Annotated in this window: 42 protein-coding genes and 1 riboswitch; of the genes, 16 read left to right on the forward strand and 26 right to left on the reverse strand. The window is 61.3% G+C overall.

Annotated elements, in window-relative coordinates:
- Positions 1-337 precede the first annotated feature (337 nt).
- The 6 genes from ACTNBK_RS10315 to ACTNBK_RS10340 form a co-directional block, all read right to left on the reverse strand.
- A complete protein-coding gene (locus ACTNBK_RS10315) occupies positions 338-988 on the reverse strand; it encodes a hypothetical protein (protein ID WP_441145840.1) in 651 nt (216 codons plus the stop codon).
- Between the two features lie 300 nt (positions 989-1,288).
- The gene (gene ribH / locus ACTNBK_RS10320; protein ID WP_441145842.1) at positions 1,289-1,756 is read right to left on the reverse strand and encodes a 6,7-dimethyl-8-ribityllumazine synthase; all 468 of its coding nucleotides are present in this window, start codon (positions 1,754-1,756) and stop codon (positions 1,289-1,291) included.
- A 15-nt stretch (positions 1,757-1,771) separates the two neighbouring features.
- Complete coding sequence (locus ACTNBK_RS10325) at positions 1,772-2,971, reverse strand: bifunctional 3,4-dihydroxy-2-butanone-4-phosphate synthase/GTP cyclohydrolase II (RefSeq protein WP_441145844.1); 1,200 nt, start codon at positions 2,969-2,971, stop codon at positions 1,772-1,774.
- A gap of 15 nt (positions 2,972-2,986) precedes the next feature.
- On the reverse strand, positions 2,987-3,634 hold the full coding sequence (locus ACTNBK_RS10330) for a riboflavin synthase (protein WP_441145915.1): 648 nt from the start codon (positions 3,632-3,634) through the stop codon (positions 2,987-2,989).
- Entirely contained in the window at positions 3,615-4,721 is a 1,107-nt protein-coding gene (gene ribD, locus ACTNBK_RS10335) for a bifunctional diaminohydroxyphosphoribosylaminopyrimidine deaminase/5-amino-6-(5-phosphoribosylamino)uracil reductase RibD (RefSeq protein WP_441145846.1), read from the reverse strand. Before ribD ends, ACTNBK_RS10330 begins: the two co-directional genes overlap by 20 nt.
- A 174-nt stretch (positions 4,722-4,895) precedes the next feature.
- A riboswitch (FMN riboswitch) is annotated at positions 4,896-5,010 on the reverse strand.
- Between the two features lie 883 nt (positions 5,011-5,893).
- Positions 5,894-6,400: a CarD family transcriptional regulator gene (locus ACTNBK_RS10340; protein ID WP_441145848.1), complete on the reverse strand. Its 507-nt coding sequence runs from the start codon at positions 6,398-6,400 to the stop codon at positions 5,894-5,896.
- A 213-nt stretch (positions 6,401-6,613) separates the two neighbouring features.
- Here ACTNBK_RS10340 and ACTNBK_RS10345 point away from each other — a divergent pair, with 213 nt between their 5' ends.
- The 5 genes from ACTNBK_RS10345 to ACTNBK_RS10365 all read left to right on the forward strand — a co-directional run bounded on the left by ACTNBK_RS10345 (position 6,614) and on the right by ACTNBK_RS10365 (position 12,651).
- The gene (locus tag ACTNBK_RS10345) at positions 6,614-9,463 is read left to right on the forward strand and encodes a tetratricopeptide repeat protein (protein ID WP_441145850.1); all 2,850 of its coding nucleotides are present in this window, start codon (positions 6,614-6,616) and stop codon (positions 9,461-9,463) included.
- A gap of 805 nt (positions 9,464-10,268) precedes the next feature.
- On the forward strand, positions 10,269-10,457 hold the full coding sequence (locus ACTNBK_RS10350) for a hypothetical protein (protein WP_441145852.1): 189 nt from the start codon (positions 10,269-10,271) through the stop codon (positions 10,455-10,457).
- Positions 10,458-10,676: 219 nt separating this feature from the next.
- A complete protein-coding gene (locus ACTNBK_RS10355; protein ID WP_441145853.1) occupies positions 10,677-11,243 on the forward strand; it encodes a manganese efflux pump MntP in 567 nt (188 codons plus the stop codon).
- 31 nt (positions 11,244-11,274) lie between these two features.
- A complete protein-coding gene (locus tag ACTNBK_RS10360; protein WP_441145855.1) occupies positions 11,275-12,156 on the forward strand; it encodes an RluA family pseudouridine synthase in 882 nt (293 codons plus the stop codon).
- A gap of 108 nt (positions 12,157-12,264) precedes the next feature.
- A complete protein-coding gene (locus tag ACTNBK_RS10365; protein ID WP_441145856.1) occupies positions 12,265-12,651 on the forward strand; it encodes a hypothetical protein in 387 nt (128 codons plus the stop codon).
- Positions 12,652-12,987: 336 nt separating this feature from the next.
- Here ACTNBK_RS10365 and ACTNBK_RS10370 read toward each other — a convergent pair whose 3' ends face one another.
- The 3 genes from ACTNBK_RS10370 to ACTNBK_RS10380 are packed head-to-tail and all read right to left on the reverse strand — an operon-like array spanning position 12,988 to position 14,842.
- Positions 12,988-13,536 carry a hypothetical protein gene (locus ACTNBK_RS10370; RefSeq protein ID WP_441145858.1) on the reverse strand — a complete coding sequence of 183 codons (549 nt, stop codon included), beginning with the start codon at positions 13,534-13,536 and terminating at the stop codon, positions 12,988-12,990.
- Complete coding sequence (locus ACTNBK_RS10375) at positions 13,536-13,850, reverse strand: hypothetical protein (protein ID WP_441145860.1); 315 nt, start codon at positions 13,848-13,850, stop codon at positions 13,536-13,538. Before ACTNBK_RS10375 ends, ACTNBK_RS10370 begins: the two co-directional genes overlap by 1 nt.
- Complete coding sequence (locus tag ACTNBK_RS10380; RefSeq protein ID WP_441145862.1) at positions 13,844-14,842, reverse strand: hypothetical protein; 999 nt, start codon at positions 14,840-14,842, stop codon at positions 13,844-13,846. Before ACTNBK_RS10380 ends, ACTNBK_RS10375 begins: the two co-directional genes overlap by 7 nt.
- 276 nt (positions 14,843-15,118) lie before the next feature.
- On the opposite strand from ACTNBK_RS10380, the gene ACTNBK_RS10385 reads away from it, so the two are divergent.
- From ACTNBK_RS10385 to ACTNBK_RS10400, 4 genes are all read left to right on the forward strand, one after another.
- Positions 15,119-16,834, forward strand: coding sequence for an S-layer homology domain-containing protein (locus ACTNBK_RS10385; RefSeq protein WP_441145864.1), 1,716 nt, complete (start codon positions 15,119-15,121; stop codon positions 16,832-16,834).
- A gap of 103 nt (positions 16,835-16,937) precedes the next feature.
- On the forward strand, positions 16,938-17,537 hold the full coding sequence (locus tag ACTNBK_RS10390; protein ID WP_441145866.1) for a hypothetical protein: 600 nt from the start codon (positions 16,938-16,940) through the stop codon (positions 17,535-17,537).
- Positions 17,538-17,618: 81 nt separating this feature from the next.
- Positions 17,619-18,392 carry an amidohydrolase family protein gene (locus ACTNBK_RS10395; RefSeq protein WP_441145868.1) on the forward strand — a complete coding sequence of 258 codons (774 nt, stop codon included), beginning with the start codon at positions 17,619-17,621 and terminating at the stop codon, positions 18,390-18,392.
- A 137-nt stretch (positions 18,393-18,529) separates the two neighbouring features.
- On the forward strand, positions 18,530-19,897 hold the full coding sequence (locus ACTNBK_RS10400) for an MATE family efflux transporter (protein ID WP_441145870.1): 1,368 nt from the start codon (positions 18,530-18,532) through the stop codon (positions 19,895-19,897).
- 164 nt (positions 19,898-20,061) lie between these two features.
- On the opposite strand, the gene ACTNBK_RS10405 is transcribed toward ACTNBK_RS10400, so the two are convergent.
- The 3 genes from ACTNBK_RS10405 to ACTNBK_RS10415 all read right to left on the reverse strand — a co-directional run bounded on the left by ACTNBK_RS10405 (position 20,062) and on the right by ACTNBK_RS10415 (position 21,924).
- A complete protein-coding gene (locus ACTNBK_RS10405) occupies positions 20,062-20,850 on the reverse strand; it encodes a hypothetical protein (RefSeq protein ID WP_441145872.1) in 789 nt (262 codons plus the stop codon).
- 69 nt (positions 20,851-20,919) lie between these two features.
- Positions 20,920-21,339 carry a hypothetical protein gene (locus ACTNBK_RS10410; RefSeq protein ID WP_441145874.1) on the reverse strand — a complete coding sequence of 140 codons (420 nt, stop codon included), beginning with the start codon at positions 21,337-21,339 and terminating at the stop codon, positions 20,920-20,922.
- 255 nt (positions 21,340-21,594) lie between these two features.
- Complete coding sequence (locus ACTNBK_RS10415) at positions 21,595-21,924, reverse strand: PadR family transcriptional regulator (protein ID WP_441145875.1); 330 nt, start codon at positions 21,922-21,924, stop codon at positions 21,595-21,597.
- Positions 21,925-22,148: 224 nt separating this feature from the next.
- On the opposite strand from ACTNBK_RS10415, the gene ACTNBK_RS10420 reads away from it, so the two are divergent.
- The 4 genes from ACTNBK_RS10420 (at position 22,149) to ACTNBK_RS10435 (ending at position 26,416) form a co-directional block, all read left to right on the forward strand.
- Positions 22,149-22,487 (forward strand): LysO family transporter, encoded by a 339-nt coding sequence (locus ACTNBK_RS10420; RefSeq protein ID WP_441145917.1) that lies wholly within the window; start codon positions 22,149-22,151, stop codon positions 22,485-22,487.
- On the forward strand, positions 22,484-23,077 hold the full coding sequence (locus ACTNBK_RS10425) for a lysine exporter LysO family protein (protein ID WP_441145877.1): 594 nt from the start codon (positions 22,484-22,486) through the stop codon (positions 23,075-23,077). The genes ACTNBK_RS10420 and ACTNBK_RS10425 overlap by 4 nt, the downstream gene beginning before the upstream one ends.
- Before the next feature lie 13 nt (positions 23,078-23,090).
- Positions 23,091-23,681 (forward strand): sugar O-acetyltransferase, encoded by a 591-nt coding sequence (locus ACTNBK_RS10430; RefSeq protein ID WP_441145879.1) that lies wholly within the window; start codon positions 23,091-23,093, stop codon positions 23,679-23,681.
- A gap of 566 nt (positions 23,682-24,247) precedes the next feature.
- Entirely contained in the window at positions 24,248-26,416 is a 2,169-nt protein-coding gene (locus ACTNBK_RS10435; RefSeq protein ID WP_441145881.1) for a M28 family peptidase, read from the forward strand.
- A 63-nt stretch (positions 26,417-26,479) separates the two neighbouring features.
- Here ACTNBK_RS10435 and ACTNBK_RS10440 read toward each other — a convergent pair whose 3' ends face one another.
- Positions 26,480-27,130, reverse strand: coding sequence for a hypothetical protein (locus tag ACTNBK_RS10440; protein ID WP_441145883.1), 651 nt, complete (start codon positions 27,128-27,130; stop codon positions 26,480-26,482).
- A gap of 103 nt (positions 27,131-27,233) precedes the next feature.
- Positions 27,234-29,873 carry an ATP-binding cassette domain-containing protein gene (locus ACTNBK_RS10445; protein WP_441145885.1) on the reverse strand — a complete coding sequence of 880 codons (2,640 nt, stop codon included), beginning with the start codon at positions 29,871-29,873 and terminating at the stop codon, positions 27,234-27,236.
- A 131-nt stretch (positions 29,874-30,004) separates the two neighbouring features.
- On the opposite strand from ACTNBK_RS10445, the gene ACTNBK_RS10450 reads away from it, so the two are divergent.
- Positions 30,005-30,880, forward strand: coding sequence for a C39 family peptidase (locus tag ACTNBK_RS10450; protein WP_441145887.1), 876 nt, complete (start codon positions 30,005-30,007; stop codon positions 30,878-30,880).
- 75 nt (positions 30,881-30,955) lie between these two features.
- Here ACTNBK_RS10450 and ACTNBK_RS10455 read toward each other — a convergent pair whose 3' ends face one another.
- From ACTNBK_RS10455 to fliD, 3 genes are read right to left on the reverse strand one after another with little or no spacing between them, the layout of a single operon-like run.
- Positions 30,956-31,366 carry a hypothetical protein gene (locus tag ACTNBK_RS10455; protein WP_441145889.1) on the reverse strand — a complete coding sequence of 137 codons (411 nt, stop codon included), beginning with the start codon at positions 31,364-31,366 and terminating at the stop codon, positions 30,956-30,958.
- Between the two features lie 14 nt (positions 31,367-31,380).
- On the reverse strand, positions 31,381-31,755 hold the full coding sequence (locus ACTNBK_RS10460; RefSeq protein ID WP_441145891.1) for a flagellar export chaperone FliS: 375 nt from the start codon (positions 31,753-31,755) through the stop codon (positions 31,381-31,383).
- A 34-nt stretch (positions 31,756-31,789) separates the two neighbouring features.
- A complete protein-coding gene (fliD, locus tag ACTNBK_RS10465) occupies positions 31,790-34,240 on the reverse strand; it encodes a flagellar filament capping protein FliD (protein WP_441145893.1) in 2,451 nt (816 codons plus the stop codon).
- A 210-nt stretch (positions 34,241-34,450) separates the two neighbouring features.
- Here fliD and ACTNBK_RS10470 point away from each other — a divergent pair, with 210 nt between their 5' ends.
- Both ACTNBK_RS10470 and ACTNBK_RS10475 read left to right on the forward strand, forming a co-directional pair.
- Positions 34,451-35,242, forward strand: coding sequence for a ParA family protein (locus ACTNBK_RS10470; protein WP_441145895.1), 792 nt, complete (start codon positions 34,451-34,453; stop codon positions 35,240-35,242).
- A gap of 2 nt (positions 35,243-35,244) precedes the next feature.
- Entirely contained in the window at positions 35,245-36,009 is a 765-nt protein-coding gene (locus ACTNBK_RS10475; RefSeq protein WP_441145897.1) for a late competence development ComFB family protein, read from the forward strand.
- 59 nt (positions 36,010-36,068) lie between these two features.
- On the opposite strand, the gene ACTNBK_RS10480 is transcribed toward ACTNBK_RS10475, so the two are convergent.
- The 9 genes from ACTNBK_RS10480 to ACTNBK_RS10520 form a co-directional block, all read right to left on the reverse strand.
- The gene (locus ACTNBK_RS10480; RefSeq protein ID WP_441145898.1) at positions 36,069-36,743 is read right to left on the reverse strand and encodes a PilZ domain-containing protein; all 675 of its coding nucleotides are present in this window, start codon (positions 36,741-36,743) and stop codon (positions 36,069-36,071) included.
- A gap of 1 nt (position 36,744) precedes the next feature.
- A complete protein-coding gene (locus ACTNBK_RS10485; protein ID WP_441145900.1) occupies positions 36,745-39,576 on the reverse strand; it encodes an EAL domain-containing protein in 2,832 nt (943 codons plus the stop codon).
- A gap of 290 nt (positions 39,577-39,866) precedes the next feature.
- On the reverse strand, positions 39,867-41,159 hold the full coding sequence (locus ACTNBK_RS10490) for an EAL and HDOD domain-containing protein (RefSeq protein ID WP_441145902.1): 1,293 nt from the start codon (positions 41,157-41,159) through the stop codon (positions 39,867-39,869).
- The gene (locus ACTNBK_RS10495; RefSeq protein ID WP_441145904.1) at positions 41,156-42,094 is read right to left on the reverse strand and encodes a chemotaxis protein; all 939 of its coding nucleotides are present in this window, start codon (positions 42,092-42,094) and stop codon (positions 41,156-41,158) included. The genes ACTNBK_RS10490 and ACTNBK_RS10495 overlap by 4 nt, the downstream gene beginning before the upstream one ends.
- Positions 42,095-42,125: 31 nt before the next feature.
- Positions 42,126-42,608 (reverse strand): chemotaxis protein CheD, encoded by a 483-nt coding sequence (locus ACTNBK_RS10500; protein WP_441145906.1) that lies wholly within the window; start codon positions 42,606-42,608, stop codon positions 42,126-42,128.
- Positions 42,598-43,221 (reverse strand): chemotaxis protein CheC, encoded by a 624-nt coding sequence (locus tag ACTNBK_RS10505; RefSeq protein ID WP_441145908.1) that lies wholly within the window; start codon positions 43,219-43,221, stop codon positions 42,598-42,600. The genes ACTNBK_RS10500 and ACTNBK_RS10505 overlap by 11 nt, the downstream gene beginning before the upstream one ends.
- Before the next feature lie 31 nt (positions 43,222-43,252).
- Positions 43,253-43,981, reverse strand: a complete 729-nt coding sequence (locus ACTNBK_RS10510) for a flagellar hook-basal body protein (RefSeq protein WP_441145909.1) — start codon at positions 43,979-43,981, stop codon at positions 43,253-43,255.
- Between the two features lie 15 nt (positions 43,982-43,996).
- Positions 43,997-44,749 (reverse strand): flagellar hook-basal body protein, encoded by a 753-nt coding sequence (locus ACTNBK_RS10515; RefSeq protein ID WP_441145911.1) that lies wholly within the window; start codon positions 44,747-44,749, stop codon positions 43,997-43,999.
- Between the two features lie 20 nt (positions 44,750-44,769).
- Positions 44,770-45,585, reverse strand: coding sequence for a sigma-70 family RNA polymerase sigma factor (locus ACTNBK_RS10520; RefSeq protein WP_441145913.1), 816 nt, complete (start codon positions 45,583-45,585; stop codon positions 44,770-44,772).
- Positions 45,586-45,727: the final 142 nt, after the last annotated feature.

The raw sequence follows: 45,727 nt of genomic DNA on the forward strand, positions 1-45,727 counted from the left end.
AGGTTACATAGAGGAATTTGCTTGCACTTGCAACGTCCACCAAAAATCGAAAGCCTTGCTAATTTCGAGCCAATCGGACGGTGTAAAATCCCTATGAAAATGCTTATGAAGCGTGATACCAGATAGGATTTGAAACAGTGAAAAACCTTGTATTTCCAAGGATTTTCTTGCACTGTGTTGCACTTGGTTTCATCGTATCGGGTCTACTCCTAAGCGGAATGTAGTGCGTTCGAGTCGCGCCGGGGGTGCCAGGAAACAAGAACAGGCGTCCGTGCTCAGCCAAGGCAGCTGGGACGGACGCCTGTTTTATTTCATTAGACTAGAAAAAGGAAGGACGTCATTCACCGATTCTGGAAACCACCTTTTGTTCCGTGATCTCCATATGTTGGCGGCGGTAGGTGTCATTGTCTTTCTGCCGGAGTTCAGCCTCCACCTGCGCCAGCTGCTTTTCCAGAATTTCCTTGTCCTGCTGCCCGCCTGCCGCCGCGATTTTCTGTTCCAGCTGCGCTTGGGTCTGCTTCAGCTTTTCGATCTCCCGGTCTACCTTGTCTGTGTTTCCGGTGGTTTTCATGATGGTGGGTTTTTCGCCTTCCCTCTGGGGGGCGGTTTCAGACGGCTCCTGCGTGGTCTCCAAACTGTTATCCACCTGGATGACTGGGCGGCCGGCTTCATCGTGGGCGATTTGATACGTCCCCGACGACTGCTGCGGCGGCTGCGCTTCATAGGTATCAAATCGTTTTTTCCATTCAGCGGAAGAGGTCTTGCTGCCTTCCTGCCCTTCCCGCTGCTCCAGCTGTGCGATCTGATTTTCCAGATTTGCGATGCGTTTGTCCTTTTCCTCCTGGGGCAGTTTTTCATTCTGCTTGATCTGCTCCAGCTGCTGTTTCAGCTGTTCTATTTTTTGCTCCAAAGAAGCGGTGTTGTTGGTCCCCTGGGCCTGCGCAGAGGATATGGAATTGTCTGTTCCGGCGATATTTCCGATGCTCATGGCTGCTGCCTCCTTTGCAGAAGATGTCGAATCAGAACAACTACCACCGATGGGTGAGGTGAAACTTCACCGTTTGAGACCATCGTAGTACAACCGGACAAACATGTCAACCTGATTTCAGAGGGCGGCAGGGGAGGCTGTCCGCGGTGGGGCACCCCCTCCTCACCCGGTAGAGCATCCGGCTGTGGACGGAGGAAGGGGGCCGGACCAGCGCCACCCGACAAAGCAAAAACCGTGCCCCCGCCCGGATACGCCGGGATGGGGGCACGGTTTTTCAGTCTGACAGCGGGACGGCTCCGGTCAGGCCTCGATATCCCGGATGAGGTTGACCATCTCGATGGCGCTCAGGGCGCAGTCGTAGCCCTTGTTGCCGGCCTTGGTGCCGGCGCGCTCGATGGCCTGCTCGATGTTCTCGGTGGTGAGGACGCCGAAGAGGACGGGGATGCCGCTCTCCAGACCCACGGCGGCAATGCCCTTGGAGACCTCGTTGCACACATAGTCGTAGTGGCTGGTGGAGCCCCGGATGACGGCGCCCAGGCAGATGACGGCGTCGTACTTGCCGCTCTTGGCCATCTTGGAGGCGATGAGGGGGATCTCGAAGGCGCCGGGCACCCAGGCCACGTGGATGTCCTCCTCCTGCACGTCGTGGCGGACCAGGCCGTCCATGGCGCCGCTGAGGAGCTTGGAGGTGATGAACTCATTGAACCGGGCGGCCACGATGCCCACCCGAATGCCTTTGGAAACCAGTTTTCCTTCCAGTGTCTTCATGTCAATGTCCTCCTTTTAATAGTGCAGGATGTGGCCCATGCGCTCCTGCTTGGTCTTGAGATAGAAGCGGTCGTAGTCGGTGGCCTCAATCTGGATGGGCACCCGCTCGGTGATCTCCATGCCGAACTCGGCGAGCTGGTAGACCTTGTCCGGGTTGTTGGTCAGAAGGCGCATGCTCTTCACGCCCAGGGTGCGGAGGATCTGGGCGCCGATGTAGTACTCCCGCTGGTCCCCGGCAAAGCCCAGGGCCAGGTTGGCGTCCAGGGTGTCCATGCCCTTTTCCTGGAGCTCGTAGGCCCGGAGCTTGTTGATGAGGCCGATGCCCCGGCCCTCCTGGCGCATGTAGAGGAGGATGCCCCTCCCCTCCCGCTCGATCTGGCTCATGGCGGCGGCAAGCTGCTCGCCGCAGTCGCAGCGCAGGGAGCCGAAGGTGTCGCCGGTGAGGCACTCGGAGTGGACCCGGCAGAGCACGTTCTGACCGTCCCCGATGTCCCCCTTCACCAGGGCCACGTGGTGCTCGCCGTTGAGACGGCTCACAAAGCCGTGGGCCACGAAATTGCCGTACTTGGTGGGCATTTTGGTCACCGCCACCTCGTCCACCAGCTGGTCGTGGCACTTGCGGTAGTTCTGGAGGTCCTTGATGGTGATGAAGGTGAGGCCGAACCGCTCCGAGAGCTCCATGAGCTCGGGGGTGCGCATCATGGTGCCGTCGTCCTTCATGACCTCGCAGCACAGGCCGCAGGCCTTCAGCCCCGCCAGGCGGCACAGGTCCACGGTGGCCTCGGTGTGACCGTTTCGCTCCAGGACACCGTTCTTCTTGGCCAGCAGGGGGAACATGTGCCCCGGCCGCCGGAAGTCCTCCGGCTTTGCCCCCTCCTCCACGCACTTGAGGGCGGTCACCGACCGCTCCGCCGCCGAGATGCCGGTGGTGGTGGACACGTGGTCGATGGAGACGGTGAAGGCCGTCTCGTGGTTGTCGGTGTTGTACTGGACCATCTGGGGGAAGCGGAGCTTCTGGACGTACTCCTCCGACATGGGCATGCAGATGAGGCCCTTGCCGTGGGTGGCCATGAAGTTGACGTTCTCGGTGGTGGCGAACTCCGCCGCGCAGATGAGGTCGCCCTCGTTCTCCCGGTCGGGGTCGTCGGTGACCAGAATGAGCTTGCCCTGCCGCAGGTCCTCCAGGGCCTGCTCGATGGTGTGAAACTGTGCCATGACTGTTTCCTCCTCTTAAAAGCCGTACTGGGCCAGAAATTCCTTGGTGATGCCCCCCTCCGCCCTGGTTTCCGGGGCGGGGGTCAGGAGCTTTTCCACATACTTGCCGATGATGTCGTTTTCCAGGTTGACCAGGTCCCCCGGCCTTCGGTTCCGGAGGACGGTCTGGGCCACCGTGTGGGGGATGGCCGAGATGGCGAAGCTGGCCTCGTCCACCCGGGCCACCGTCAGGCTGATGCCGTCCACGGTGATGGAGCCCTTCTCCACGATGTAGCGCAGCAGGTGGGGCGGGGCCGAGACGGTGTACCACACAGCGTTGTCGTCCCGGCGGACCGACTTTACCCGGCCCACCCCGTCCACATGGCCGGAGACGATGTGGCCGCCGAAGCGCCCTCCCGCCGCCATGGCCCGCTCCAAATTGACCTCGGTGCCCGGCCGGAGCCCGGCCAGGGAGGAGCGGTTCAACGTCTCGTGCATCACGTCGGCGGTGAAGCTGCCCGCCGTCCGGCCGGTGACGGTGAGGCAGATGCCGTTGACGGCAATGCTATCCCCCACCTTGGCGTCCTCCAGCACGGTGTGGGCCTGGATGGTGAGGACGGCGGAGTGCCGCCCCCGGTCCACCGCCGTCACGGTGCCCACCTCCTCAACGATCCCCGTGAACACGGTCATCCACCTCGCTCTCCAGCAAAAAGTCCTCGCCTAAGGTCTGTATTCTCGTGTTTTTGAGATAAAAGGCCGCCTGGGGGCTGGGGACCCCCGTCCCCTCCACCGGGGACTTGGCCCCGGTGCCCCCCAGCAGCTTGGGGGCGAGGTAGGCGTATACCCTCTGGACCAGCCCCTGCTCCAGGAAGGACCAGTTCAGGGTGCCGCCCCCCTCCAGCAGCAGGCTGTCCATCTCCTCCGCACCCAGGGCGTCCAGCAGGGCCCCCAGGTCCACCTTCCCCGCCCGCTCCGGCAGAGAGAGCACCCGGCACCCGGCGGCCTGATAGGGAGCGTGCCTGGCCGGGTCGGTCTCGCAGGTGGCCAGGATGGTGGGGACCTCTCTGGCCGTGGTCACCACCCGGGCGGTGAGGGGGGTGCGCAGATGGCTGTCGCAGACGACCCGCACCGGGTCCCGGCCGCCGGGCAGGCGGCAGTTGAGCATGGGGTCGTCGGCGAGCACAGTGCCCACCCCCACCAGAATCCCCCGGCACCGGTGGCGCAGCCGGTGGACGTGCTCACGGGCCGCCTCCCCGGTGATCCACTTGGCGTCCCCGGTGTAGGCGGCGATCTTGCCGTCCATGGTCATGGCGTATTTCATCACCACATAGGGCCGCCGGGTGCGGATGTAGTGGAAAAAAAACCGGTTGAGGGCGCGGCACTCGGCCTCCAGCACCCCCACGGTCACCTCCACGCCCCGCTCTTGCAGCCGGGCGATGCCCTTGCCCCCCACCAGGGGGTTGGGGTCGGTGGTCCCCACCACCACCCGGCGGATGCCGGCGTCCAGCACGGCGTCCACGCAGGGGGGCTGCCGCCCCTGGTGACAGCAGGGCTCCAATGTTACGTACAGGGTGGACCCGGCGGGGTCCTCCGTGCAGGCGGCCAGGGCCTCCCGTTCGGCGTGGAGTTCCCCGCAGCGGTGGTGGTAGCCCTGGCCGATGATCCGGCCGTCCTTCACGATCACCGCCCCCACCATGGGGTTGGGGCAGGTCCACCCCGCCCCCTGCTCGGCCAGCTCCAGCGCCAGGGCCATATAGTCGCGGTCTTCCATGTTGTATCCCTCCGCGGGGCAAAACAAAAGCTGCCCCGGACAGATGGTCCAGGGCAGCGGAAAGGCGGTAAACCGACGCCCCATGGGGGCGCGGGCAACAAAAAAATCTGGATGTCCGAAAACATACCAGAGCAGCCGTATGACGTGGGGGACCTGGGGACAGGTCCTGCGTCTTCCGATCTTCTTCCATCCCGACTGTACGGTCGGCTTCGGAGTTTCACCGAATCATGCCTTGCGGCTCGTGGGCTATACCACCGGTAGGGAATCTCACCCTGCCCTGAAGATCTATCCAATTTTTACGAGGCACAGTATACGCCCCATAGGGGCGGTTGTCAAGCATAAAAATTCAGGGCGTGTGCATGGGGAACCATGCCGAAAGAGCCTTCCCCCTTTCAGGGGGAAGCGGGTCCGGAGGAGCAGATCAGGAGGCGGCAAACTGGGATAGGGGCGGATAGCATCCGCCTGCAAGCCTTCCCCTGGGGGTCTGACTGTCCGGTGAACAGTCAGAAGAAATCACTTCTTCCTTAGCCCGTGGTGGCATTTGCGGAGCAAATGACGGATGAGGGGCCGCAGCGTGAAGAAAATGTGCCGGTGGCACAATGGGGACCCAAATGGGAGGTATCCCATTTGGGGGAGGAGGAGCAGCGAAATGATCGAGCTTTGACGCTGGCGGCGAAGCGAGGGATATGGAGCCTGCGACGACGACAGCGTAGGCCCGGCCAGCTATGCTGGACGGGTTTCGCCGGAAAGGACGGGGAAGACGGCTCAAAACCCGTTTCTTTTTCCCGCAGGAAAAAGAACGGTTTTTGGAATCCAAAGAAAAAGGGGCCTCTAGGCGGGTTGAGTGGTTCCAAATAGGAATCCGGCGGCCCGGCTTTACGCCCCCGTTGAGGACCAGCACCGTCCACAGGAGACTCCGCTGGCGGAACAGGGAAAGGCCATGGTTCTATCCCCACTTTTTTCGCCGCCTGCGTGGGTGGGTGTCGGGGCGTGGCGCCGCTGCCTGGGATTGCCGTTGCTGCGGCGCGGGTGCGCAGGCGCCCAAAGTCCGCCCCTACCCATGCCCACAGCGTTTCTCGTAGGGGCGGCCTTTGGCCGCCCGCAGGCCCTCCCCTTTGAAGGGGAAAGGCGGCTGAATCGCATTCAAATCGTGCCCCGACGCCTGAGCATGCTCAGGCGTCGCTCTCCCCTTCCGCGGCGGCGCGGATGTAGTCGGGGACGGAGTCCAAGGGGATGCCGAGCACGGCGGCGATCTCCCCGTGGAGGAGCTCCTGGGCGCTCTTGAGGTAGCGCTGGTCCACCGCGCCGGGGCGTTTGCCCCGGCTGACGGCCCGCTGGCCCTTCTCATAGGCCCCCTTGATGAGGCCCACCAGGGCCTGGCAGTCGTGGCTTTTGAGCACCGACACATAGTGGTCCTTGAGGGCGGTGAGACTGCGCTCGGCCAGGGGCTCGGCGGGGATCCGGGAAAACTGCGCCAGCAGGTCATGCACCTCCTCTGGTGTCATGAGGGGGCGGGAAAAGACGGGGCCGTCCACGGGGGCGTAGATGATCCCGGAGCCGTAGAGGGGCTCCAGGGTGTAGTAGAGCCGGTCCCCCCGGTCCCCCTCCAGCGGTCCCACCGCCTTCACCTGGCAGACGCCGCTGCCGCCGTAAATGATCCGATCTCCCGCCCGGTACATGCCGGTACCTCCTTTCACGTACAAAAACAGGTGAAATCAACCGTAAAAGATCTCTTTTCTTATTTTAACACAATTTTTCGCAGAGTGTAAGTAAAATTTCCAGTCCGTGGAGACAACCGGGAACGGGAAGGTTCTTGAATCCGCCGCCCGGGTGATGTAGAATGGAACTCAAGGCGCCCTGTCATGGGCGGAAAGGACGGGTGACGGCAGAGCATGCTGGAGGAAAAGGAGAAGGGGACGCCGGAGGGGCAGGAAAACGTGGTATTCGTGAATACGGCCCTCATCTGGCGGGCCATGGAGCAGGTCCAGCGGTCTCAGGCCGATTTCCGGGCCCTGCTGGAGCAGGCCCACGAGGACCCGGCTGTGGCCTATGATGTGGGGCTGCGGTACGCCCAGGGGGACGGTGTGGACGTTGACCTGAAGGAGGCCGCCCACTGGTTCGCCGTGGGGGCGGAGACGGGGGACCTGCGGGCGGTGGAGGCCCTGGGCCGCTGCTATCAGGCGGGGGACGGCGTAGACTTTGATCCGGTCCGGGGGGCGGAGCTCTTCCGCCAGGCCGCCGAGGAGGGGTATCTCCCCGCGGTGTGCGACCTGGGCCTGTGCTACGAGGCGGGGGATGGCGTGGACGTCGACCCGGTCCGTGCCGCCGAGCTCTACCACCAGGCCGCCGAGGAGGGCTATGCCCCGGCCCAGTGCAACCTGGGGGTGTGCTATCTCAACGGCATCGGGGTGGAGGCCGACCCGGTCCGGGGTGCGGAGTGGCTGGGCCGGGCCGCCGAGCAGGGCTTTCCCCGTGCCCAGAGCATCCTGGGCGTGTGCCGGGAGAACGGCACCGGCGTGGAAACTGACCCGGCGGAGGCCGCCCGGCTCTACCGTCAGGCGGCGGAGCAGGGTTACGCCCCGGCCCAGTGCAACCTGGGGGTGTGCTACCTCAACGGCATCGGCGTGGAGGAGGACGAGGGCGCGGCGGTAGAATGGCTGGAGCGCTCGGCGGCCCAGGAATTTCCCCGTGCCCAGAGCATCCTGGCCGACTGCCTCCAGACGGGCCGTGGGACGGCGGAGGACCTGAAGCGGGCGGTGTCCCTCTATGAGCAGGCGGCGGAGCAGGGGTATTTGCCCGCCATCTGTGACCTGGGGCTGTGCTACGAGAACGGCACCGGGGTGGACCGGGACCCGGTCCGGGCGGTGGAGCTCTACCGCCGGGCGGCGGAGGGGGGCTATGCCCCCGCCCAGTGCGACCTGGCGGTGTGCTGTCTCAGCGCCATCGGGATGGACCGGGACGAGAAAGAGGCCGTGGTGTGGCTGGAGCGGGCGGCGGAGCAGGAGTTCCCCCGCGCTCAGAGCATTTTGGCCGACTGTCTCCAGGCCGGCCGTGGAACGGAGCGGGACCTGGAGCGGGCGGCGGTCCTCTACGGGCAGGCGGCGGAGCAGGGGTACCTGCCCGCCATCTGCGACCTGGGCCTCTGCTACGAGGTGGGCGAGGGTGTGCCCGAGGACAAGGCCAAGGGGGCGGCGCTCTACCTCCAGGCCGCCGAGGGGGGCTATCCCCGGGCCCAGTGCAACCTGGGCTTCTGCTGCCTCCACGGCATCGGCGTGGAGCAGGACGGTGCCCGGGCGGTACAGTGGCTGGAGCGGGCGGCGGAGCAGAACTTTCCCCGGGCCTTTGATCTGCTGGGGGACTGCGCCGCCGACGGCATCGGCATGGAGAAGGACCCGGCCAAAGCGGCGGAATACTACCGCCGCGGGGCGGAGCTGGACTATCCGCCGGCCATGGTAAGCCTGGGCCTGTGCTATGAGAACGGACGGGGGGTGGAGGCCGACCCGGCCCGTGCCCTGGAGCTCTACTGCCAGGCGGGCGAGCGGGGCGAGCCGGCAGGGGCCTGCAACGCGGGCTACTGCTATCTCACGGGCATTGGCACCGATGCCGACCCGTCCAAGGCCATCCCCTGGCTGGAGAAGTCGGCGGAGCGGGACTTCCCCCGCGCCCTGGACATCCTGGGGGACTGCTGCTGGAACGGCCAGGGCGTGGAGCCGGACGAGCAAAAGGCGGCGTCGTATTACCGCCGTGGGGCGGAGCAGGGCTATGCCCCCTCCCTGGCCAGCCTGGGCCTGTGCTACGAGCTGGGCCGTGGGGTGCCCGAGGACAAGGAGAAGGCGGTGGAGCTCTACCGGCGCTCCGCCGAACAGGGCTACGCCTATGCCCAGTGCAACCTGGGCTTCTGTTATCTTCACGGCATCGGGGTGGAGCCCGACGCCGCCCAGGCGGTCCACTGGCTGGAGCAGGCGGCGGAGCAGGGCCATCCCCGTGCCCTGTACCTGCTGGGAAACTGCTGCCTGGACGGCGAGGGGACGGAGCAGAACGACCAGCGGGCGGCGGAGTGCTACCGCGGCGGCGCGAATCGGGACTATCCCCCCGCCATGGCCAGCCTGGGCTACTGCTATGAGACGGGCCGGGGCATATCCAAGGACGAGTACAGGGCGGTGACGTTCTACCGGCGGGCGGCGGAGCGGGGACACGCCTACGCCCAGTGCCAGCTGGGCCGCTGCCTCCTCTACGGCGTCGGTCTGCCCCAGGACCCGGATGAGGGGGAGGCCTGGCTGAGGAAGGCCGCCGACCAGGGTCACAACGAGGCCCGGTATCACCTGGGCCGGTGCCTGCTGCTGGGGGAGCGGCTCAGAAAGGACCCGAAGGAGGGGGAGGCCCTTCTGCGGGCGGCGGCGGAGGACGGCCATACCCAGGCCCAGTTCCTTTTAGGCAGCGAGTATCTGGAGGGAGACCGGCTGCGCCGGGATGAGCGGCTGGCGGCGGAGTTTCTAAGCCGTGCCGCCGAGCGGGACCATGCCGGCGGGCTCTATCTGCTGGGCCGGTGCTATGCCGAGGGCCGGGGGGTGGCCAAGGACCTCCTGCGGGCGGAGGAGCTCTACTGCCGTGCCGCCGAGCTGGGCGACCGGGACGCCGCCCAGGCTTTGAAGGAGCTCCGGGCCGCCACCGCCCGGAAGCCCGAGGAGCCTCCCAAAAAGGGCGGTTTCCTGGGCCTGCTGAAGAAATTTAAGGGAAAATAGATCCATTGCGAGGGGGACGCCGTCAGGCGTCCCCCTCCTCTGTTCTAACCATCGGGCGGCCACAGGCCGCCTCTACGCCAGCCTTGCGGCGTGGTTTGGCGGGCAATCAGGGGCCCCGGGAAAGCGCGCAGCGCTTTTCTGGGGAAAGGAGGGGCAAGGGAATAAAATGAGGAATGCCCGCAAGGGCGTTCCGAATGGAATGGACTTTGCCCCGACGTCGTCGCGCCCCGCAATAGAAGGAAAACCAGGCAGCGCCACCACTCCGCGACACCCACCCACGCAGGCGGCGAAAAAAGTGGGGATAGGACCACGACTTGTCCCTGTTCCGCCCAGGTAGTCTACCGTAGACGGGGCTGGACCTCAATGGGGGCGTAAAGCCGGGCCGCCGGATTCCTATTTGGGACCACTCAACCCGCTTGGAAGCCCCTTTTTCTTTGGATTCCAAAAACCGTTTCTTTTTCCAGCAGGGAAAAAGAAACGGTCTTTGAACGTCTCCCCCGTCCTTTTACGCAACAAAAAGCAATGGGCCTTGACGTGGTTTGGCGCGCAATCAGGGGCCCCGGGAAAGCGCGCAGCGTTTTTCTGGGGAAAGGAGGGGCAAGGGAATAAAATGAGGAATGCCCGCAAGGGCATTCCGAATGGAATGGACTTTGCCCCGACGCCGTCGCGCCCCACACAAAAGTAATTCCAGGCGCACCGCTCTGCCCGCAAAAAATTTTTTCTCCACCTGTCACAAAAGGACCCTCCCAATCGATATACCCTAAGAAGGACCTCCGCCGGAGCGGAGGAGATGGGAGGGCGCTCCATGACAGAAAAGAGAACGAGATCCCCCCTGCCGGTGGTGGGACTGGTGGCCGTGGCTGCTGCGGCGCTGCTGTTTTTGGGGGTGTGGACCCAGGCGAGCCGGGCGGAGAACTGGGCCCAAGAGCCCTCCCAGGCCCGGGGCGGCGTCTGCCAGGCCCCGTTTGTGCTGGCCTGCCCGGATTTTGCTTGACAGGGGTAAAAGTTCATGTTACCATACTTTTCAAGCATAAGGGAGTAGTCGGCGCGGTCACCGCGTAACGGAGCCAACATGCTGGAGCGGCGCGCTCCTGGCTTTGTTTTCAATGACGAGACTTATCTGCTTTCGGCAGATGGGTCTCTTTTTTTGTGCCCCGACGCATACCCTGTCCCATGGCCCTCTGCCGGACCAGTATCAGGGAGGAATGTTATCATGAATCTGTGGGAACTCTTCATCATCGCGGTGGGCCTGAGTATGGACGCCTTCGCCGTGTCCATCTGCAAGGGCTTGTCGGTGGGCCGGGTGTCCCCCCGCCACGCCCTCACCTGCGGGGTGTGGTTCGGCGGCTTCCAGGCCCTCATGCCCGCCTTCGGCTGGCTCCTGGGCACCCGGTTCCAGACCCTCATCACCACCGTGGACCACTGGATCGCCTTCGTGCTGCTGTGTATCATCGGCGGCAACATGGTCCGGGAGTCCTTCGGGGACGAGGAGGAGGAGGTCTCCGCCTCCTTTTCCCCCGCCGCCATGCTCCCCCTGGCGGTGGCCACCAGCATCGACGCCCTGGCCATCGGCGTCACCTTCGCCTTCCTCAGCGTGGACATCGGTCCCGCCGTGGGCTTCATCGGGGTCACCACCCTGGTCCTCTCCGCCATCGGCGTGTGGGTGGGCGGCTTCTTCGGCGACCGGTGGAAGGCCCCCGCCGAGCGCTTCGGCGGCATCGTGCTCATCCTCATGGGCTGCAAGATCCTGCTGGAGCACCTGGGCATTTTCGTGTTATAATAGCGGTACATCAGAGATAAGGAGGTCCCCTATGGACGAGAGACGGCTTTTGACGGTGGAGGAGGAGACCACCCTCCTCCCCTTCCTGCTCCTCCGGGTGAAGGACAAGTCCCGGAACACGGTGAAGGGTCTGCTGTCCCGGCGGCAGGTGATGGTGGACGGCAAGGTGGTCACCCGGTTCGACACCCCCCTGACCCCCGGCCAGACGGTGGAGCTGCTGCCCAAGAGCGCCGCCGGCGCCGCCGAACTCCCCTTCCCCATCCTCTACGAGGACGCCGGGCTCATCGCCGTGGACAAGCCCGCCGGGCTGCTCTCCATAGGTAACGAGCGGGAGCGCCGACGCACCGCCTACCGGGCGGTCTCCGAGTATGTAAAGGCCCGGGAGCCGGGCAAACGCATCTTTATCGTCCACCGGCTGGACCGGGACACCTCCGGGGTGCTGGTCTTTGCCAAGGACGAGAAGCTCAAGCACGCCCTCCAGGACAACTGGGAAAAGTTAGTAAAAAAGCGGGGCTATGTGGCGGCGGTGGAGGGCCACCTCCCCCAGGCGGAGGGGACGGTGCGCTCCTGGCTCCACGAGACGGCCACCCACCTGGTCTACTCCGGCCCCAAGGGGCGGGCGGCCAAGGAGGCGGTGACCCGCTACCGGGCGGTGGCGGAAAACCGGGGCTACACCCTGGCGGCGGTGGAGATCGACACCGGCCGGAAAAACCAGATCCGGGTCCACATGCAGGACCTGGGCTGCCCCATCGCCGGCGACCGGCAGTACGGTGCCCAGACCGACCCCATGGGGCGGCTGGCCCTCCATGCCGACGTGCTGGTTCTCACCGACCCCCGCAGCAAGAAGGACCTCACCCTGAAGGCCCCTCTGCCCCTCCCCTTCCGCAAGCTCTTCCCCGGCGTGGAACTGTGAGGGCGCGGCCCCAAAAAGTTTAGATTTTGTTTGTAAAATCGTCATAGAAAATGTTAGGCCTGCGGTGTAGACTAGTTCCATCTCAAATGAAAACAGAGGTGAACTGCCATGGTGATCGGAGAAATGGGGAGCGGCGCCGCCGGGACCCAGCAGAGCGGGCAGGACGAGGCCACCATCCAGCTGCGGCTCCGGCATCTGGAGGTCCAGCTCCAGCAGGTGGAGTCCGACCGGACCCTGTCCGAGGAGGAGCGGGAAACCCAGGAAAAGACGCTGGAGGGGCGCATCGACCAGCTGGAGCGGCAGGCGGAGGCCGCCTCTTCGGCCCAGAGCGTCTCGGGTACCCAAACGGCGGCCATAGAGACCACGGCCGTCCCGTCCGCCCGGACCACGACGCCCCGGTTCGACACCTTTTCCGCCCGGGAGGCCGAGCCCTCCGCCGGACTCTACAAGCTCACCCGGGACGAGAGCGGTGAGGTATCGGTGGAGCTGGAGTGACCTTTCCGCCATATGTCCTATCAAACAGACCGGCCATGGGGCGTTCCCATGGCCGGTTTCAGCTTGTCGAAAAAGTGTCCATACGCTGGATTTTGTACAAGAGCCTCGCAGAGTTCCGTCATCCGCAGATGACGGAATGAAATAAAATCTGTTTTTTCCGGCGACATGTGCGTCGGAAAAAACTCTGCTCAGCCTGCAAGCGTGCGAGCGTAGCGAGTGCGACGCAGCAGGCTGCATCTCTTCGAAAAAATGCTTGCATTTTTGAGAGAGCCTGTCGACTTTGTCGACAGGCTCAGGGCGGGTCCACTGAGTGGACCCGCCCTCTTTGCGTATTTTTTAAGCGCTGCGCCTGGCCCTTCTCCGGAGCTTGAGGATGAGAACCACGGTCACCGCCACCACGGCGGCCACCAACACCACTGCCAGGACGATCTGTATCCGGTCAGCGGCCTCCAGCTCTGCCGCCCGCTCCTCTACCTGGTCGATGACGGCCTGGTCGGGCTCCACCCCCGTCCCCGTGGGGTCGGACAGGCAGATCCACACAAAGCGGTTCCCATAGATGTAGCCTGTGTAACCCCAGAAATTCCCCACGCTGTCCACATAGCAGGGACTCAGATGGTCCGCCGGGTAGTTCTCCACGGTGAACGTCCGCAGGGGCTCCGCCACCCCTGGGTAGAGCCACAGGGCCGTCTCCACCGGTCCCTCCAGGGCGCCCATGTAGGTGGGATCGAATTTCACAAAGTCCCCACCGTAGAGCTCGGCAAAGGCAACGGTCTCCGCCGCAGGCTCCGGGGGCTTCTGCCCGGGGCCCACCACGTCGGCCCGGGCGGCAACGGGCATCACCGCCAGCATCAGCAGCAGGACACAGGTCAAAAGTCTCTGTTTCATCACAGGATACCTCCAATCACAAGTCCCAGTCCGAAGGAACAGCCGTTGACCCACAGTGAGAACAGGAAGGGGGCCCGGATGTGCCGGGCACACAGGAGATAAACCAGACCCTCCACCCCCACGGCAGCACACTCCAGCAGGAGCAGGAGCCAGGGGGACGGGAAAATGAGGTTCAGGAGAACCACCGCCGGGTTTGTGAGTACGTTGGCCAGGGTGCACAGCAGAAGGTCCTGTCCACGCACCCCCCACAGCAGGGCCAAGGGCAGCTCCACAGCCAGGGTGAGGGCCAAGCAGAACAGGAAATAACTCAGCACCGGCCCTTCCCCCTTCTCAGCCCCAGGAGGAGCAGGGGCAGGGAGACAAGAGCGGCCAGGGAGGCGGATACCGGTCCCCCCGGCAAAGGGTCATACCCCAGCAGGGAGGGGACCACCCCCAGGAAGAGGGCGAAGGTGAGCAGGCCGAAGGCCAGGCCCCTGGCCCCGGGGAGGCGGCGGGCGGCTCCCCAGAGGGTGAGGGGCATGGTCATGTTGAAGAGGCACACGGCGGCCAGGCCGGGTCCCGCCCGCCCCGCCAGAAGGAAGCAGGCCGCCGCCGGGACCAGGGAGAGCCAGGCCGTCCGCCGGGGTCCCAACCGGTCGGCCAGCAGACCCCCGGCGACCTTGCCCCCCGCCGTGGCGCAGGCCAGCACCAGGGGCAGCGCCCCCTTCCAGGGGAAGTCAAAGAGGGTACCGGCAAAGGACCTCAGCACCACCACAGCGAAGAGGCACAGCAGGGGGAACGGCCCCGCCACACCGCCCTCCGGCGTCAGGTCCAGAGGGGCGTTGGGGACACCCCGCCCCCAGCGGAGAAGGGTGGCCCCCAGACCCAGAAGGGGCAGGACTACCGCCAGGGCGGGAAGGGCGTCTCCGGCGGCAAGCAGGGTGCCCAGGGCGACGCCCAGAGTCCCCGGCGCGACAAAGAGGCCCAGGGGACCGCATTTCCCGCTGCCATTAAGGGTATAGAGCCCGCCCCCCACGTGGAAGCAGGCGTTTCCCAGCCCGGCGCAGACGGCGGCGGGGCGCAGGCCGGGCAGCCCCCAGGCCAGGGCGGTGAGGCCGCAGCCCAGGGCGGTGAGCCGCTCCCCGCCCCCCAGGGCGTCGGCCATCAGGCCCACCGGCATCTGGACGGCAAAGGCGAAGCAGTTATAGAGCAGCAGAGCCGTGACGGCGTCGCCGCCCCCCTCCAGCCGCCCCAGGACCAGCAGGGCACAGGCAAAGTCCATCCAGAGGTGGGTGGCGGCGTAGAGGGGCAGGGCACGGAGCTTCATGGGACGGCCTCCTTCCCGACGGGCGCAAAGCCGGTTCTTTTATCCCTTCAGACGCAGTTTTACCCAAAAAGTTCCCTTCCGGGCGGTAAAATGGCTCTGTCCAGCAACCCTTTCCTCTCTTTCCAGAACTTCAAACTTGAAAAAAGCCTAGTGATTTAGTATCCTTATCGCCACAGCCAGCGTGCCGGTCCACCGGGCCGGCGCTGCGGCCGGGCGGAGTCTCCTACGGCGGAGCCCCGCTTTTTCCACTTGATAAACACACAAAGGAGCATCACCATGCGAAAGATCCCCGCGGCCCTTCTGGCCCTGACCCTCACCGCCTCCCTCACCGCCCCCCAGGCCGGTGCCGCCAAGGCCGACAGCCTCCCCGAGCTCAACGGCCACTGGAGCCAGTCCGCCTTCCAGCGCTGGCACGGCTACGGCATCGTGGAGGGGGACGACCGTGGCATGCGCCCCGACGACGCCATGATGGTGAGCGAATTCGCCGCCCTCCTCAGCCGCACCATGGGCTACACCAAGCAGGCGGAGAACCACTACGCCGACCTGAAGGGCGACGAGTGGTACGCCCCCTACATCCTCCAGCTCACCGCCGCCGGCATCCTGGAGGGGGACGGCGTCAACTGCAACGCCGATGAGCTCATGAGCCGTGAGCGGGCCACCGTCCTCTTTGCCCGTGCCCTGGGTATCCGCCCCTCCGAGGCCCCCAATCTGAACAGCTTCGTGGACGGCGACTCCGCCGCCGAGTGGTCCGCCGGCTACATCGACTCCATGGCCAAGGCCGGTATCATCCAGGGGGTGGGCAACGACACCCTGGCCCTGGGGGCCAACATCACCCGGGCCTCCGTGGTTACGGTGCTGGACAACGCCGTGGCCGAGTACGTTACCGAGAAGGACGCCGAAATCACCGGCGACGTGGACGGTATTCTCCTGGTGGCCGCCGACGGCGTTGCCGTAAAGGAGGCCCAGATCACCGGCAGCCTACTCCTCGCCCCCAAGGCCGGGGAGACCACCCTCACCGTGGAGGACTCCACCCTGAAGGGCGACCTGCTGGTGGAGACCGGCGGCGCCGATGTCTCCCTCACCGGCACCGAGGTCCAGGGCGAGGTGGCCCTCACTGGGGACGGGAACGCCCTCACTCTGGGCAAGGGCTCCAAGGCCGCCCAGGTGGCCGTAGACGGCGGCGAGAACACCGTGGCCGTGGCGGAGGAGGCCTCCATCGGCACCCTCACCGCCCGGGCCGCCGTGGAGGTGGACAACCAGGGTGCCATCGACAAGGCCCTGATCCAAGCCGGCGGCGTGGTGCTGGACGGCAACAAGCCCGGCGCCATTGAGGTGGACGAGGACGTGGACGCTCCCACCGACAGTGAGGGCAACCCCGTGGTGGAGGACGAGCAGCCTGGGACCGGCGACGACCAGGACGGCGAGAACGGCCAGGGCGGCGGCGGCCAGGACGAGGACGACGAGCAGGAGCCCGATGTCCAGGCCCCCGTCACCCTCACCGACGTGGTGATCTCCACCCACCAGCTGCCCGAGGGGGTGACCTCCACCGAGACCGGCCTCTCCTTTGACGAGAGCACCGCCCTGGTCCAGAACGGCGGCTCCGGCACCCTGACCCAGTCCCAGGTGGCCTCCATGGGCGGCGGCGGGGAGTACACCGTCTACTTCTCCATTCCCCAGGCCCTGGGCGACAGCACCCTCCAGTTCGACAAGATCGTGCGCACCATCAACGGCGGCTCCCCCACCACCTGGGCCGTCTCCAGCCAGACCGGTGCCGAGGAGGGCTCCGGCTGGTGGACCAAGAGCGAGGATCGCTACTTCTTCAAGTGGGGCGCCGTCTTTGCCAAGGAGGCCGACGGCCTCTACCAGATGACCGACGGCGGCATCTACGACTACACTCTCTCCTTCCTCAAGACTGAGGAGGGGAAGGACATCGCCGTGGCCACCTGCACCTTCCGCATCGATCTGAGCGGCTACACCATTTCTGAGGAATAACCGTACACCTTCCAGGGGGCGGGCCACAACTCCGGCGCCTCTCTCTTTTGTTGCGCTCCCATACCCTTCATGTTATACTGGACCCATAGAAGGGGGGATCCTCGTGTCCCAGTACAGACAAAAGCGTGTCATGTTCTTTCTGCTTTTGGCGGCCCTTGTTTTGCTGCTTGCGGCCTTCTTTCTCTGGAACAGGCCATCCCGTCTGGACTGCATCCTGTACCAGGAGGGCTATACCATCACCGGCTGTTCCGAACTGAGCCTGTCCGTCACCATCCCCAAGAAGCTGCTGCCGGACGGCTTTCCACAGGAGGCAGAGGCCTTTGAGGCCTCCGACAACCTGGACCTTCTTTTATGGAGCGACGGCAGCTCCAGCCTCTATCTGAACACCCTCTGCTACGCCAACGGAAGGACGCCCGACCTGCTCTGGGCCTCCTTCCATTTCCAGTATGAGCCCTCCAGCTGCGGCTCTCTCCTTCTGCCCTATCTGCCCGACGGTCAGGGCGGCTCCACACGGAGCCTGGGGCTCAGCAGCACTGAGGCAGAGGTAGACCATTCCCCCTGGCCCGACGCCGTCCATATCGCAGGACAGGGACCGGACGAGATCTTCTCCGTCTATTTGGACGCCGCCGCGTTCCAGGCCGCCAGTGAGTCCTTCACCTTCCAGGTGGACGACCTCTGGGAGGTCTCCTATCAGCCTACGTAGATATGACCTGTTTCGACCGTCTTTTTCTTCAAAGGAGGTCCTGGATATTATCTACCCTGCTCATCAAAAAACGCCCGGTTCGTGGTCTCCTGCGACGACGATGACACACTCTACGCGTGGGTGAATCTCTTCATCCGGGATAGCGTCATCGTCTCCATCAGACCCCACTACCACCAGGCCGACACGGTGCTGGACACCTCCTCCATGGCAGACTACCCCGGCCTCATCAACACCCACCACCACCTCTACCAGATCTTCTCCCGGAACCTGCCCGAGGTTCAGAAAATGGAGCTCTTCCCCTGGCTGGTCACCCTCTACGAGGTTTGGAAGGGCTTGGACGAGGAGGTGGTGACCTGGTCCGCCCTCACCGACCTGGTTGAGCTCCTCAAGACCGGCTGTACCACCTGCTTTGACCACCATTACGTCTTTCCTAGGGATGCCGGTAACCTCTCCCAGAGGGACGGCGGCCTGTCCCCCGACTCCGTGGTACAGACCATCGACGAGATTTTAGCCGACTCGGAGCGGCTCTTCCGGGTGTGGCACGCCCCCTCCCCCTGCTCTCCCTTCTCCGCCTCCGGCGACCTGCGGCGGGAGACCTCAAGGCCAGCCCGGAGCCTGAGTGTGCGGCTCCACACCCAACTGTCCCAGACAAAGGATAAGGTGCAGTTCACCACCGAAAAATTCGGCATGCGCCCCTTGCAGTACATGGAGTCCCTGGGCTGGGTGGGGCCCGACGTGTGGTTCGCCCACGGCGTCCACTTCGACGACGAGCTCCTCCTTCTGGCCGAAACCGGCACCGGCGGAGACCGTTCGCTATACCCCAATCAGGTGGTCGGGGGCTATTTGAACCGCTGAGTCCGTCTCCGGCAGACCCCGCCAGTCCCGGGCTGGGTCTGCCGGATTTTTTTGTGTAAAATCTACGTTGTATTTCTGTAAGCCTGTGGTAAAATGTAGTTTTGTTCCGATAACGTTCTGTATTGGGGAGGCAGCATATGGCGGCGCAAGCACAGACGACGCTTCGGACCCCGGAAAGGGCCCCTCTTTTTTCCGCTGACGCTCTGCGGCGGCTCATTATTCCACTGGTTGTAGAGCAGTTTTTGGCCATGACTATCGGTATGGCCGATACCATTATGGTAACCTCGGTAGGTGAGCACGCTGTCTCCGGTGTCTCGCTGGTGGACAACATCAGTACCCTGCTCATCAACGTCTTTTCCGCCCTGGCCACCGGCGGCGCGGTGGTGGCGGCCCAGTATCTGGGCTCCCGCGACGAGCAAAACGCCTGCTCCGCCGCCAAACAGCTCTTCTACGCCATCGGCGCCCTGTCAGCGGCCACCATGGCCATCTGTCTTCTCTTCCGGGAGCCCATCCTCCGACTGGTCTTTGGCCACCTGGACGACAACGTGATGGAGGCCGCCATGACCTATTTCCTCCTCACTGCCATCTCCTATCCCCTGTTGGCCATCTACAACGCCGGCGCTGCCCTCTTTCGGGCCATGGGCAATAGCAAGGTGTCTATGCTGGCCTCCCTGCTGATGAATGTTGTCAACATTGGCCTCAACGCCATCCTCATTTACGGTGCCGATATCGGCGTGGCGGGTGCCGGCTTCGGCACCCTCTTCTCCCGGCTGGCTGGGGCAGTACTCATGACCTGGCTCATTTGCCAGAGCGGCCACCGCATCCACATCGACCACCTGCTCCAATTTGAATTTCGGGGACAGCTGGTGAAGAAAATTCTCCGCATCGGCGTCCCCAACGGCCTGGAAAACGGTATGTTCCAGATCGGCAAGCTACTGGTGCTGGGACTGGTCACCCCCCTGGGTACCTCCGCCACCGCCGCCAACGCCATCGCCAACTCTGTGGCCGGCGTGGTCAACGTGCCCGGCAATGCCATCTCCCTCTCTCTCATCACTGTGGTAGGTCAGTGCATGGGCGCCGGTGACTCCAAACAGGCTGTGCGTTACACCCGGAAGCTCATGATCATCGTCTACCTGGCCATGGGCAGTCTCAGCGTCCTTCTCTTCTTCTGCGCCGCCCCCGTGGTGGGTCTCTTCGGCCTCACCCCCGGTGCCGCCGTCATGGCCATCCAGGTCCTCCGGTGGTGTGCCGTCTTCGACCTCATCTTCTGGCCCATGTCCTTCACTCTACCCAACGCCCTCCGCGCCTCCGGCGACGCCAAGTTCACCATGATCGTCTCCATGTGCTCCATGTGGATCTTCCGCATCGGCTTTTCCTACCTGCTGGTGCCCCAGATCGGCCTGCTGGGCGTGTGGGTGGCCATGTTCATCGACTGGATCGTCCGGGCCGTGGTCTTCCTCATCCGTTTCCTCAGTGGCCGCTGGAAAACCAAGACCGTCATCTGACCCCAGGGGGACATTTCGACCCAGTGCGCAGAGAGCCGGCCACGGACGCAAATGCGAAATGCTTCTCATATAGAAAAAGATAGGTTGGGCGCCCCTTGTCGGGCGTCCAACCTATCTTTTTTTACACCTGTTTTGGGTCCCGATCATCCGGGACAATGCGGGACTCAAGGCAACCGCGGCAACGCCAGTCCCGGACCGGCCACGCCGATGATGGACTGGAGCTCAGCGTCATACCGCTCCCGCTGGGCCTTCACCGACTCCTTCTTACGGACGGCGGAAGCGTACTGACTGACGAAATCGCTGTCGGTGAGCTGTCCCATCTGGTACTGGTATTCCAGCTTCTTCTTCTCCAGCTCCAGCTGCTGCTCCTGGAGCTGCAGGGAACAGCACTGGGCATAAAGCTCCTCATAGCCCAGACCAGACGGGGGCAACAGCCCGGCGTATAGGGCATATTCCAGCTCGGCCTTGCCCAGCTTGGCTCCAGTCAGCTTCAGATAGCTCTCTGCCTGCTTCTTCTGCCACTCATACTGCTCCTTCTGGACCTTGAGCTCGGCCTGCTCGCTCTGCAGCTCTAAAAGCTGGGCATATGCAGAGGAGGCCCCTTCGCTGTCCGAATCATAGTAGCAGAGGGCGCCGGGCCCTTCCAGCAGCCGGAGCTGGTCGCGGATAGCCTTTTCCTGGAGCTCATAGAGCTTTTTATAGGCCTCCGCCTGGGCAAACTGACTCCATAGCTCCTCGGCGCTCAGGTCGGTATACTGGCTGACGTCCGGGAGGGAAAAGGAGGGCAGGGTACCGGTGGAGGCTACGGTTCCCGCCGGGAGCGCAGCAGCCATGGAGAGATCCTGGGGACGGGCAGCCGGGTCGGCCTTGGGTCCCCCGGGGGCTGCGGAGGCTGTAATTGTCAGGCCGGTGGCCAGTGCGACCATCGGGATCAGCCAGAGCAGTTTTTTCATGTTCAACCATCCTTCCATCCATTGTTGCGTCCGCGCTCCCAGCTGCGGAGAGTTGTAATCATATTTATTTTACCATTTAATGTCATGCATATCAATGAAAAGGAAAAATCTTCTAAGTCTACCTGGGGCGGCCCGGCCCATGTTCCGGGGGTGCAGGTGGATGGGGGTGGCCAGGCCCGTGCTCCGGGGGTACAGGCGGATGGGGGTGGCCCGGCCCGTGCTCCGGGGGCGCAGGCGGATGGGGGTGGCCCAGCCCGTGCTCCGGGGGCGCAGGCGGATGGGGGTGGCCAGGCCCGTGCTCCGGAGGCGCAGGCGGATGGGGGTGGCCAGGCCCGTGCTCCGGGGGCGCAGGCGGATGGGGGTGGCCAGGCCCGTGCTCCGGAGGTGCAGGCGGATGGGGGTGGCCAGGGCTGTGCTCCTGGGGCGCAGGCGGATGGGGGTGGCCCGGCCCGTGCTCCGGGGGTGCAGGCGGATGGGGGGCCGGTTCACCTTCCCGGGGCGTCAGCTGCGCCTGTCCGCCCAGGGCCTCCACCAGTTCAGACAGATTGCCCAGGCTGTTCAAGGCCGTCTGGTAGGCCCGCTCCGGCGCTTCGCCATCAGAGAGGGCCTGCGCGTAGCGGTCCAACAGGTCGGCGGACAGTTCATCCCGGGTGCCTCGGAGCTCCTCCGAGTCGGGCAGATCCTGAAACACAGCTTCGATGTAGGTACGCAGTTTCTCCTGATATTCCATAGCGTTTCCCCCTTCTAATCCGTTAACAACAGGCCGATCAGCTCCTGCATGTCGGCCCACTCCCGCTGCCGCCGCCTCAGCCAGGCCCGCCCCTCATCGGTGATGGAGTAGTACCTCCGCCTGGGACCACCGCTTTTGTCGCTTCCCCAGTAGGAACGGATACACCCTTCGTGCTCAAGCCGGCGCAGGGCGGTATAGAGGGTGGCCTCCTTCAGCTCGAAGCGGCCTTCGGTTTTCTGCGAGATGCTCCGGTTGATCTCATAGCCGTAGGTGTCTCCCCTCATGAGACAGCACAGGAGAATCCCGTCTGTGTAGCCGTAGAGCATATCGTGGGCAATCTGCAACTACCTCACCTCATGAGATAACTATACCACGACTACATCGTAATGTAAAGTAGTTAGAAAAATTTTATCCTATGGGGCGGCTCTGTCTAATCCGCGGCGCATCCCGCGCTTTTACCTGTTGCAATGGGCCGTCATATCTGGTACCTTATTCCTTGGGAATGGGTGGGCGTCCCCCGGGAATGGGATGCCCCATCAAAAGAACAGGAGGCACCACTGTGCAGTATATGGATTTCAGCCTGCTCCTCTACATCGGGATGCTGGCGCTGGGCGTCCTTGTGGGCTCCCGCAAATCGGTCCGGACCCGGAAACTCTCCTGGCTGGGCCGACTCCAGTCCGTGGCCCTTATCGCCCTCATTGCCGTTCTGGGGGTGGAGATCGGCGCCGACGACAAGGTCATCTCCTCCCTGGGTGAGATTGGCCTCTCTGCCCTGGTCATCACCGTCTTTGCCCTGGCCGGCTCCCTGCTGGCCGTCACCCTGGTCCGCCGCCTGTTGGGCCTGGACAGCCAGGGACGAACCTCCTCCCAGCGGGAGGAGAACAAGGAGGAGGTGAAGGGGGCATGACCGGCTGGATCATCGGCGCCGTCCTGGGCGGCATCGCCGCGGGCTACCTATTCATCCCCCAATCTCTGGCCCAGCACTGCGGCACCCTCATCACTGTGGGGCTGTGCCTCATTCTCTTCCTGGTGGGCGTGGACATGGGCCGGCAGGGCAACGTGTGGCGGGACATCAAAGCCGCCGGCCTTAAGGTCCTCCTCATCCCCGTGGCCGTGGCTGTGGGCACCCTGGCCTTTGCTGCCCTGGGCAGCCTCCTCCTCCCCCTCAGCGCCCAGGAGACCATGGCTGCCAGCGCCGGCTTCGGCTGGTACTCCCTGGCCCCCATGCTTCTCTCCTCCTACTCCGCCACCCTCTCCGCCGTGGCATTCCTCTCCAACGTCATGCGGGAGGTGGGTTCCATCCTTCTCATCCCCATTGTGGCCAAGCGCTTAGGCTTCATCGAGTGCGTCGCCCTTCCCGGCGCCGCCGCCATGGACACGGTGCTCCCCGTGGTGGTGGGCTCCACCCATGAGCGCATCACCATCTACTCCTTTGTCTCCGGGGTCATCCTCTCCTTCGCTGTCCCCGTGCTGGTGCCCCTCATCATGAACCTGTAAGGAGGCAGTCCCCATGACGGAGAAGGAAAAAATGGACGCCGGCCTCTGGTACGACGCCAACTTTGACCCCGAGCTCCTCGCCGCCCGTACAAAAGCAGAGGAGCTCTGTGCCTCCTTCAACACCGCGGCGCCGGGAGACACCGAAACACGGCAAACCCTGCTCCGTGCCCTGATTCCCGGGTTGGGAAAGGACGTCACCATCCTCTCCCCTTTCTACGCCGACTATGGCGCCAACTGCCGTATTGGTGACGGCAGCTTTCTCAACCACGGGGTCTACCTCATGGACGGCGCCCCTATTACCCTGGGCAAAAACTGTTTCCTGGGTCCCAACTGCGGGCTCTACACGGCCAACCACCCCCTGAACGCCGCCCAGCGGGCCCTGGGCCTGGAACGGGCCCTCCCCATCACCCTGGGGGACGACGTGTGGCTGGGTGGCAACGTGGTGATCCTACAGGGGGTCACCATCGGCAGCGGCAGCGTTATCGGGGCGGGGAGTGTCGTCACCCACGACATTCCTCCCGGCGTGGTGGCGGCGGGGAACCCCTGTCGGGTGCTCCGCCCCATCACCGACGCCGACCGAATCACGCCGGAATCTGCCCCATGATTTGGCTGCGAAAAAAATGCTTGCATTTTCATGCAAAAAATGGTATGCTACCTCCTGCCGCTTGATGCGGCTTCTGATTGGAGTCATCTGATCAAAGATTTTGACCGCTCCTCTGCCTGGGGAGCCAAGGCTACACGGACGGCCGGGTCAAATGCCGAAAACCCGTCGAAGAGCCGGGGACCGTACCGCGGGTACGGATTGGCAACTTTTGTTGCCTTATTGATTGAGCGTATGGACGCTCAGGTTTTATAAGTTGGAAAACGCATCAACTTGTGAAATGGTCAATAAGAGTGGAAAAGTCATCTTTGCACCCGGTGCTCCTGTGCGGAAGCCACCCTCCCGGCGGCCCAACCACGGCACTGATACCCGGCGCCCCCTCCGGCCCGGCGTATCCCTCTTGACACACTATGGCGGCTCCCTGTGCGGAGCTACGCCCTTCACAGGCGGTGCGCTTTCCGGCGCACCGCCTTTTTTATCCTCACTTCTCTTTGCGGTGCGCCTCCCAGCCGGTAAACGGCCCGGCAGGGCTGTTTATAGAAAGAGATGCTTTGAGGAGGAACACAGAATTGAAAAGACGACTCACCGCGCTGCTTCTGACCCTGGGCCTGATCTCCGGCCTGGCCGCCTGCGGCACCACGGCCCAGACCACCCCCGCCCCTACCGGCGAGGTCCCCACCGCCAATGACCCCGGCGCCGCCTACGAGAGCTTTCTCTCCGCCGCCTCCGCCGACTACGCCTACGACGTGGCCCTGGAGCTGAGCACCAACCCCGACTTCTTCAACTCCGAGCTGGGCGGCCGGAACGCCGGCAGCGACGCCGAGCATGCCACCGCCGACTACCTGGCCGGCCTCATGGAGGAAATCGGCCTCTCCGACGTGGAGAAGGCGTCCGCCGACTGCGACCGCTGGCAGTTCAACGGCGCCAGCCTCACCGTGGACGGCGAGAAATACACCGTCTACTCCTACGCCACCGCCTCCACCCCCGCCGAGGGCCTCACCGCCGAGATCGTCTATGTGGGTGACGGCACCATGTGGGACTACGAGGGCCTGGACGTGACGGGCAAAATCGTCCTCATCGACATCGACCAGCGCAGCAACTGGTGGATCACCTATCCCATGCTGGAGGCCCAGCACCAGGGCGCTGCCGCCATCCTGGCTGCCAACGTGGGCGGCTTTGCCCAGGTGGCCGATGATGCCCTCAACTGCCAGGACATCTGCGGCCCCACCGCTATCCCCACCCTGTCCATCGGCCTTGCCGACTCCCAGGCCATCCAGGCCAAGCTGGCCGACGGCCCTGTCACCGCCACCCTGGTGGTGGACAACGAGGTCAGTGAGGACGGCACCACCTACAACATCCTGGGCCGTATCCCCGGCAAGTCCTCCGACTACCAGATCATTGTGGGCGGCCATTACGACGTCCACTTCACCGGCTTCCAGGACGACAACTGCGCCGTGGGTCTGGTGCTGGCCATGGCCAAGGGCATGATCGACTCCGGCTACCAGCCCGAGAACGACATCGTCTTCTGCCTCCACGGCGCCGAGGAGTGGGGCTCCTCCTACACCCAGTACGACTGGACCGTGGGCGCCTGGGAGATGATCAATAACGTCCACCCCGAGTGGGTGGGCAAGACCCTGGCCTTCCTCAACTTCGAGCTGCCCGCCTACGAGTTCGACACCTACACCAGCACCTACTCCGCCCCCGAGATGTACGCCATGCTGGACTACTTCGCCAACGAGTACCCCTACTCCCCTGACCCAGAGGGCTGCTTCCCCGACGGCATCCTGACAGAGGGCTACCAGACCTACACCTACTCCGACGACTTCTCCTACTACGCCGCCGGCGTACCTTCCACGGTGAACGGTTTCCTCCTCCAGAAGGACATGGAGACCGTCTTCCCCTTCTACGTGGACATCTACCACAGCCAGTACGACACCCCCGACACCTATAACGAGGCTGTCATGGACTTCAACCTGAAGTACTACGGCGCTCTGGCCATGTACATCGACCAGACCCCCGCCCTCTACCTGGACTTCACCGCCCAGTATGACCGCATCCTCTCCTCCATGGACGAGGCGCTGATGGCAGAGGCTGGTATGGATGTGGAGGCCTACAAGGCCGCCCTGGAGGAGCTCAACATCTCCGCCCAGACCATGGCCGACCAGGTCAAGCAGGTCAACAACGACCACGCTGCCGCCGTGGCTGAGGGTGACACCGCCGCCATGGCTGAGCTGTGGGCCCAGGGCCGTGAGTTGACCGCCAAAAACCTCGCCGCCTTCCAGTTTGCCCAGAAGAACCTGCTGGGTCTCATGTATGAGCGGCCCATCGTCCCCCACGAGGCCCCCCAGGAGAACATCCAGCTCTGCCGGGATATCATTGCCTGCCTGGAGACCGGCGACGTGGCCACCGCCGTGGACGAGTACGCCTGGACCGTGAACAACGTGCTGGAGTGGTACGCCATGTACTTCTCCCCCGAGGTCATCGCCATCCAGGACGACATGCTCTGGGGAGAGGACAACCAGGACAACCTCTACTGGGGCACCGACATTGGCTTCACTAAGGCTGACGTGGACGCTGCCACCCGCAGTCTCTTCATCCGCTACGAGGAGACCGGCGGCGACTTCACCCAGGAGATCGCCGTCTATGAGGCCGCTATCCGGGCACAGACCCAGATTCTGGCCGACTTGGGTGCAAAGGAGACCCAGGCCATGATCGACCTGTCCGCCCTGCTGGGCTGACCGCTCGTCAGGCATAAAAAAGGGAGGAGGTCCGATGACGGACTTCCTCCCTTTTTTATCCGTTTATCCGTTAACCTTTTCTACCTGCCCGGTCTCCCGGTTCAGACGGTAGAGGGTCTTCCCATCCAAGGTGAGCATGCAGGTCTCCTGGATGGAGTGATCTTGGTTGTAGACATTCATCTGGTAGCAGGCCTCTCCGTCCACCAGCACATAGCCGTCCTGGGGATAGACCAAATAGTCCGCCATAGAAGTGCCCTCCAGGCCCAGCTGGGTGGGAGACATGGACTCAATGCTGTCCACCGCCTGGGTCACAGTAATGGTAGGCTCGTCCTGGGGTTCTGTGACCTGGAGTCCCTCCGCCACCGACACGGTAACGGTGCAGCTATCCGCCGTCCACTGGAGCGCCACCTGGAGGATACCGTCCCCTGCCTGAGTGTTCTTGCCCACTAAGACAGAGCCCTCTTCCGCCGTGAAGTCCGGCGGGTCCTGGATGACGCCCGACTCGTCAATCACCGAGCACGTCCCGTCCGCCGTCAGGGCATCCACATATATTTCTGCCTCCGCGCCGCCGGAGACCAGGCCGCCATACACATAGGTGACGGGCTCTCCTTCTTCGCTCTCCTCTGTGGTGAAGGTAGTCCCTTCCGCTCCAGGGCCGCCCACTGTGCCCAAGGCGGGCAGGCTGTCATCTCCCACGGCGTAGGTCTCGGGCATCTCTGCCCCTCCTCCGCCACCGCACCCGCTCAGGGTTAGCAACAGCGCAAGGCTTATTAGGGGCAGCCGTATCTTCCATCGGTTCAAAACCGCCACATCCTTTTTACGATTCATATCGGATCTCCACCTGATCGCCAGGCCGGAGCACCTGTTGGAACGCGCCGGCCTGGCCATTGACCGCCAGGCGGACCGGCCGGTCCAGGTGCTCAAAGTCAATGCCGGAGCGCTCCAGGAGATCCATGAGATAATAGGGCCCGCCCTCCGGCTTGGGGGGCAGCAGCAGCGTGCGGCCGTTGAGGATCAGGCGGCAGCCCTCCGCCGCCTGAGGCTCCGGCCTACTGACCGTTGTGGCCTCCGGCTCTGGGGCGGCAGTCGGCGCGGAACCCGTCTCCAGCCGTACTCCCGCGGGGACCTCGTCCTCTGGGGCCAGCGGCACCCCGTCGGCCAGGAGGCAGTCCGCACCCAAACGTTCCAGCACCTCCCGGGCCAGCACCTTCCGGTCGGCACCGGCCGTGGCCGGGGCAAAGCAGATCTTATCTCCGGCGTGGACCACGTCGGAGGGCCGGGCGGATGCTCCGTTGACCTCCAGCACAGCGGGTTGGGATGGCTCGCCATGGAAGACCAGCCGCCGGCCATCCACTTCCAGCACCGCGCTCTTTCCGTTCCGGCCCAGCAGGTCCCGGTAGCCGTAGCCGTTCATCATCAGCAGCTCCAGTAACGTCAGACGGCCATTCCGGAAGAGTTTAGCCGGCCGGTCGTTGAGGAGGATACGGTAGCTGTCACTGATGAGCCCCAGGCCCGCGGACACCGCAATCCCCAGAGGGGTAGTGTACTCTGGATCTTCCAGCTCCACCGTGTCGGAGAAGGCACTGGTCTTGAAATGGGCGCCTGCCAGGGCCACCCGTCTGGGATCCATACCCAGGGCCTGGGCCATCTTTTCCCGCAGAGAGGAGAGCTTGCTGCCACCGCCAGCCAGGAAGAGGGCCGAAGGGGCGCCTCCGTTGAGCTCCAGCACCCGGGCAGCCACCTCATCCACCAGGGACTGTCCGGCTTTATCAGCAGCGGCCAATACCTCCTCCGCCCCACAGGTCTGCTCCATGCCCAGGATATCGGTAAAGGTGATGGTCTCGCTCCGGCCTAGGGCCGCCTTCATCTCCTCGGCGGTGTGGTAGTCCACCAGATAGGTCCGCATGAGGGCCTCGGTGATCTCATCCCCCGCCACGGTGGCCATGGTGTAGCCCACCACACTGCCCTCCCGGCAAATGGCGATGTCGGAGGTGCCAGCACCGATGTCCACCAGGGCCAGGTTCAGCAGTCGCAGCTCGGTGGGGATGGCGGCGTTGAGGGCGGCAATGGGCTCCAGCGTCAGGCTGGCCACCTCCAGTCCGGCCTCCCGCAGCACGGCGTACAGGCTATCCACCACCTCGCCGGGCAGGAAGGTAGCCACCACGTCGGCCTCGATATTCCGCCCTGTGTGGCCCAAAAGACTGGTCATGGGGTAGCCGTCCAGTAGGAATCGGGTGACGGTATGGCCCACCAGGAAGAGCCGCTGCTCCTGGTCCTCCCCCTCACGGAGGTGCTGCTCGGCATCGGCCACTGCCGCCGCCTCCAACTGGCCCAGCTGCTCCTCTCCAAGTTTTCCAGTCTCAGGCAGCTCCAGCGCGCCATGGCCCTGCTCGGTACGCAACGCACGGCCGGCCGCCGCCACACAGGCCCGCTCCAGCTTCAGACCCATACGCTCCTCCAGCCGGTGCGTCACCTGCTCCACCACCTGAGCCACCTGGGCGATGTCCTCGATCTGGCCGTCCAGCATAGCCCGCCTGGGGTGGGGCTGCTTCTCCACCGCCAGCACCCGAACCCGACCGTTTTCGGCCCGGCCCACCATGCCGATGACGCTCCTGGTCCCCACATCCAGAGCGTAGATGAGCTCCTCCGTCTGGACCCCGCCGGGCGTCTTCGTCTCTGACATGTCCTTCCCGCCTTTCTCTATTGTTCCGTTCCCTCCGGGGGGGGGGGGGGGGGGGGCCCCCCCCCCCCCCCCCCCCCCCCCCCCCCCCCCCCCCCCACCCCCCCCCCCCCCCCCCCCCCCCCCCCCCCCCCCCCCCCCCACGTCGCCGTACCGCCCCTTCTCCACGTCGGCAAAGACCTGTCCGTCCACAAGGGTCACCACCCGCTTGCGCAGCATGTTGACAAAGGGCTTGGCGTGGGTGGCCATGATGATGGTGGTCCCTCGATGGTTAAGCTCCTCCAACAGGTGGAAGAGGTCCCAGATGGTATCCTCATCCTGGTTGGCGGTCAGCTCGTCCAGCACCAGCACCGCTGGGCTGTTGATCATGGCCCGGGCTAGTTCCACCCGGCGGCACTCCCCTTGGGATAGCTCCACCGGATATCGATTCTCCACTCCGGGGAGTCCCACCATGCTGAGCGCCTTCTGGACTCGCTCTTCCACAGGGCCATGCTTCCGGCCACCTCTAATCATAGCAATGGCCGTCAGATTCTCCCGTATGGTCCGCCGCCGCATTAACTGAGAAATCTGAGGCACATAGCCGAACATCATCCGCTCCCGGAACCGCCGGGAGAGGCGGGTGCGGCTGGCCCCATCCAGATACACGCTGCCGCGGCTGGGCTGGAGGTCTCCCGTGATGAGCCGCAACAGCGTCGACTTTCCTGCACCACTGCTCCCCGTCACAAAGAGAAACTCTCCTTGCTTGACAGTGAGGTCCACGTCCCGGATAGCCGCCACTTGCCGTCTCTCCTGTTTGTGAAATTTTGTAATCTTCTCCAGGCGTATCTCAGGCATATGGCGCCTCTCTTTCTGTATACAACCGGCCAAACTTCTGTTATAATCTTCAAATACAGTCTGAATGTTCCGAGGTGTTTCCCTTGTCCTCCAAAAAAGGTCCTGGCAAAAAAATCTTCCTGGTGGTGTGCTTAGCCCTGGTGTGCGTCGCCAGCGCGGAACTGCTGGTATGCCGTTTCGCCGCACCGGACCTCTTCCAGCGTATCACGGCGCCGGTGGTCGCTGCCGCAGAGCGGATCCGTTCCGCTGGCTCCGCTCTCCTGGAGTCCGCCGTACAGCACATCCCCACTCCCGCTGAGCAGGAGGAGGCCCCGGAGGAGCAGCTGGCCGGTGATCCGGCCCTGGAAAATACCCAGCCCATGGAAGACCCCGCCATCACAGAGTTTGTTCAGCGCAACGGCCATGAAGTCCTCACCGGAGGCAACGTGGAAATCGTCTACTTCAACCAGGGTGAGGAGCCCTGGGCCTCCGCGCCCTACGGGCCGGACAACATCGGCGGATATGGTTGCGGCCCCACCGCCATGGCCATGGTGGTCTCCAGTCTCACCAGCCAAATGGTGGACCCGTCCACCATGGCCCAGTGGGCCTATGAATCCGGATACTGTGCACCGGGCAGCGGCTCTTATAACAGCCTGATCCAAGCCGCGGCGTCTGCCTATGGGCTGAAGGCCGCACCCTGGACCGCTCTGACGGCAGACGCGCTCTCCCAGGCCCTGGCCTCCGGACAGCTCTTTGTGGCACTGATGACCCGGGGACACTTCACCTCCAGCGGGCACTTCATCCTCCTCCGGGGACTCACTCTGGAAGGGAAGATACTGGTAGCCGACCCAAACAGCCGGGAACGCAGTCTCACTGCCTGGGACCCCCAACTCATCATTGACGAGCTCTCGGCCACCCGCAGCTCAGGCGCCCCACTATGGTGTATTTCCACCGTGGACACCATCTCATAGCAGTCATAACGCACGATTCCCCTGCCGGCGCGCCCCGCCGGCAGGGGAATTTTCATGCGTACAGAGGACTTTCTCCTATCCTCGCTCTTTCCGTTGGGTGTAGTAGGACTTTTTCCCACCCAGTTTCATGCTGATCTGCCGATCTGCCTCCTGGACTCGCTCCAGCAGGTTCCGGTTCTGTCCGGCCAGCTTCTCTAGGGCTTTGAGCTGCTCCGAACCATCCCCACTGCCCTCGCCCGTCAGGACCTTCCAGAGGACCTCGCTCTCCTCATCAGGAAGAGACGCACACCGTTTGCGCTGAATGGCCTGATACTCTCTGAGCTGATTGATCGGTTCCTGGCGCATGCTCAAAAATAACCGCACAGACACCTGGTCCTGTCGCTGAAAGGCGTCGCTCAATTCCTTAGTTATCTCCATGACCTCGGTGAGGACAGTATAGCGTTTCCGCTCCGTGGCAACGGCCGCTGCGATGACCTTTTCGTCCATCCTACTCGTCCTCTTCAGACTGCCGCGCTGTTTCTGTCCGCCTGTCGGAAGCTGTCCCGCAGCTCCGCGACCATACTGGTGACCCGATCCAGCTCTGTCTTGTTCCGCCCGGCCTTGACCCGGCTGAGTTCATAGCAGAAGTAGTCATACAATCGGTCTAGATTAGCGCTGATAGGGTATTTACGATCCAGGGTTTGGGACAGATAGCGAATGATCTCCACAGACCGGTCCACCGCTGCCTCGAACCCCTGATACCGCTCCCGGTCCAGTTCCAACCCTGCCAGCTTCAACCGCTTGACCAGCTCATCATAGAGCAGCAACAGCAACTCCCCCTGGGTCATAGTGTTCAGCGACTCCTCTCGGTAGCGCTGATAGCCTCTCATGTCCATACACTTTGCTGTCCTTTCTTTTTCCTCAGACTCATTAGCCGCTGGTCAGTCCGAACAAAGCGGAACTCTGGGAGTTCATCTGATTGATGAGCATCTCCAGCTGGGTGAACTTATTGGTGTAATAATCCACCTTGTCGGACATCTTGTCCTGCCACTTTTCGATCTCTTCGTCGATCTCCGCCATCTTGTTGAGCATGGTGTTATCCAGAGCCGCAGTAGGAGAATACTGGGAACCCGCCTTCTCAATGAGGATACCCTTCACCGCGCCGGTGGTGGCAGCATACTTGTCAGTCACCTTCTGGATGGAGGTCATCAGGCCGTCGGTGGCAGAACCGTTCTCCTTGCTCTTGGTAAAGGCATTCCGGACTCCGTCCAGGTCATTCTCCAGAGCCTCACGGAGGGCGGTCTCATCCAGGCTAATGGTGGTCAGGCCGTCGGAATAGCTGGTGTTGATGCCGATGGAGCGCAGGTAGGACCCGTCGCTACCACCGGGCACAACGGCACTACGCAGAGAGCTGTACAGAGAGGACAAATCACTGTCCATAAACAGAATACCGGTCTTGGCCTTTTCCTCATAGGCTTTAATCTCGCTCTCAGTCATGCCTTCCTCATCATCGGAAGTGAGGGGCTCATACCGGGAGCCATCCGTCTTTTTGAGCGGCGTATCTGAGTAGGCCTTCTTGACCTCCGTCACCATGGCATTGTAGTCCTCCACCATCTTCTTGACGGCGTCCACAATGGTATCGGTGTCCGTCTTGGTGGAGAAGGTGACTGCTTCCGCATTTGTATCTATAGACTCGCGATTTAGGAATTTCTCTGCATCTTCTGCATTTCCTGTGGCTGTTATCTGTACCTGCTGACCATTACTGTCCAACACCTGATAACCGGTGGCTGGATCATATTGCAAAGTCATACCTTCACCCAGTTTTTCCTGGATTCGCTTCTCCAGATCTGCCACGGTCATGGTGTCAGTGATATCAATGAGAATGTCTTGATCCCCCACCTTAAACTGCAAAGAAGAACCTTCGATCCCCAAATCAGCTATGGTTGTTTTGGAGGTATCAAACGTATTGAATGTCCCTTCCAGGTTTACCTTCAACCCATCCAGATCCACCGAATTGCTGCTGCGGGTAAAGGTCTGGGTGTGTCCGTTTACCGTCGCAGCAAAGATGGCATCCTTGCCCTGTTCATATTTGCTGGAATCTCCGACGAAGAGGGCCCCTGCCAGGTCACCGCCCATCTCGATCTTCTCCGCCGCGCCGGTATTTTTGGCGGTAAAGACAAACTGGTTGGTCAGCTTGGAGTAGCTGACATTGACTCCCATATTGGCGTTGGAGTTGATGGAGTTCATCACCGTCTCCAGAGCGGTATCCTGGTTAAAGGTCAGCGACTCACCGTTGATCGTCAGCGTGAAGTCATACAGCCGCTCGCCATCGCTGTTGATCCGATAGCCCTCCTCATCCAGCTTATTGCCCTGCTTGTCCGTGCAATATGTGACGCCGTCTTCCTCTTTCTTGATGCGGTCACTTTCCGGAACAGCAGTGGCGGTTCCCTCCACTGGGATCCCATTAAAGGTAAGGGTGGCCTTCGTGGGATCATTGGCATCGACCGCAAATGTTCCCAGGCTCCCCAGCGTTTTGGAGGTGTCCAGATAATTGGTCAGGGTGCTGTTCCCCTCACCAAATATCATTTCACTCACGCCGGCAGAGGACGATTTGATGGAGAAGTTGCTGCCGCTCTCCTTCGTTGTAAAGGTAAAGGCGCCGTTATCCAGCCCGACCTTGACGCGGTTTTCACCAAAGGCATTGTCAATGCCGCGCTGCAATGCCTTGGCCACCGCTTCGTTGCCCTTTCCATCGTCTTTCTGCACATCCAGAGTGATGGTCTTTGTCTGGCCGTTCAAAGTAACAGACAAAGTCTTTCCGGAGAGATAATCGGCTTTGGTGCCGTCGATATTGCCATTGTAGCTGATGTCCAGGGTACCGGTCATATTGTTGATCAGCATAGGCTTGCTCAGATCCACACTGGATCCCTTGGCCGTAAAGCCGTCTGATCCCAGGTTTACCGCCGTGGTCTGATAACGGGCGGCGGACGCCAACTGAGACACGCCCAGAATGGAGATGTCACTGCTGCTCTTGCCGGTAGCGCTCACCAGGTCGGCATATTTGCCTTTGGTGGAGGTAATGACCGCGTTGTTGAAGAAGGAACTACTCATCAAGTTGGTGGTGGAGGTATAAGAGGTGTATTTCCGGGAAAATTCTACCAGCTTATCAGAAATACTCTGATAGGCCGCTTGCTGCCACTGTACCTTAGTGCGGTCCTGCTGCAGGCCAAGGATCTTCTGCTGATAGCTCTGGACCATGCCCTCAATTAGGGTCTCCGTATCCAGACCGCTGGCCAGACCGGAAATAATATTGTTGCTTCTGCTTCCATAAATGCTGCTGCTAGAGGAACTGCTCCCCATCAGACTGGAAATCGATGCCATCGTGCTTCCACTCCTTTATCACTGGCGACCGGTTGAGGTCTCGATTGACAAATAAACAGGTTTTGGGTAGAATAGGTTCATATTCCTGTAAAGCCTTTGCTTTTCTATATCTTATATCGTCTGGCATTGCCGGAAAATAAGTGCCGTCACCGCTTTTTTATCGGGCGTTTTTCCGTCGGCACATTCCCATTGGAAAGGAGAAATCAGGGTATGTCCGCGATTATTACAGCCATTACCAATCAGAAGGGCGGCGTGGGGAAGACCACCGTTGCCGCCGCTCTCCTCTCCTGTCTGCACCAGCAGGGCGTCCGGGTCCTGGGCGTTGATCTAGATCCTCAGGGCAGCCTGGGCTTTAGCCTGGGTCTGGATATTGAGCACTGCCAGACCGTCTATGACGTCTTCCGCGGCGCTGCCGAACCCCAAGACATCATCGCCCACACAGAGACCTGTGACCTTCTTCCCTCCAATATTCTCCTCTCTGCCGCCGAGCTGGAGTTCAATAAGCCGGGCCGTGAGTTTCTGCTCAAGACCGCCCTCTCCAAGGTGCAGGATCGTTACGATTACATCATCATCGATACGCCTCCCGCGCTGAATATCCTCACGGTAAACGCCTATGTGGCGGCGGACAGCCTCATTATCCCCATGGCCCCGGAGGTGCTGAGCCTGTTGGGTGTTTCCCAGATTAAGGAGACCATCGGAAGCGTTCGCAGCTACTACAACTCCCGGCTGAAGGTGCTTGGCATCCTCCTCAACCGTTTCAACCCCCGGCTCAACCTGAGCCGTGAGATGCTGGAGCTGGCCGAGCGGATCGCCGCCCAGCTGGACACCAAGGTCTTTGAGAGCAAGATCCACTCCAGCGTCTCCGCTGCTGAGGCGCCTGCCCACGGCATCAGCGTGGTGGACTATGCCCCCCGCTCCAAACCGGCGCTGGATTTCTTCGCTCTGTGCGCTGAGATCATGGGGCCCGTCTCTACTCCTTCTGATGGCAGCAGGGAGGTGTGACCATGGCTGGAAAAAAGAACCCCCGCAGCAGCAAAACCGATCACGTACTCAGCCTGCTTACCGAGTCGGCCTCCGAGCCTGCTGCTACCAGCGCCCCATCCGCATCTGATGCTCCGGCTGCCCCGGAAGCGGCGGCGCCCGTGGCGGAACGTCATTTGTCCCCTCCCATTCTGGAGGTGGCACGCACCAACAACGAAGCCCTGGAGGAGACCATCCACAGCGCATTAGAGGACGCACTTCAGGAGGAACTGACCCAGGAGGAGGCTTCTTCGTCCACTCCCGCTGTTCCACCGCAGCCTGAAGAGGCAGACGGCGGGCCTGATCCCCTTCATGACACAGCCACTGTGGCGGAATCGTCTGCCGTGGAGGTGCCTGCTGTACAGGAGGAGGCAGTGCCCGAAGCGTCCTCCATCACGCAGGAGGAGGCGCCTGCTCCGTCCCCCGAGCCCGCTGCTGTGGCCACCAGCAGCCAGTCGCTCCCCTATTACCGCTCCCTGCCTGACGGCACCCGGTTCATCAACGTGATGCTTCCGCTGGTAGAGGAGACTCTGGAGCGCTATGTCACACTCTTTCACCTGTGCGACTGTCCCCGCTGTCTGGCCGACGCCCAGGCGCTGGCTCTCTCCCGGCTGCCGGCCAAATATGTGGTCCTTTCGGAGGGTGCTTTTACCCCCATGATGAGCCTTTATCGTGCCAAATATGACTCCCTGGTCACCACCCAGGTGGTATACGCCTGCAAGCAAATCATGGACGCCCCGCGGCACTGACGGAAGTATAATAGAAGGGATATTCCGGATATCATCCGGAATATCCCTTCTTTATATTTTCATATCTTTTCCCGGCTCATAGTCCTGGCCTGGAGCTTGAGGATCTCTTTTAGCAGACGGCCTTCCGTCTGTTGGTCCAGCTTTTCAAAGCTGCACCCGTAACGCCAGTATCCTGGCTTGACTGACGTTTCCCCCACGACTACTCTACACAAAAGCTGATATTGGCTTCCATATTCGGTCAAGGGCGGGAGCAGGAGCGTCACCAAATCTCCCACTTCCAGTTCCGCTTTCGTATGAAAGCCTACACCCACCACGCTGATGTCCTCGAGTATACAGTGTGGGCCGTCCTCTTTGTCACAGTCGCGTATCAGACATCCCTCTACCTTTACCTTCTGACGAAACGCCCGCCGCGTTTCTTCACAGACGACTGTGTGCTCCACCTGGATGCGCCAGTGGTCTACAGCGCTGATCAGCACCTTTCCGTAGATCATCAGCAGTTCGTTCCACTGTCCCCTGACATGAAGTTGGACCTTGACGGGCGCACCGTAGAGGATACCCTGAGGCGTCTCTTTTCCACGGTGCAGATCGATACGAAGTTCTTGGCTCATTGGGTCATAGCTGGCCACACGGCCGACAAAAAAAAGTTGGTTATCCTCTCGCAGTACTTCGACAATGGTACCTAAACTCCGCAGGAGCAGGTTATCTGTACCGCCTTTTTCTTCCTTTGTCCTCACGCTATCCCTCTGTCCCTTTCCCCTTCTCCTCTAAAACCTGATAGAACTCATCCAACTCCAGCGGATGGTAGAAATAATAGCCTTGGATGAAATCGCACTCGGTTTTACGAATCAGGTCCCATTCCTCCTTGCGCTCCACCCCTTCCATACACACCTTTTTTTTGAACTCATGGCAGGTATGGATGGTACTGGCGATAAAGTCCAGTTTCTGCTGTGAGGTAGACATCTCATTGACCAAGGCCCGGTCAAATTTAACTAGATCCACAGGATACTGCAGCAGCCGCTGGACACCAGAGTATCCGCTGCCAAAGTCGTCCAGCGCAAAAGAGAGGCCCAGGCCTTTGCACTGTTCGACAAACTGCTCCAACTGCTTGGGCAGGGTATCAGATTGGCTCTCCGTAAGCTCGATCATCAGGTTTTTCCCCGGCACACCGTTCTCCGCCAGCATCCGCCTCAAGAAGGGGAAGAGGCGCTGATCTATGACCTGAAGGTAGCTGACATTGAAGGAAAGTTTGAAATCAGGATGGTCTGGCAGAATGCGCTTGCAAAGCTGTACAGTTTGCTGGATGATCCATTTGCCCACCGACACAATCAATCCCATCTGCTCCAGAATGGGAATGAACACACTGGGCGGCACCGCCACCTGATCGTCCTCCCAGCGCAGCAGGACCTCACCACCGTAGATTTTACCGGAATCGGCATAGACTTGAGGCTGCACCACGATGCGGAATCCTTTGAAATGGTTGCTCACGCTGGCATTGAGCCGCAGATTGATTTCATTTGCGCTTTGCCTGCTCCCCAGCATGCTTCTGGAAAAGGCTACATATTCTCGCTCCGGCTCCTCCTTGGCCGCCCGGATCACCACTACTGCGTTGTCGATGAGTTCCTGGATACTGGAACCGTCCTTGGGGTAGCGCACCACACCGATGGCGCAGGGATAGATGATGCGAATGCCGCGCCGTTCATAGACCGACGTCACGATCTGCCGGATCCGGCGGGCTGCCTCTCCCGGGTCCGCATTTCTGGCCAGCAGCACCAAAAACCGTAGGCCATCCATACGGATGAAAATGTCTTCCATTCCCATCTGACGTTTGAGCTCACAACCCAGCTCCCACAGAATCTGATTTGCTGTTACATGGCCATAGGCCTGGTTGATGTCTGTGAAATTGGTGAGGGTAAAGCACAAAAATACCTGATAATGTCCCTCTCGGCACCGCTCCGTGATCTGACGGAAGGCGCCGGACAGAGTGAGCATTCCGGTGACATTATCCACCTCGGCATCCCGCTTGAATCCTGTCATATTACCGGCAAAGAAAACAGGCTTCCCGCTTGACTCATCCCACTTGACCAGTCCACGACAGTGGACCCACACTGGCTCACCGCTCTTGTTGTAGATCCGGCATCTGAGATCGTGGGTCGCCTTGTGCCGCTCCAACATGCTGTGGATGTCGTCGATATAGAGTTGCCGGTCACCTTCATAAATCCGCTTCTGCAGCTCCGAGATAAAATTGCTGACCAGATTGTCAGAAAAGCCAAACTCTTCCTTCAGATTTTCTGAGATGAAGTACATGTTTTTCTGTATATCGCCGCAGCAAAAATAGGTACCCGGATTCGCCATGGCAATGGACTGTAGAGACAGCTCTACATCGAAATAGCAAGTCCGGATATAGTTCTCCAGAGGCGTGAGTATCCCCTGCTCCTTCATATGAAGCCCGGCCATCCGGTATACTTGTTCATTGGCCTGCCGGTCATAAAAGGTCCGCTTTTCCTGGTGCATCTGCGTCTCTGCCCGTTCCTGCAGGGCAGCCACTTCTTCGCCGGCCCCCCCCCAGGCGCTCCCCACCGTCAATGTACAGCCTTTCTCCATAATGGATGCGTTCAGCGCTTCTACACGCTGATGGAACGCTTCTTCTCCCAGACCCTCACAGATGACGAGGAATTCGTCTCCCCCAATGCGGTAGATCTTTTTCTTGCCCTGAATATCCGTCAGAACCTTATAACTCTGGCGGATCAGGTGGTCACCATACCCATGACCCTTCTGGTCATTCATCCGCTTGAGATTGTTGATGTCGCAGTAGATGACCCCCGTCGGCTCTGCCAACGCACCTTTCTGCACGTATTCGTCCAGCGCGTACCGGTTGAATGCCCCGGTAAGCTGATCGTGATATCTCAGTTCTCTCAGGTGCTCCATCATGTCACGGCGTTCCATCTGGGAAACGATAACGTAGGATAGGACCTTACAGCTTTCAGACACATATCCTGCCTCCTGGAAGCCAGGCGCATCCAAGCGCAGGCATCCCTTCCACTCCTCCCCCCGAAACAAAGGCACCAAAAGGGTCATATCTCCCTCCTTAGGCGCCAAAAACGTAAACAACTCCGGCCGCTCTTGACGGAAGGGCTCCTGATCAGACACGACTAAGCTCCTGTGCTCCCTGAATAGCTGGAAAGGCAGCTCCAAAGCTGAGACCACACCCTCACCGGACTCCGTTCCGTTCGCCGGCCAGCGGCAGGTCTGAAATAGCCGGTCAGGCTCACGCTCCTCGTAGAGATCGATCCGGGTACAACCGAGCCGTTCACCCAAGCAGTCCAGTATAAGTCCCAGAGCCTCACTTGGATCAGTCGTAGCATAGGTCTGTACCATGCATGTATTGATCACGGATTCAAAATAGCGAATGGAATTGCGTATCTGTCCATCCGAGTCGGTTTCTAGCCCTTCGGCTATCTCAAGCCGGTAGAGTCGTCCCTCGTACTCCACCACCGTATCGGTCAGGAGATAAGACTTGCCCAAAAGTTTGTTGTAGTAAGACCATTCATAAAACTGCCCCTCCTCCAACTCGTGGCTGGCGCAGACAGGGCAGGGAGCCGGCAGCCCCTGAAGAAGAGCATAGCACTTTTGTCCTACATAGGACTTATCATCCGGCTGCTGAAACTGCTCCCGAGCATACCGATTCATATATACCAGCGTGTGGTTGCAAATATCCACCGCGTACACATTCTTATTTAGGTTTTCAAGATACTCCCATGGAGCTTTCATCCATGTTCCTCCTGACCTGCAGGGCCCATACTTCCCTGTCGTACAAAATGTGGGGCGGCTGGCTCATATCCCACCCACCCGCATTGCTTTTATGCCTGATCTGATTGTGCCTCGTCTTCCGCCTGGACCTGGTTCGGGCTGGGACTGGTGATATCCTCCCACACCCGGTCTACTTCTTCCATGCAGTTGAAATACAGGCTGGTGAGCAGGTTGGTGGGGATACCCAACCCCTCGGCCAACTCGTCGATCTTTCCCCAGTCTGCCCGCTCGTAGCTCAACGTCAGATCAAAGAGCATCCCGCAGCGGCCCTCGTGCTTGAGCAGCCCATCCTTGACCTCCTGCCGTAGGGGAATCTGAGCCAGGATCTCATCCAGCGGCGCGTCAATGAGGTAGTTGAGGGTAGAGAACATACCCATCAGATAGGCGTCCGGCTTGGAGATGGGCATATTCTTGGCGTAGTTCATGAGACTGCTGCAGAAGCTGGCGCGCATGAAGGAGAGGCGCAGGAACTCTTCGGCCCCCTCCTCAATCTTATTTTCCGCGTTGCTGGCGCTGAGCAGGTAGGCCCACTGCCGCAGCTCTCCCAAACCCATGATGGTAATGGCCTGTCGCACCGAGGTCACCCGGTGGCGCAGGGCAAAGTAGCAGGAGTTGACCATTTTCAAAATGCCGTAGGTCAGCGTAGCATCCACGGAGATAATCTGCTCGATCTCTTCCACATCGGGCTCATCTTTTGTTATGGCCATAAGGAGGCGGAAGAAGTTGCTCTGTAGATAGCCGCTGCTGTGGGCCTTGGTGGTGAGCTTCTCCGCCACAAAGGTGCCCTCCATGGCATCCACACCCAGACTCAGGGCCTTCTGGTAGAGGTCCTCTTGGTCCACACTGATGGCTATGCACTTCTTGTTCATACTGTGGGCAATGTCCACAATGTTTTTCAGGGTAACCATGGGAGTACTCTGGAGATTAAGTTTGATATAGTTTATGCTGTCCAGCAATGCCAGATACCGGGGGGCAAACTGGAACTCATTTACGGCCACCTGGTAGCCTTCCTTCACGTACTGCTGCACCATGTGCATGGCCAGCGGGTGGATGAGGACGCTGTCGTCAATCTGGATGACCAGCTCGTTCTTGTCAAAGAGCCGTGGCGTCTTTTTCATCAGGAGGGTGACCGTAAAGGTCATAAAGTTGAGGGACCCCTTCAGCACCTTGTCGGTGTTCTGAGTCAGAAAACTATAAATGGTATCCGCAGCCGCAAAGTCGTTGACGGGTGCTGTCTTATCTCCACCGAAGGCCTGATTCTCCCCGTGGTACTGGATCTCATAGCCGATGATCTTACTGTCCCGATCCTTGATGGGTTGCCGAACGATATACTTGCTGCTCATGCCTGTATCCCCTTTCCGGCTCCGCTCTTGGCTAGCAAGTGATCGATAACCCCAATCAGGTGACCAATCTCCGGTTTGCTCAGCTGTTCATCAGCACCCAGCTGCTTACCCTTGACGTACATCTCTTCTGTAATCAGCGAGGAGAAAATAATGATGGGGATATTCTTTAGGCCATCGGTGGACTTGAGCAGCTTAGTCAGACGGTGGCCGTCCATCTGGGGCATTTCCAGGTCGGTGATGATAAGGGCCACATGCTCTTCCTGGTCCTCCGCACCCTTCCACTCCTGCACCGCATCCCACAGCTCGGCGCCGTTGGGGAACATCCGCAGATTGGTATAGCCCGCCTTGTTCAGGGCCTCCTGGATCATCCGGGACAGCAGGATGGAGTCCTCCGCCACCCAGATGGGCTGACTGCTGCGGTTCCGCTTGCCTAGGGCTTCCACCTCGCTCATCTGGATGGTGGTCTCCGGCGCAATTTCCGCCACAATTCGCTCAAAATCCAGGATGGTCACCAAGTCATCCCCACACTGGGCAATGCCGGTGGCCACACCATCCGGCCCGCCGGAAACGGTGTTGTCTGGCTTCTGGATATCCTTCCAGGAGATACGGCTGATGCCCACCACCGTGTTGACCCGGAAGGCGATGAACATCTTGTTGAAGTTCGTGATGATGAAGAGGTCTTTCTCTCCCTTGGGCACATCATGCCGGGCCAGGTATTTGGGCAGATCCACCACTGTGATCACCAGATCCCGCGGCTTGAAGATACCTTCCACTGCTGGGTGAGTATGAGGCATGGCGTGGACCGGAGCCGACATCATAATCTCCCGAACCTTAGCCACATTGATGCCATAGAGGTTCCCCTCAATGGTAAACTCCATGATCTCCATCTCGTTGGTCCCAGATTCCAACAAGATCCCATTCTTTTCCTTCTCCATGCGTTAGATCCCCCGCTTTCTCAGTTGATCGTTACAAAATACCCTCCGGCTTGCCATAGCTTCGGATATAGCCGATACCGGTGGCCACGTCGAACCAGAGCGTCCGCGCCGCCGTACCGCCCACATCCTCCTTCAGCAAACGAACGCCCTCTTTCTTCAGGTTCAGATGGACGCTTTCAATGTTTCGCTGTCCGATGTTGCCCAGGCTCCCGCTTCCGGGCACGTCGAACATCTTGGCGCCTCCGGCAATTTTGGCCGTGATGCGGCCTCGCCGGGCGCCCCTGACCTCCATCTGGCGCAGGGTCTCCCGGATACCGGTGTCGGCGTATTTGAGCGGATTCTTTCTGCCTGTCTCCATGTTGAGAGGCAGCATAATGTGGAGCAAGGCCGCTAGCTTGACCATCGGGTCGTAAAAGCAGATCCCGATACAGGAACCTAGGGCGTAGGTAATCAGCTCACCCTCATACTGGCGCAGCTTCATATCGGCGATGCCCACCACCAACCTATCGTTCATCCAATACCCCCAGCCGTTTCAGGAGAAAATTGAGGGAGCGAATATCCGGCGAGAGCAGGATACGGCAGGGCACGGTCTGCCCGTCGCAGATGAGGTCGGCGCCGATGGCCATGATGTGGTCCGACTGGCCGCCAAACTCCGCCATGGGCACCGCAATGATAGCCCCCTGCATATCGATAGCAAAGGCGGGCACCGATAGCCGGATGGTCATGTTGGTGAGTCCAGACAGGGCATTGATGAAGGCAGAGATCATGATGTTGCCCACCTCCAGAAGGGCGGAGACATCCAGCTCATCCAGCTCTTCATAGCTGCTAACCTGTCGGCCCATCACCCGGCTCAGGGCCAGATTGACAAAATCCAGTTGCTGGACGGAGAGCATGATACCGCCGATCTCACCCTCGACCCGGGCCAGAACGCCAGCCGTCACCACCTCGGGCCCACCGATCCACTCCAGGGCCTCATTATAGCCCATAATCCGGACCTCCGGCATCTCAATGCGCACCGTGCAGCCCAGAATACTGGAGAGGGCGGTGGCCGCGTTGCCGGTACCGATGCTACCGATCTCCCGCAGGGTGTCCAGCTCCAGCGAGTTCAGTTCTTGATAGTTTTTCACCTACATCCCCACCTACTCAATGATTTTACACTCAGCTGGTCAGATTGTTGATGGTAGTCTCCACCTCATCGGCAGTGGTAACCATCCGCAATGCGTAGCTGTACGCCCGCTGTGTCTCGATAACCTTTCCCAGCTCGGTGGCCAGATCGGTGTTGGAGCTCTCCAGCACCCCACGGCGTACCTCGGCCGTACTGATCCACACCACACCATTCTTGTCGCCAGTCAAAAAACGCTGGCTGCCCGCGTGCTGAAGGCCGTCCTGGTACTGGATGAGAAAAGCCCCTACTGGCTGCTCTGCCGTGGGATCCGTGACCACAATGGGATAGCCGCTGGTATCCAGGACCTGCCGTCCCTCGCCGTCACCCAGGTACCACACCGTCTCCGGCTCCCCGTCGTCGTTGACCTCCTGGAAAGAGGATACCGTAAAAGAGCCGTCCCGGGTATAGGAAACCTCCTGGGTGGATGGATCGTAGAGGGCGAAGAACCCATCACCGATGATGGCGTAATCCTGATCCCGGCCCGTCTCCTCCAGGTCGGACTGCCGGAAGTCGGTGGCGGTGGACACCATGGCAGCGCCGCTGCCCTTGGGGAGCTGAGCGCCGTCCACCCCATTCACCATGCTGTTCATCAGCACGCCAAAGGCGGGCTTTTCCGCCTTATAGCCGTAGGTATTCACATTCGCGATGTTATTGCCGTGGACGTCCATGCGATCCATCTGCTGCTGGGCGCCGACAGCGGCGCTGTAAAAGGCCTGAAGCATGTTACTGACCTCCTATCACATCCGGCCCAGCTCTGTGGTGGCCTTGGTCAGGACACCATCGTAGAGCTTGAGCACCTGAGAGGCGCTTTGGAGAGCGCGCTGGGCACTCATCATCCGGCTCATCTCCTGGAGCATATCCACATTGGAGTTCTCCACACTCTGCCAGAGGACAGGACGCTCCGTGGCCGTGGCTGCCTGGCCGTTGGCTCCGAAGAGCCCACTGTCATTGATGGCCAGCTGGCCGTTGTCCTGGAAGGTAAAGACACCCACCTGCCCGTAGTAGCCGCCGTTCTTGTCAAAAATCCGGCCATAGCCATCGGCCTGAATCTGGTCGCTGGAGAGCTGGATGGGCTGCCCGTCCATCCCCAGCACCCGGCCGTGGCCGGGGAGATACAGATAGCCCTCCCCGTCCAGAGAAAAGCTGCCGTCCCGGGTGTACTCGGTGCCGTTGTCGGTCTGGACAGCAAAGAAACCGTCTCCCTGGATGGCGAAGTCCAGATTCAGTCCGGTCTCCTCCACCATCCCCTGCTGGTAGTCCACATAGAGCTGGCTGGGCGCCAGGATATAGCTGCCCTGACCGATGACGGTGCTGCCGCTCTTGTCCTTGTTGCCTACCCGGCTGAGGAGCACCTCGTCAAAGGTGGTATCCGTGTAGGTCTCCGCCTTGTAGCCCGGGGTGGTGATGTTGGTCATGTTGTTGGCCACCACATCCAGCCTGCGGCTCTGAGAGAGCATCCCGGAGGTCAGATTGTAAAATCCTCTTGTCATATCCGTTCCTTCCTTTTCCGTTACCCAAGCTGTTCCTTCATGTAAGAGCGCAACCGCTGTATGGCGTGGCTGTGGAGCTGTGAAACCCGAGGCGGACTCACACCCATAACCTGGGCTATCTCCTTCATGGTGAGTTCCTTTTCATAATAGAGGGAGAGGACCATCCGCTCGTTGGGCCTCAGAGACGAGATTCCTTTTGACAGGCATTCATGGAGCTCCTGTTCCTCGCAAAACTCTTCCGCCGGATCGTTATAGTCCTCAGACGCCCGTCCCGCCCCACTGCCGTAGCTGTCCAGCAGCGTCTCGAAGGAGAGGAGGTTGGCGCCCGCTGTCTCGGAGAGCATCTTTTCGTACTCTTCCTTGCTTACCCCCAGGCGGTCGGCTACCTCCTGGCTCACCGGCATATGCCCCAGCTCCACCGAGAGCTCGTCCACCGTCCGAGTGAGCTTGTTGGAGGTCTGCCGGAGCTGACGGGGTAGCCAGTCCTGCTTTCGGCTTAGGTCTATGACCATACCCCGGAGGCGCTTGGCCACATAGGTCTCCAGCTTGACCCCCTTGGAGGGATCGAAGCGGTCAACTGCACTCAGTAGGGTCAGGATTCCCTCATGGACCACATCGTCCAGCTGACTGAAGCTGGTGTATAGTCCACAGGTCCGTAAAGCCACCCGCCGGATCTGGTCCTGGAAGCGAAGCACCAGTGCCCATTTGAGAGATTCGTCACCGGTTTCTTTATAGCGCCGGATGAGGGTGTCGTTATCCAGGTCGTCGATCTCCTCCTGGGACAGGACCGGTTTCTGTTCCTCCACAACCGTGGCGGTGCTTGACTCTGCACACATGACTGCCTCGCCTCCTTTCCTTGATCAGATACAGCCATGAGCAAAACTCCAAAAGAGTAGTAATTGCAATGGTTTCCGGTCATGGCTGAAACCGAAAATCACTCATATGATATAGAAAGCGGAGCCCCATTCTGGTAAAATT

Origin of the sequence: Intestinimonas sp. HCP28S3_D6 (assembly GCF_052065695.1) — a bacterium.
Lineage (GTDB): Bacteria > Bacillota > Clostridia > Oscillospirales > Oscillospiraceae > Intestinimonas.

Bases quoted from the DNA above. Each gene is read 5' to 3' on its own strand.
- ACTNBK_RS10520 (WP_441145913.1), bottom strand. From the start codon at position 45,585: ATGTGTGCAGAGTCAAGCACCGCCACGGTTGTGGAGGAACAGAAACCG.
- ACTNBK_RS10355 (WP_441145853.1), top strand. From the start codon at position 10,677: ATGAATCTGTGGGAACTCTTCATCATCGCGGTGGGCCTGAGTATGGAC.
- ACTNBK_RS10400 (WP_441145870.1), top strand. From the start codon at position 18,530: ATGGCGGCGCAAGCACAGACGACGCTTCGGACCCCGGAAAGGGCCCCT.
- ACTNBK_RS10470 (WP_441145895.1), top strand. From the start codon at position 34,451: ATGTCCGCGATTATTACAGCCATTACCAATCAGAAGGGCGGCGTGGGG.
- ACTNBK_RS10460 (WP_441145891.1), bottom strand. From the start codon at position 31,755: ATGGACATGAGAGGCTATCAGCGCTACCGAGAGGAGTCGCTGAACACT.
- ACTNBK_RS10490 (WP_441145902.1), bottom strand. From the start codon at position 41,159: ATGAGCAGCAAGTATATCGTTCGGCAACCCATCAAGGATCGGGACAGT.
- ACTNBK_RS10500 (WP_441145906.1), bottom strand. From the start codon at position 42,608: ATGAACGATAGGTTGGTGGTGGGCATCGCCGATATGAAGCTGCGCCAG.
- ACTNBK_RS10315 (WP_441145840.1), bottom strand. From the start codon at position 988: ATGAGCATCGGAAATATCGCCGGAACAGACAATTCCATATCCTCTGCG.
- ACTNBK_RS10325 (WP_441145844.1), bottom strand. From the start codon at position 2,971: ATGGCACAGTTTCACACCATCGAGCAGGCCCTGGAGGACCTGCGGCAG.
- ACTNBK_RS10345 (WP_441145850.1), top strand. From the start codon at position 6,614: ATGCTGGAGGAAAAGGAGAAGGGGACGCCGGAGGGGCAGGAAAACGTG.
- ACTNBK_RS10370 (WP_441145858.1), bottom strand. From the start codon at position 13,536: ATGAAACAGAGACTTTTGACCTGTGTCCTGCTGCTGATGCTGGCGGTG.
- ACTNBK_RS10365 (WP_441145856.1), top strand. From the start codon at position 12,265: ATGGTGATCGGAGAAATGGGGAGCGGCGCCGCCGGGACCCAGCAGAGC.
- ACTNBK_RS10360 (WP_441145855.1), top strand. From the start codon at position 11,275: ATGGACGAGAGACGGCTTTTGACGGTGGAGGAGGAGACCACCCTCCTC.
- ACTNBK_RS10385 (WP_441145864.1), top strand. From the start codon at position 15,119: ATGCGAAAGATCCCCGCGGCCCTTCTGGCCCTGACCCTCACCGCCTCC.
- ribH (WP_441145842.1), bottom strand. From the start codon at position 1,756: ATGAAGACACTGGAAGGAAAACTGGTTTCCAAAGGCATTCGGGTGGGC.
- ACTNBK_RS10430 (WP_441145879.1), top strand. From the start codon at position 23,091: ATGACGGAGAAGGAAAAAATGGACGCCGGCCTCTGGTACGACGCCAAC.
- ACTNBK_RS10340 (WP_441145848.1), bottom strand. From the start codon at position 6,400: ATGTACCGGGCGGGAGATCGGATCATTTACGGCGGCAGCGGCGTCTGC.
- ACTNBK_RS10475 (WP_441145897.1), top strand. From the start codon at position 35,245: ATGGCTGGAAAAAAGAACCCCCGCAGCAGCAAAACCGATCACGTACTC.
- ACTNBK_RS10380 (WP_441145862.1), bottom strand. From the start codon at position 14,842: ATGAAGCTCCGTGCCCTGCCCCTCTACGCCGCCACCCACCTCTGGATG.
- ACTNBK_RS10350 (WP_441145852.1), top strand. From the start codon at position 10,269: ATGACAGAAAAGAGAACGAGATCCCCCCTGCCGGTGGTGGGACTGGTG.
- ACTNBK_RS10510 (WP_441145909.1), bottom strand. From the start codon at position 43,981: ATGCTTCAGGCCTTTTACAGCGCCGCTGTCGGCGCCCAGCAGCAGATG.
- ACTNBK_RS10515 (WP_441145911.1), bottom strand. From the start codon at position 44,749: ATGACAAGAGGATTTTACAATCTGACCTCCGGGATGCTCTCTCAGAGC.
- fliD (WP_441145893.1), bottom strand. From the start codon at position 34,240: ATGGCATCGATTTCCAGTCTGATGGGGAGCAGTTCCTCTAGCAGCAGC.
- ACTNBK_RS10420 (WP_441145917.1), top strand. From the start codon at position 22,149: ATGGATTTCAGCCTGCTCCTCTACATCGGGATGCTGGCGCTGGGCGTC.
- ribD (WP_441145846.1), bottom strand. From the start codon at position 4,721: ATGGAAGACCGCGACTATATGGCCCTGGCGCTGGAGCTGGCCGAGCAG.
- ACTNBK_RS10405 (WP_441145872.1), bottom strand. From the start codon at position 20,850: ATGAAAAAACTGCTCTGGCTGATCCCGATGGTCGCACTGGCCACCGGC.
- ACTNBK_RS10425 (WP_441145877.1), top strand. From the start codon at position 22,484: ATGACCGGCTGGATCATCGGCGCCGTCCTGGGCGGCATCGCCGCGGGC.
- ACTNBK_RS10440 (WP_441145883.1), bottom strand. From the start codon at position 27,130: ATGCCCGAGACCTACGCCGTGGGAGATGACAGCCTGCCCGCCTTGGGC.
- ACTNBK_RS10495 (WP_441145904.1), bottom strand. From the start codon at position 42,094: ATGGAGAAGGAAAAGAATGGGATCTTGTTGGAATCTGGGACCAACGAG.
- ACTNBK_RS10455 (WP_441145889.1), bottom strand. From the start codon at position 31,366: ATGGACGAAAAGGTCATCGCAGCGGCCGTTGCCACGGAGCGGAAACGC.